The sequence below is a fragment of the Blautia sp. AM42-2 genome (genome assembly GCF_003480245.1).
Taxonomy (GTDB): Bacteria; Bacillota; Clostridia; order Lachnospirales; family Lachnospiraceae; genus Fusicatenibacter; species Fusicatenibacter saccharivorans.
Genome location: NZ_QUIM01000012.1, coordinates 25,231 through 82,901, shown reverse-complemented (window position 1 = coordinate 82,901; position 57,671 = coordinate 25,231). Strand labels below are relative to the sequence as shown.

Genomic DNA, 57,671 nt, shown 5'->3' with positions numbered 1-57,671 from the left:
TTGATTGATAACATTCTTGAATTAGCACGAATCGAAAACAACCAGGCAACGCTGGATGAAACAATAACAGATGTTTCTAAAAACTTTGATTTATGTATTGATATGTTTAGAAAACCGATAGAAGAAAAACATCAAACACTGAAAGTCAATAAGAACATTCGATATCCATACCTGCATATGGATGATGCAAGATCATCTGAAATTACGATTAACATTTTGAGTAATGCTGTGAAATACACGGGTGAAGGCGGTAACATAAGCTGTACATTGAACCAATATCCCGGCGAAAAAGAAGGTTGGAGTGTATTAGAGCTTATCATAGCAGACAACGGAATCGGAATGTCAGAAGAATTCCAAAAACATATTTTTGAATCATTTTCACAGGAACGATCTTCGTCAGACAGCGGAATAGAAGGTAGCGGACTTGGCATGGGAATCGTGAAGAAACTGGTGGATTTAATGAATGGCAAGATCACAGTTCAGAGCAAACCGGGAGCAGGTTCTACTTTTACAATCACGCTTCCATTAAAAATAGCAAATGCGGAAGAAAGGAATCCGAAACATGCAGACGGTCAGTTGAATATCAAAAAACTGGAAGGAAAAAGGGTTCTTCTGGTAGAAGATAATGACTTGAATGCAGAAATTGCAACGGAACTTTTGACGGAAGAGGGAATCATGATAGAAAGAGCGGAGAACGGCGTTGCATGTATTGATATGTTTAACAAAGCAAAGCAAAATTACTACAGTCTGATTCTGATGGATATTCAGATGCCGATTATGAACGGATATGAAGCATCCAGGAGAATTCGAGAACTGAAAGACGGTAACAAATCGCAGATTCCAATTGTTGCAATGACAGCAAATGCGTTTGAAGAAGATAAGAAGATGGCTTTGGCAAGTGGCATGAATGATCATGTTGCAAAACCAATAGATATGAATGTATTATTGCCGACTATTATGAAATATATGTAAAGGAAGAAAGAAGGACACTGATTTTGTAGTCAGTGTTCTTCTTACATATCAGTCGACTAAAGAAAAACATTTTATCCAGTCCATTCTTTTTTGTCAGTTTTCTGCCGGCAAGTCAGAGAGCAGGACATTTCCGTTGACGGTACTTGCCTGAATGGTGAATGCAGAAATACCGGAGCGGGTGAATGTTTTTGTGTAGGATTCCGTTCTTCCATTGGAGACGAGGCGGATTTTTCCGGTTGTCGTGGATGCATGAATGGACGCATCGGCAAGGTCGTGCGAGAGATGGAGTTTCACGGAACCGTTGACGGATTTTGATGTCAGGTACTCGGAACAGGTTCCCTCGAAGAGGACTTTGCCGTTGACACTGTTTAAGGATGCGCGGGAGCAGTCGCCGGTGATTTCAAGTTTGCCGTTTGTGGCGGAAACATCGAGGCTGTCTGTGCGCAGACGGGTCAGGACGATCTTTCCGTTCGCAGCCTGTATGCGGCAGCTGGATGCGGAAAGGGAATCACCGGTGATTTTGCCGTTTGTGGCGGAAATTTCGAGTGTAGTAAGGGAGAGGGTATCAAGCCCGGTCGCGCCGTTCAAAGAGCGGAGCGTCAGCTTCTGTACGGTGGACGGCACCTGGAAGGAGAACACCTCTTTCTGGTGATTATTGCAGAAAAGATGTTTCCAGAATACGGGAGGGATGAGTTTTTTCTCTCGCAGACAGAACGTATTGCCCTCAATGCCTGCCTCGAAGCGGTCCGGATCGAAGTCGCCGGAAAAGTCGAACTCAACCGAAGCGGAAGTGCCCGGAGCAAAGTCGGCAGAAGCATTCCGCAGGGAGATTTCCATAGCGGTGATGGCGGTGGAAGGGGCGTACGGGTAGTTCGGATGTGTTTCTTCAGAATTGGAGTGGGTTTTCTCCTGTGGCAGCACGTTTGCAACAGGTTGCTTCGTTGTGGCATATTCCTGACGGAAAAATTCGAGGACATCGTCGACATTACCGAGTTCCGCACAGATTTCCTCATCGGAGAGACCCTGGCTGCGGGCGTCGGCGAAATGGGATTCGAAATCGTTTAAAATTTCCTCTGCGGCGGCAGAATCAAAGGATGCAAGGCCCTGTTTCAATGCATTCATATAAGTTTCATACGTTGTATTCATCATGATTTTCCTTTCTATCGTCAGATCGTTTCATCTGAAATCAGTCGGTTGATCTGCTGGGTGAAATCCAGCCATTCCTGTTTTTTCTCCTGCTGATAAGCTGTTCCTGCTTCAGTCAGATGGTAATATTTCCGGGCAGGGCCGGATGCGGATTCCTGCAGATACGTTTCCACGTAACCGGCTTCCTTGAGTCGTTTTAAAATCATATAGAGCGTTCCTGCGGCGATGGACATTTCGCGGGAAATGGCGTCTGTCAGCTCATAGCCGTATTTGTCCTCTTTTGTCAGCTGGGAGAGGACACAGAGCTCGAGGACGCCCTTTTTGAGTTGTGGATTCATATGAACACCTCCTTGTTGAGTAGATCATAACACAGACTATATCATAATGCAATATAGCAAACCAAATTTTTATCCTGCCATGTGTTCGATTTTGTACATGGAAATGACTTGAAAAGAACCGCGGATTTCCGTATAATCAAGCAGAACCCTGAAATTTGACCGGAAAATACAGAAAAATAGAAAGATAGTAAGTTGGAAAGAAGAGGAAAAAATATGAGTGAAATGAATCAGAATAACAATGGCCCGGTAAAGGGCGCGATCCATTCGATCGAGAGCTTCGGATCCGTCGACGGACCTGGCGTACGCTACGTGATATTCGTGAAGGGCTGCAACATGCGCTGCCAGTTCTGCCACAACCCGGACACCTGGACGACGAAAGATGCCGACTGGCAGACCGCGGATGAGGTGCTGAAAAAGGCGCTCCGCTACAAAAATTACTGGGGCGAAAAGGGCGGCATTACTGTAAGCGGCGGAGAACCGCTGCTGCAGATCGACTTCCTGATCGAGCTGTTCCGCAAGGCAAAAAAGAACGGCGTTCACACAACGCTGGATACCAGTGGAAATCCGTTCACAAGAGAGGAGCCGTATTTCAGCAAATTTAATGAGCTGATGAAATACACCGACCTGCTGCTGCTCGATATCAAGCTGATTGACGACAAGGCGCACAGAGAGCTGACCGGCTGCACCAACGAGAACATCCTCGATCTGGCGCGCTACCTTGACGAGATCGGCAAACCAGTCTGGATCCGCCACGTCCTCGTCCCGGAACGCAGCGACTACGATGAATACCTGATTCGCCTCGATGAGTTTTTACACAGCCTGCACAACGTACAGCGCGTAGAGGTTCTCCCATACCACACCCTCGGCGTATTCAAATGGGAAACCTTAGGAATCCCATACAAACTCGAAGGCATCAACCCGCCGACCAAGGAGCGCGTGGAAAACGCCAATAAACTGCTGCATACGGCGGAATATACGGGATATCTGAAATAAAAAGCAGAACAACAAGAAAAAAATGTGAAAAAGTAACAATTTTTATAAAAACTTTATAGTATTTCTGTTCAAAAACCAGAAGAAAAGGAGTATAATTTCTGTTATGGACGAGAGCATGGTTACAATGTGGCGGACATGACAGGGACGACAGCAAAAACACTACGAACCTTTTTGATTCGCCGCGGCAGTTGCTGCATCCACCAAAAATAAGAGCAAAAAGAAAGAAGGATTTACAATGTTTGGTTCAAAAGAGGCATCGGAAGACAAGCTGAAAAAAATGGTGGAAAAAGGAAAATGGGACAAATTAAGAAAACAGTATCTGGATTCGGACAAGACAACGCAGGTAGCGCTTGCAAAAGCCTGTGCAGCTTCGAGAAATGATGGTTCTGTTAATATTCTGACTTCTCTTCTGGAAGTAGACGATGTAGACGTAAAAATCGCGGCCGTTACGAGCCTTGGTGAGGTTGGAGACGATCACGTAACAGCACTGATCCGTCAGCTGGCCGTCAAGACACCGGCAGATCAGACGGAGCTGAAAGCAGCGATCACAAAAGCGCTGGAGAAGATTGTCGAAAGAGCATAAGAGCAGGATCAGTGAAAAAAAGGAAAGGCGAAGAAGTTTCTGTAAAAAGAAGCTCCTTCGTTTTTTTGTTGCAAGGCATATCAGAATCTGCTCCAGCGGATTGTTTTTGCCCGAACAGAAATCTTACAAAATCGTAATAATAATGCAGTTGTATTTATCCCGCAAAAAATGCTATAGTGAAAATAACACAGACACAAAAGCAGAACGCGGAGCGAAAAGCATCCGCAGAAAAAAGGGAGGAAACAAGATGGAATTTGTATTCGAACATGCAACCATGATTGCCGTGATCGCCGTTGTGGTGATCATTCTTGCCATTCTGGCGAGCGGTTATGTGAAGGCGCCGCCGGATACCGCATTTATTATTTCCGGTTTCAAAAAAGGCCAGCGGATCCTGATCGGTAAAGCCGGCATCAAGCTCCCATTCTTTGAGCGGCTGGACAAGCTGAGTCTGAAGCTGGTAGCGATCGATGTGAAGACGAGCGACGCCGTGCCGACCGCTGACTACATCAATATTCAGGTGGATGCAGCCGTCAACATCAAAGTCGGGGACGAACCGCAGAAGCTCCAGAAAGCATCCCAGAACTTCCTGAACCGCGACAGCGAATATATTGCCAAGGTTGCAAGAGAAGTCCTTGAAGGAAACATGCGTGAGATCGTTGGAAAGATGCGTCTGGAAGAGATGGTTTCCGACCGCCAGAAGTTTGCGGAGCTGGTCAAAGAAAATGCAGAACCGGACCTGGCTGCGATGGGACTTGACATCATCAGCTTCAACGTACAGAATTTCGTCGATTCCAATCAGGTCATTGAAAACCTCGGTATCGACAATATCGTAAAAATCAAGAAATCCGCGGCGATCGCCCGTGCCAATTCCGAGAAAGAAATCAAAATTGCCCAGGCGCGTGCAAATAAAGAGGCGAACGATGAGCGCGTTCTTGCCGAGACTGAGATCGCAAAGAAAAACAACGATCTGGCAATCAAGTCGGCAGAGCTGAAAAAAGAGTCCGATATCAAAAAGGCAGAGGCAGATGCAGCGTACAAGATTCAGGAAGAGCAGCAGAGAAAAGAGCTGGAAATCACTTCCGCGAATGCGAACATCGCCCGTCAGGAGCGTGAGGTTGAGCTCCGTGCCAGAGAAGTAGAAGTAACCGAGAAATCCCTCGAGGCAGAAGTCAAGAAGAAAGCCGAGGCCGAGCGTTACGCAAAACAGCAGCAGGCAGAGGCAGATTTGTACCGCCGTCAGAAAGACGCAGAGGCAGACCAGTTCGAAAAAATCCGCGAGGCGGAGGCAAAGAAAGCCCAGGCAGAAGCCCAGCGCTATGCGATGGAGCAGGAAGCACTCGGTATCAAGGCAAAAGGTGAGGCGGAAGCCGCATCTATCCGCGCCCAGGCACTTGCAGAGGCCGAAGGTATGGAGAAGAAAGCCGAGGCTTACCAGCGCTACAACAAAGCCGCAATGGCAGAGATGATGATCAAGGTTCTGCCGGAGATCGCCGGAAAGATCGCAGAGCCGCTCAGCCAGATCGACAAGATTACGATCATCGGCGGCGGAAGCGAGGACAACGGCATCGGCTCCGTAGCGGGCAATGTGCCGGTGGTGATGGCAAAGCTGTTTGAGTCGATGAAAGAGGCGACCGGTGTCGATCTCTCCGAAATCATGAGAGCCGATACGTACGATGCAAAAGTAAACCGCAACATTCAGATCTCCAGCCCGGAAGAGCTCAAAGAGTATCTGAAAGCAGAAGCCGGAAAGGCAGCAGCGGATGCAGAAAGCCCGGAAAAAGCGGAAGCATCCGAACCGGTGCAGAAAGACGGCAGCGAGCAGTAAATCCAGAACGGATCATAAAAACAGAAAAAGAGGCAGGGATCCAGAGAAATTTCTTGAGGATCCTGCCTCTTTTGACGTATAGATCGGAAAAAGTTATTCGGCGCCTTTTTCCAGCATGCTCATGAACTCTTTTGCCGCCTGCGGGATCGGCAGATGGGAGCTGTGGGCAACGACAAGCTGGCGCGGCGGAAGCTCCTCCACGAGGTCGAGCTGGAAGGCCGCCGTCTCTTTTACAAGGCAGTAGTCCGGCACAAACGCGATGCCAAGGCCGATACTCGCCAGGTCGATCAGAAGATCGTTGCTGCCAAGCTCAATTTCCGGCACGAGGTCGAGCTGGAACCGCTGAAACTGGCTGTGCAGGAACTCACTCGTCGTACTCTTGCGGTCGAGCATCAGAATCGGGTACTGCAGCAGCTCTTTTAAGTGAACCGGCCTGTTTTCCAGTTCCGGGTAATATTCGCCGTTCGCGATGAAGATATCGTGGAACGAATGAATCGGAATCGTGTGAAGACGGCTGGAAAGATGCGAGTTTGGATAATTGGTCACGATGAAATCCACCTGGCCGGATTCCAGCAGATCGACACACTGGGTCGAAGTCTGGTTTGTCACCTTGATGTGGACATTCGGAAAGGAGCGGTGGAAACGGTTCAGGTACGGAACAAGGAAATAGCGGCAGATTGTGTCGCTCGCGCCGATGCGGAGCTGGCCGCCGCCAAGCGTTCCCGCTTCCATAATCTGTGCTTCACCGCGCGCAATCAGGTTGATCGCAGGCTCTACGTGGCGCAGCAGCGTTTCTCCCTCCGGCGTTAACTGCACGCGCTTTGTACTGCGGATAAAGAGCGTGATTCCAAGCTTTTTCTCCAGTACCTTGATCGACTGGCTGACCGCCGACTGCGAGATAAAAAGCAGCTTGGAGGCCTCGGAAAAACTGAGTGTGGTGGCAACGTAATAGAAAACCTTATATAACTCGTAATTAATATCCAAAATAAGCACCTCTTATAAAATATGATATCTTCACTCTAGCACACTTCCCCGAAAGAATGCAAGAAAAAATCTGCCGGAACCGTGAACTTTTTCTCCTCTTTTTCGAGTAAGAGAAAATTCACGGTTCCGGCAGATAAGAAAGAGGAATCAGCCAAGCACTTTGGCAATGGCGCTGTCCAGCGTGCGGATCTGGCGCGTTGCAGAGTATCCGTCGAGTTTCGGCATCTGAATATCCATCAGCACCAGATCGAACTGATCCGGCGCTGCGGTGCGGAGCGTCTCAACGGCAACATCGCCGTCGTCTGCAAGGCTGACGGAAAATCCGGCGTTCGAAAGGAGCTCCATCGCGATTTCCTGTACCATATGGCTGACGTTGATCGCCATGCCAAGTCCCGTACCCTGAATGCCGCTGACCGTAGAAGTCTCCTCGCGTGTAAGCGATTCAAAGAGGTGCTCCTGGAATTCCCGGCTCATGCCGATGCCGTTGTCGCGGACGTGGAATTCGTAGAGCGCATACCCTTTTTTATAGTACGGTTTCTGAATAATACGGACAATGATGGTGCCGCCGTTCTGTGTGAATTTCGTGGCATTGCTCAGCAGATTCAGCAGAATCTGGTTCAGGCAGATCTTGTTGCAGAGGATAATAGAAATCCCCCTGTGTTATGAAATATGTAAAGAAATTGCTTACAAAACAAAAATATAAGACAACATATATCTCATTATACTTGATACAGACAAAATTTACCAGCGTTTGTGTAAAAGAAAAGTAAAAAATAGAATGAACGATGCATCCGAAAAACAGATTTTGTTCCGGAATGGAAATGGGAAACAAAGAAAAATAAAAGTTACTTTACATATAAAAGAGCAGAACAGGAAGAAACTTTGAAAAAAGTTGAAGAAAATTACAAATTATTGTGGAATATGTGGAAAAAATATGGTAGGATGGGAGAGAAAAGAAAAGTAGTTTTCAAAATGTTACTTAACGTTCAACGAAAACTCTAAGGTTACAAATAAAACAAAAGAACAAGAGGAGAAGGAAAATGGAATTTTTACCAAAGCCGAAAGAGGTAAAACTCCTGACGGGGGAACATGCACTTTGCTATGACGGCAGAATCGTACTTGAGGGCAGACTGCTGGGAAATGGGGATACGTATGCGAAAGTGCTGCAGCAGGGAATCCAAAAGGAAACCGGAATGCAGTATGAGATGGGATACGGTGTTCCGGGAAGAAAAGAGACCGGTGCCATTGTACTGGGACTGGATGAGACGCTGAAAAGCCAGCAGTACATACTGCAGGTGACAGAAGAGAATATTACGATTCAGGGCGGTGACGGAGCCGGCGTGCTCTACGGCGTGCAGACGCTGTGCCAGATGATACACGAATACGGTGCACTGCTTCCGGCTGTGCGGATCGAGGATGAGCCGGATCTGCCGGTGCGCGGCTATTATCTCGATGAGACGAGAGGCCGTGTGCTGACACTTTCCTATTTAAAACAGGTGGCAGACCGCATGGCGTACTACAAGCTGAACCAGCTGCAGCTCTATGTGGAGCACACGTATCTGTTCTCCGGACTTTCCGAGATGTGGCGCGATGAGACGCCGCTTACGGCAGAGGAAATCCGCGAGCTGGATGCGTACTGCGCAAAGCTTCATATCGAATTGGTGCCGTCGATCGCAACGTTCGGCCATCTGTACATGCTGCTCTCCACAAAGAGCTATGGCGACCTCTGTGAATTCCCAGACAGCTGGAAAGAGCCGTTTTCCTTCTGGGACCGGATGCAGCATCACACGGTGGATGTCTCCGGCGGCAGAGCGATCGAGCTGATCAAGGCCATGATCGAGGAGTACATGGCGCTTTTTGCCACGGATAAATTCAACATCTGCGCGGACGAAACGTTCGACCTTGGAAAAGGAAAATCGAAACCGCTGGCAGACGAGAAAGGCGTTCACCGCCTGTATATCGACTATGTAAAAGAGCTCTGCGAGTTTCTCGTGGCAAAAGGCAAAAAGCCGATGTTCTGGGGCGATATCATCTGCGCACAGCCGGAGCTGATCAAAGAGCTGCCAGAGGAAACCGTCTGCCTGACCTGGGGCTATGCAGCCGAGCAGAGAGAGCATGAGGCAAAAGTGATGGCGGAAGCTGGTGCAAGACAGTATCTCTGTCCTGGGGTCGGCGGCTGGAACCAGTGGATGAACCTGGTGGAGAACAGCTACAAAAATATCGCACGGATGTGCGGCTATGCGAGAAAATACCATGCGGAAGGTGTTCTGAACACAGACTGGGGTGACTGCGGCCACATCAATCAGCCGGACTTTTCCCTTCCTGGCATGATCTATGGAGCCGTCTTCTCCTGGGGAGACGATACCGACAGCTTTGAGGAGCTGAATGAACAGATTTCCCGTCTGGCCTACGGCGACCGGAGCGGAAAATTCGTTTCCTATATGGCAAAAACGGCAGAATGCTCCATCTTTGACTGGTGGGATGCCAACGTCGTTTACGAGGAAAAAGTGCTCGGTCATCCGAACAACCGGAATGCGCTGTTTGACGCGAGAATCCAGGATGAGGCGAAGCGTGCAGCTGCAAAGGAAACAATTGCGGCTCTGAAAAAAGAACTGAAAAAGACAGCCGGTGCTCTGGAAGAATCCTGCCGTCCAATGGTTCCGGTGCTGGAACTTACGATGGACGCCATCGATCTCTGGAACGAGACGGGTGCGAGACTGTGTGATATCGAGCTTGGAAAAGAAAAAGATGAGGCAGCCTGCGCGGCACTTGCGGGACGGCTGGAAACCTGGTTTATGAAGTATAAAGCGTCCTGGAGAAGCATCAGCAAAGAAGGCGATCTGCACCACATTGCGGAAATTGTATTCTGGTATGCCGATATTCTGCGGGGAAGAAAACCGTACGAAAAATAAAAAAATCTGTTTGTAAACAAAATGAACAGAAAAAGAGAATAAATGAACGATAAAAAGTAACAAAGAAAACGAAAATTTACATAAAAGTGAACAAAAACACTTGACTTTTGCGCAGAAATGGACGAAGATAGAAGTATCGGATCGAAAGATCAAAAATGTCCGTATGGCGTGACAAGAGAGAAAGAAAAAAATAATTTTCACAGAGGGAAACAATCATGAGTAAAATCATCGGAAACAATCTGCCGGATATGCCTTGGCAGGAAAAACCAGCAGGAGAGCACATGCCGGTATGGCGCTATGATCAGAACCCGATCATCGGCCGTTACGAGCAGAAACGTTCCAACAGTATCTTCAACAGCGCAGTCGTACCGTTCGAGGACGGATACGTAGGTGTATTCCGCTGCGACAGCCGTTCCATCAGCATGGACATCTTCGTTGGAAGAAGTAAAGACGGTATCCACTGGGAGATCGAGGATGAACCGATCAAATTTGAGGGCGCTGACGAGGAGATTCTGACAAGAGAGTACCGTTATGACCCGCGTGTCTGCAAAATCGACGACAAATACTATGTAACCTGGTGCAACGGCTATCACGGCCCGACCATCGGTGTTGCTTACACCTATGACTTCAAGAAATTCGTTCAGCTTGAGAACGCATTCCTTCCATTCAACCGTAACGGCGTGCTGTTCCCGAGAAAGATCAACGGCTACTACATGATGATGAGCCGTCCAAGCGACAACGGCCATACACCGTTCGGCGATATCTTTGTCAGCCAGAGTAAAGATATGGAATTCTGGGGAAGACACCGTCACATGATGAGCCCGGTCCGCGGCGATGAGTCTGCATGGCAGTGCACCAAGATCGGTGCCGGCCCGGTTCCGATCGAAACAGATGAGGGATGGCTGCTGATCTACCACGGCGTTATCACAACCTGCAACGGATACGTATATCGTATGGGATGCGCACTGCTTGATATCGACGAGCCGTGGAAAGTAAAATACAGAACGAAAGACTATATTATGGCTCCGATCACCCAGTACGAGTGCATGGGTGATGTTCCGAACGTAGTATTCCCGTGCGCAACCTTAAGCGATGCAGCAACCGGAAGAATCACTATCTACTACGGATGCGCAGATACTGTAACCGGTATGGCATTCACAACCGTAGATGAGCTGCTGAACTATGTGAAAGAGAATAGCCTTTGATTTATAAGATAACTTAAAAAGCGACAAGTCCGCCGGGCTTACGGGTGAAAGAAGCCTGCAGGTCCGGCGGACTTTCTTTTAAAAAATGACCCCATGGACAGCATAAGGAGGCACTATGAAATTTGTAAAAGAGCGTGTGAACGTAATCTGCCAGGAACTGGCAAGACTTTCGATTTCACAGAAAATTAAAATCACCGATATGCAGGTGAAAAATGGATGCTATATCACACCGGCAGAGGCCGATGCATCAAAAGAGCCGTGGACATCGTTTGATACGGTCAATGACCGCTGGTACGGACCGGACAAACATTACTGGTTCCGCACCACCATCACCATTCCGGAGAGTTTCGATGGAAAAAATCTCTGGATGAGAGTCCATGCAGGACTGGACGAATGGGATGACGGAAGAAACCCGCAGTTCCTGCTGTTTGCAAACGGCGAAGTGATCCAGGGTATGGATATCAACCACCGCGAAGTACTTGTAAGAGAAAATGCAAAGGCCGGTGAAAAAATCCAGTTTGACCTGCAGTCCTACACCGGAACGCTGCACAGCGAGTTCCGTCTGCTGGCAGACCTTGAGGAGCATGATGCGAAAATCGAGGAGATCTATTACGACCTCATCGTTCCGATGCAGGGCCTGAACCGTATGGACGAGGATAATAAAACGCGTCTGGATCTCGAAACCGCACTGACCAACACGATCAATCTGCTGGACCTGCGCAAGCCATACAGTAAAGAGTTCTACGCTTCCATCGAAGAGGCAGAAAAATGCATCCAGGAAGAGATCTATGAAAAAATGGGCGGCTGGGACGAAGTTGTGGCAACGTGCATCGGCCACACCCACATTGATGTGGCATGGCTGTGGACGATCGACCAGGTTCGTCAGAAATCCTGCCGAAGCTTTGCAACGGTATTAAAACTGATGGAGGAGTATCCGAACTATCACTTCATGTCGAGCCAGCCGAAGCTCTACAGCTTTGTCAAAGAAAGACACCCGGAAGTGTACGAGAAAATCCGCCAGAGAGTCAAAGAAGGACGCTGGGAGCCGGAAGGCGGCATGTGGGTTGAGGCAGACTGCAACCTGACTTCAGGAGAGTCCCTCGTGCGCCAGTTCCTGTTCGGAAAACGCTTTTTCAAAGAAGAGTTTGGCGTGGACAACAAGATCCTGTGGCTGCCGGATGTCTTCGGATACAGCGCAGCGATGCCGCAGATTCTGAAAAAATGCGGAATTGACTACTTCATGACGACCAAACTGGCATGGAACGAGTTCAACAAAGTGCCGTACGATACGATGAACTGGGAAGGCATCGACGGAAGTGAAGTATTCACTCATATGATCACAACGCTCGGCGTCGGACAGCCGGAGACGAGCTTCTTTACCACATACAACGGAATGCTGCACCCGGATGCCATCATGGGCGGATGGGACCGCTACCAGAACAAGGACATCAACAACGATATCCTGATCAGCTACGGCTACGGAGACGGCGGCGGCGGCCCGACCAGAAGAATGCTGGAGACATCCAAACGTATGGAAAAAGGCATCAAAGGTGTGCCGAAAGTACGCCAGGCATTTGCGAGAACGTATTTCGACGAGCTGCATGAGAAGGTAAAAGACAGCAAACGCCTCCCAACCTGGATCGGCGAACTGTATTTTGAGTTCCACCGCGGAACATACACCTCGATGGCACGCAACAAACGCGGCAACCGTAAGAGCGAGTACGCGATGATGGAATTAGAGCTTCTGTCCGTTCTGGCCGAAAACGCCGGAAAAGCATACCCGACCGAAGAACTGAACCGCATGTGGGAGATGATCCTGACCAACCAGTTCCACGATATTCTGCCGGGCTCCTCGATCCATGAGGTATATGAGCAGACGAAGAAAGAATATGCAGAGATTGCGGAGACATCAGCAAAACTGATCGGCGAGCGCATGGAAGCACTCTGCGGAACAAAAGACGAGAGCGTGACCGTATGGAACACTCTCGGCCACAGAAGAAACGACGTTGTTGTACTCGGTGAGACCGCGGCAGAAGCCATGACCGACGGAACCACCGTATATCCGGTACAGCAGACGAAAGACGGAGCCATTGTCTATGCAGAAAACCTGCCGTCCAAAGGATATCAGGTTCTGCGCCCGACGAGCGGAGCCGCTGCGGAAACGCCATTTGCTGTAACAGAAGCTGGAGAGGGCTATACCCTTGAGACTCCGTTCTACACGATCCAGATCGATGCAAACGGTGAATTCACTTCCTTGTTTGATAAAGAGAATGACCGCGAAGTGCTTCAGAGCGGAACAACCGGCAACGAGCTGCGTATCTATGAGGACAAACCTCTGCAGTACAGCGCATGGAACCTGGATATCTTCCATACCGAGAAATCCTGGAAGGTGGAGGGTGTACGCCGCATGGAGTGGACAGAAAACGGTCCGGTCCGCGCAACACTGGAAATTGAGCGCGAAGTGATGGACACCGTCATCCGCCAGCAGATCCATTTCTATGCAAAAGACCGCAGAATCGACTTCGAAACCTACGTTGACTGGAAGTTCGCCGAGCATGTACTGAAAGTTCACTTCCCGGTAGACGTTCACAGCGACGAGGCAACTTTCGATATCCAGTTCGGTAATGTGACAAGAAAACTGCACACCAACACAAGCTGGGATCAGGCAAGATTCGAAGTATGCGGCCACAAATGGGCTGATATCTCAGAGGGAAGCTACGGCGTCAGCCTGATGAACGACTGCAAGTACGGCTATTCCATGAAGAACCGTGTGATGACGCAGACTCTGATCAAATCCGGAACTGAGCCGAACCTGACCGCAGACCAGGAAGAGCATTTCTTTACTTACTCTCTGTATCCGCACGCAGGAACATGGCGTGAGGCAGGCACCGAGCAGGAAGCTCTGAACCTGAACGTACCGGCAAAAGCAGTTGCAGGTGCAGCAGAGAAAGACCGCATGGAATTCCTGTCTGTAGACAAACGCGACGTAGTGCTTGAGACTGTGAAGAAGGCAGAGGACGGCGACGGCGTAATCGTTCGTCTGTACGAGGTGGAGAATGCAAGAACGAAAGTGACCCTGCACTGCGCAGAGGCAATTGCATCCGCTGAGGAGACCGACCTTCTCGAGAACCCGATCGAGGGCGCGCTTGGTGTGAAGGAGAACGAGATTGAGCTTACGATCAAGCCGTATGAGATCCGTACGATCCGCATCCGCACCGCGAAGTAAGAAAACAGAAATAAAATATAGAAATCACAATTGGTCCACTGGACCAATTGTTGATATGCCGAGCAACAGAAAAAGACACCGTGTCCCGGAAGGGAAGACGGTGTCTTTTTTGAAAACAGATGAAAAATAAAATCAGTCACCGGTGGAATCGCGGTACAGCACGTTGGTGCCGAGATACGTAATTTCATGCGGCGTGTTCGGATATTTGATCCGGTACAGAATCTGGAGTGCCAGACGTGCGCCGAGTTCTTCGTTGAAGACCTGAACGGTCGTCAGATGTTCTGCCAGAAGATCCTCTGTATTGTTGTCGAAGCCGGATACTGCAACGTCCTCCGGTACGCGTAAGCCCCGTTTTTCGAGAAGCTGCATCAGAATGCAGGCAACGTAGTCGCTGGCGCAGACGAAAGCGTCCGGCATGCGGGACAGGGAAGAAAGGAAGGTATCGATTTCTTCACGGTACGTATCGATGCCGAGCGGTGTCGTCAGGCAGAGAGAAGAATCCACCTTTTTACCGGCATCCGCCAGAGCCTGGCAGAAACCTTCATATCGTTCGCGGTTGGACTGTGCGTAGCTGATATCACCGATGAAGCCCGGAAGGGTGCGTCCCTGCTCGAGCAGATGGCAGGTGATGCGGCGGACACTGGTGCGGCTCTCCATGAGAAGCAGGTCGCCGTTCAGCTCATCCGGGGCAACAAGAGAGGAAGTGTCCAGGAACACTTTCGGAATCTGTGTCTCTGCGAGCAGGCGCAGAAGACGCTCGTTGTACACATTCAGAACGATGATGCCGTGAACATTTCCGTTTGTAAGAGTCGGCGGGAGAAAATACGTTTTATCCGCCGAAGTCGGAAGATACGTGTAAACGAGATTGACATTGTGTGTCGAAAATACTTTTGCAATTTGGTGGATGATGGTCATCCAGAAAAGTGAGGTTTCCGGTCTGCAGACGGCAACTGCAATGTTGACCGGCGTGGTCTCCTCTGCGCTCTGCGGATACTGAAAATCCTCCGGGATGGCATAGCCGAGTTCCTGGGCTTTGGCGATGACCTTGGTGCGCAGGGAATCGGAGACGCCTTCGTGTCCGCTGAACACCTTCCAGACCGTAGTCCGGGAGATGCCCAGGGAGTTCGCGATTTCCTGTAACGTTACTTTTTTCATAGTTTAAACCGATCCTGTTACAAATTTTGAGTGCTAACACATATTATACACTTAACGTGTAACTTTTTCAACCTTTCCATTGGAAGACAGAAGGAGTAAATGTGCTCCGTCGGCACTCGGGCAGGTGATCAGGTAAGAGTGGCTTGTGGTCTCAATGGTGTAGTCAAGAGCTTTGACGGTTTTGTTGAAGTCATTTGGAGCGTAAGCGGCAAGGGTCTCCTGTAAGACGGTAAGACTGTCGCTGTAGGAACCGGTTGTCTCAAACAGAATGTTTTCTGCGTAATACAGCTTGCGGAGTTCCCATTTGCGGTATTCGTCCTCCGGAATCGTGATGTCACACGGTGCGTCGTCGCGGTCGTCAGAGAAGAAAACGAAAGACCAGAGTTCCGGGTAATGAATGTTGATGACACCGGTCGGAGCCCATACCCAGTTGTCCTCCGGGAGAACGTTTCCGGCTTCATTGGTACGTTTTACATAAGTGTTGTCCTTGATGTCCACTTTCCACTGAACACGGGAGAAGTTCATACGGTAGAATTCTCCGTTTTTCGGTGCGCGGCGTTCTTTCTGATACTCATAGAGAGCAGCGAACGGAATGACAACCTCAACGCTCCAGCACTTGTTTTCTGCGGATGGATCGTTGATGGAGCCATCTACATGAACAGCGGTGCGCAGACCGTGCATGTCGTAGCCATTGAGGCCGCTTCCGCCGTCACGGTATGGCTCGGAAAGAAACAGATCCCATACCGTGTTCAGAACGTTCATTTCGAACTCATAGTAATGGTACGTATCAGAATCCGGGTCAACGAAGATTTCAAAATCGTTGTCGAGGAAAATGACGGAGTCGCGCTCGGTCTGGTGTCCCCAGATTTCATCGCCGTCAAGCACGGCTGCTACGTAAAGGTTCTCGTCATCCCAGAGCATTTTTGCACGGGTGACAAAGCGCGGAAGCGGCATGTGGCTTCCTTCGATATCGAGAAATTCGTCGGTATACGGGGCATCTTCCCAGAATGGTTTGTTGATGTTTCCGTCTAACTCGAACGGCTTTTTTGCGCGGTGGCAGGTGTAAACCGGCGGTGCGAACGGGACTGCCGGAACCGGAATTGTGATGTTTGTACTCATAGTAAAAATCTCCCTTTCAAATATTTACTGTTAAGCTTTTTTAGAAAACACGCGGAAAACGTGTCGACAAAAGGTATCATAACACCAGAAGTAATAAAATTCAACATTAAAATGAACAAAAATGAACGAAAGATAACTTACTGTGGACAAAATGAAAAGAATGCGGTACAATAAAGCCACTTGAAATAAGGAGAAGGACAAGGAGGAAACAAAAACAATGGAAGCATATCAGAATGCGGCCCTTTCCCCGGAAGAGCGCGCAAAAGACCTGCTCGGAAAAATGACGCTGCAGGAAAAAGTAGGACAGTTAAATCAGCGTCTGTACGGATTCCGGATTTACGAGAGACAGGGTGAGGAGTTTACACTGACAGAGGAATTTAAAGAGGAAGTAGAGCGCATGGGAGGGCTTGGCGTCCTGTACGGCCTGTACCGTGCCGATCCGTGGGCAGATAAAGATGAGAAGACCGGCATTGTGCTGGAACTTTCCGCAAAAGCCTATAATATAGTACAGAAATATGTGATCGATCATTCCCGCCTCGGCATCCCGATGATGATGAGCACCGAGTGCCCGCACGGCCATCAGGCGCTCGGCGGCGGTCTGCTTCCGGTCAACCTGGCAGCAGGCGCAACATTCGACCCGGAACTTCTTTCCGAAGGCTACAAGGCATGCGGAAAACAGTTAAAGAGCGGTCATGTGGATCTGGCGCTGATGTCGGCGCTCGATATGGCGCGCGACCCGAGATGGGGAAGAAGTGAGGAGTGCTACTCTGAAGACCCGTGCCTTGCCGCATCCATGGCAAAAGCGGCAGTCACCGGTATGCAGTCCACCGGTGTCGGCAGTGTGGCAAAACACTTCTGCGCACAGGGCGAGACAACCGGAGGTGTGAACGCGAGTGCTGCAAGAATCGGCGAGCGGGAGCTGCGGGAAATCCATTTTCCATCGGCAAAAGCGTGCTGTGAAGCAGGCGTGGAAGGCATCATGGCGGCATACAACGAGATCGACGGCGTGTACTGCCACAGAAACGCATGGCTGCTCCGCGATGTTCTGCGCGGTGAAATGGGCTTTGACGGCATTGTGATGGCAGATGGTTTGGCTGTAGATTTCCTTAAGAATACCGAGGGTGATACTCTGCATGCAGGCGTTGCAGCGAGAAAAGCCGGTGTGGATGTGAGCCTCTGGGATGAAGCGTTCAGCCGTCTCGGCGAGGCCGTAGAGCAGGGACTTCTCGATGAGAGCGAGATCGACGAGTCTGTTCTCAAAGTTCTGAAGCTGAAATTTGAAAAGGGTCTGTTTGAACATCCTTATATGGAAGAAAACATGCTCACCCCGGAAGAAGCCGGGATCCCGGAAGTATCTCTTTCCCTGGCACGGGAGTCCGCTGTTCTTCTGAAAAACGAGGAGAGTGTGCTGCCGCTTGCTAAGAAGTACAAAAAAGTAGCTGTGATCGGCTATCACGCAGCAGACCGTTATTGCATGCTCGGCGACTACACCCCGCCGGTTCCGGAAAGCGAGTGCGTCACCGTCCTTCAGGGCATGAAACAGGAAGCACCGGAGGGCGTGGAAGTTTCCTATGCAATGGGAAGTGAATTTTCAGAGGCTGACGAGGACGAGAAAGCAAAAGCACTGGCACTTGCAGCAAAGAGCGATGTGATCGTAGCTGTTGTCGGCGGTTCTTCTTCCCGTTTCGGCGGAGCTGTGTTCGATGCAAACGGTGCAGCATCCAAGGGAACCGGCAGCCGTTCGATGGACTGCGGCGAGGGAATGGACACCGCAAAGGTTCACATCCCGGCAGCACAGGAAGAACTGGTTGCAGAGCTTGCCCGCCTTGGCAAGCCGATGGTAACCGTTGTGATCGCAGGAAGAGCATACTGCATCGAGGATATCGAAAATGCTTCGAATGCCCTTCTGTATGCGTTTTATCCGGGTCCGATGGGCGGCAAGGCCGTTGCAGAGATGCTCTACGGAACCACGAATCCGTCCGGCCGTCTCCCGGTATCCATGCCGCGCCACGCCGGTCAGATTCCGGTGTGCTACAATTACCGTACCTCCGTCGTTCCGGCATACTGCGATATGACGAGCCAGCCGCTGCATACGTTCGGTGAGGGAAAATCCTACACGACGTTTGCGTGCAGCGATGTTTCCGTGAACAAAGAAGAAAACGGTGCTGCCGTTTCGTTTACCGTAGAGAACACCGGTGCCATGGCAGGAACCTCCGTTCCGTGTCTGTATGTGCGGAAACGTTCCGGCGGTGTGGTAGCGAGAATCAAAGAGCTGAAAGCTTTTACCAGAATTTCTCTTGCACCGGGTGAGAAAAAAGAAGTTTCGTTCCAGCTTTCCAAAGAGGAGATGAACTTTGTCCAGATTCCGGGAAAACCGGAAGTGATCTGCCATGACTATGAGCTGATGCTCGAGGATGGAGCAGAGAAATGGTGGAGCGGAAATGTAACTGAAATGTAAGGCTTGACGGAAGATAATATAAAAAGTAATAAAACTGAACAAAGGGAGAAAATATGTTGCGAAACAAAACGACGTATTTTCTCCCTTTTTGTTTCTTTGAAATGGACGAAAATACGAAAAAAGATAACATGGATCACGGCCGCAAGGGACAGAAAAACCGAAAAACGCGTCGAAATATAGGAAAAGTGCCTAAAAAACGCCTGCTTAAATTGCGTAAAAGTAACAAACTGGTATATATGTTCAATTAATGGTTGACAAATAAGGTAACAAAAGGTAAAATAAATTCAACAAAACAGTGTTGGATAAATCTTAAATAACAGATTTGATTGTGGCAGTTGTACAAAAAAGAAGCAGCATGCGAGGATGATGCGAAAGCAAAATGTTCAAAATGTTCACGACAAGGGATGCTCCAATCAAGGAAAACACGAAACCTTTAAAAGGGAGGACAAGAGAGAAATGAAAGAGAAACCAACAAAAGCAAAGAAAAAAGGCCGCACCATCCGCGCCTTTAAGAGAGACATCTCGCTTTGGCTTTTCTGTGTTCCGGGCGTAATCCTGACATTCATCTTCAGCTACATTCCGATGTATGGTGTACAGATCGCGTTCCGCCGCTTTAATGCGACAGCCGGAATCACAAAGAGCCCGTGGGTAGGCATGTACTACTTTGAGAGATTCTTCAACTCTCCATACTTTGCTTCCACCATCAAGAACACATTGATCCTGAGTCTGTACGGACTGGTTGTATCATTCCCGATTCCGATCATCCTGGCACTGATGCTGAACTCCTTCCGCCATAAGAGATACCGGAAAGTGATCCAGACCGTCACCTACGCGCCGAACTTCATTTCCACCGTAGTTATGTGTGGTATGATCATTCTGTTCCTGTCTCCGTCCGTCGGTGTTATCAACCACGTACTGGAAGCAATCGGAATTCCGGCGGTCAACTTCATGGCGAAAAAAGCCTACTGGAGACACATTTATGTGTGGACCGGCGTATGGCAGAGTACAGGATGGAGCTCTGTTATTTACTTCGCAGCACTCGCCGGCATCAGCCCGGAGCTGCATGAGGCGGCAAAGGTAGACGGCGCAACGAAATTACAGCTGATCCGTCACATCGACCTTCCGCTGATCATGCCGACCGCGACCATTCTTCTGATTATGAACTGCGGAAGCATTCTTTCCGTCGGCTTCGAAAAAGCCTTCCTTCTGCAGAACAACCTGAATGCCAGTGTATCCGAGATCATTTCCACCTACGTCTATAAGGTCGGTCTGATCAACAACGATATGTCGTATTCTTCAGCAATCGGTCTGTTCAACACCATCGTAAACATGGTTATGCTGATCATTGTCAATACGATATCTGATAAACTTTCGGGCAACAGCCTGTGGTAGGAGGAAACAAAAACATGAGTAAAGAAAATACCGCAGTGACAAAAAAGAAAATAAAACGCTGCAAAGAGGACGTCGTTTTTGACGCAGCCTGCTTCATTATCCTGACGCTGGTTCTGTTTGTTGTGGCATATCCGCTGTACTGGGTTATCATTTCATCCATCAGTGCGCCAAGCGCCGTATCGAGTGGTAAAGTACTGCTTCACCCGATCGGATTTACCCTGAAGGGCTACGCAGAAGTATTTAAAAACGACCAGGTTATGAGAGGCTTTTTAAACTCCCTGATCATCACCTTCTGCGGTGTCATGGTCAACCTGATCGTAACGCTTCCGACATCATATGCACTTTCCAGAAGCAATTTCTCCGGAAAGAAACCGATCACCATTTTTTACCTGATCACCATGTTCTTCGGCGGCGGTCTGATCCCTACCTATCTGGTTATTCAGAGACTGCAGATGCTGAACACGATCTGGGCACTGATTCTTCCGGGATGCTTAAGCGTATACAACATGATCGTGGCAAGAACCTTCTTCAAGTCGAACATTTCGGAAGAGCTGTATGAGGCAGCTGAAATTGACGGCTGCACCCAGGCGAGATTCTTTTTCCAGATTGCACTTCCGCTTTCCAAAGCGATCATCGCAATTCTGGTTCTGTACTATGGTGTCGGTCACTGGAACTCATACTTCTCAGCACTCGTTTATATTTCGGACAAAGCAAAGTATCCGTTGCAGCTGGTTCTGCGTAACATCCTGATCACGAACCAGACCGCGCTGTCCCAGACAGCAACAACTGCGGCAGCAAGAGCAGCACTGCAGGAAAAACAGCAGCTGATCGACGTTATGAAATACTCGCTGATCATCATCAGCAGTATCCCGGTTCTGGTTATGTACCCACTGGTGCAGAAGCACTTTGTAAAGGGTGTTATGATCGGATCCATGAAGGGTTGATTTACAAGAAGAAGTTTTTTTAACGATTTATCTGCCGCACGGGAAACGGCGGTATGTAAATAAAGAGTCCGGACAACGGACAGGCAAAAGCGCTTCCGGCGGGAAAATGCCGCCGGAACAACACAGGAGGGAAAAATCATGAAAAGAAAAGCAGTCGCAGCAGTTTTAACTGCAGTAATGGTGGCATCTATGTTTACCGGATGTGGAAGTGATAATGGAAGCAGCTCGGCAAAGAGTGCTTCTGCAGCATCCGCAGCATCCGCAGCAAACGACACCGTGGATGAGGACGGAAAAGTAAACGGCATTATGTATCAGGAAGGTCTTCCGCTGGTAGACGAGGGAGATTACACCTTCTCCATCTTCTGCGATGATTCCAGCGAATCCGGCGAGTTTATCATGCTCGATGAGTTCAAAAAACAGACCAATGTAGACGTTGACCTGAAAATTTATCCATACGAAACAGCAACGGAGAGACTGAATCTGGATCTGAACTCCGGAGATTACGCGGATGTGATCGGCGGATGGACCTTAAGCGATAATGCAATCCTCACCTATGGTGTAAACCAGGGCGTATTCATTCCGCTGGAAGATTATTTTGAGAAATATTGCCCGAACATTTCTGCGATCCTGGATCTGCCGGGTGTAAGAGAAAAAATGACAGCACCGGACGGACACATCTACACAATTCCGTACGTATGTACCGATACAACCGTTGGATACAGCCCATACATCAATACGAAATGGCTGGAGAATGTTGGCATGAGCATGCCGACCACTACAGACGAGTTTGAGGCAGTCTTGAAAGCCTTCAAAGAGCAGGATGCAAACGGCAACGGTGACGCTTCCGATGAAATCCCGTTCTCTACCGACCCGAACAACAAACATATCGAGGCTATGGCCGGTTACTTCGGACTTCCGATGAACAAACTTGGTATTGCAATCCAGAATGAAAAGGTTGTTTACGGCGGTGTCAGCGATACATACCGTGAGTTCCTTTCCTGGTTCCACAAACTGTATGCAGAAGGACTCGTAGACGTAGAGCTTTACACACAGGACAGCTCCACATGGGAAGGTAAAGGAAATCAGGACCTGTACGGCGTTTCCATCGCATACGGAAGCAACGAGTTTACCGGAATCCCGGCTGCAGAGGAAAGAGGCGATTTCGACTCCATGCCTGTTCTGAACACAGACAAAGACGGAATCTGGCTGCGCGATACGGAAGGCTTCAGCGTATACAGAACCCAGGCTGTCATCACAAACAAGGCAGAGCATCCGGAAATCATCTGCCGCTGGTTTGACAATGCATTCGCACTGGAGAACGGCATCGGCTGCAACAGAGGACCGGTTGGTGTGATTGTAAACAAAGAGGATGACGGATACCATGCGATTGACACCACCACACTGTCTGAGGAAGATCAGGAAAAATATTCCTGGGGCAATCTGTGGCCGCAGTCTCTGCCGAAATATCTGCCGGTAGACTTCGAGTTTGTAGAAGAGCATCCGATGTATGATGAGAAAAAAGCAACAGAGGAAGCTTATGAGGCAAATCTGACCAAAGAAATTATTCCGTCCTACTGGATTGACTTGGATAAAATTGATACCTTCTCTGATACGAACACAGCAATCAAAGATTTCTTTGAGCAGCAGCAGGCGCAGTTCGTATGCGGCGAGCTTGACATTGACAACGATGCTGACTGGCAGGCTTATGTAGATGGTATGTACTCTCTGGGACTTGAGGACTGGGTAGCAACTCAGGGTATCGAGGAAATCGCGAAATAAACAGGAAAAGGTAACGATATTTCCTGTGGCGTGAAAAAAGGCATATTACAGTGTAAAACGGTAATATGCCTTTCTTTTTGGGCAAGAACTGATATAATGGGAAGAAACAATAAAGGGGTAATTAGATCGGATAAAAAAGCTATGCCCGGAGTCTTTTAATCCGGGAGTACAAAAAAAGGAGGAGCTGGAAGAGATGATGCAGGACTGGTTTCGGAACGCGAAGCTGGGCATTTTTATCCATTATGGGATTTATGCGGTGGGTGATGTGTCAGAGTCATGGTCGTTCCACAACGGAAATATTTCTTATGAAGATTACATGAAACAGTGTGAAGGCTTTACAGCATCGAAGTTTGATGCGAAAAAATGGGCGGAGCTGTTTCAAAAAGCAGGTGCGCAGTACGTGGTTATGACAGCGAAGCACCATGACGGCGTGGCACTGTTTGATACCGGATACAGTGATTTAAGTGTTGTGAAGAAAACACCGGCAGCGCGCGACCTTGTAAAAGAGTATACAGCTGCCATGCGTGAGGCAGGTCTGAAGGTCGGCCTTTATTATTCGCTGATCGACTGGTCGGATCCGCGGTACCGCACGGTTTACCCGGAAGGAATGAAAAAAGAAGACTGTCTGAACGATATCTATGGTTCCCCGGCCGGAAAAGAGGAGGAGCCGGAGAAATGGCAGGAGTTTCTGGAATTCAACAATCATCAGTTAAAAGAACTGATGTCAAATTACGGAACGGTGGATCTTTTATGGTTTGATGGTGACTGGGAACGGAGCGCGGCACAGTGGAAGATGCCGGAATTCAGGGAATATCTGCATACCCTGAATCCGAACGTTGTATTGAATTCGAGAATGCAGGGCTATGGAGATTATGAGACACCGGAGCAGGGAATTCCGCTGTACGGACCGAAAGGCGAGTGGGAATTCTGTACGACAATCAACGATTCCTGGGGATATCGTCCATCGGACAATGATTACAAGAGCAGCGGTCAGATTGTGCGCATGTTCTGCGACTGTATCACCCTTGGAGGAAGAATGCTGCTGGATATCGGACCGAAGGAGGACGGAACGCTGGATGAACGCCAGGAGAAAGTTCTTCTGGATCTGGGCGGATGGATTCATGACCATAAGGAAGCGGTATTTGGAACAGAAAAAGGACTGGATTACAATCATTTCCTCGGCGGAAGCACGATTTCGGCGGATAAGAAGACGATGTATCTTTTCGTCTATGATAAGCCGCAGGAGACACTGTGTGTGAAAGGCATTAAAACACCGGTAAAAAGGGTGACGGTTCTGCATACGGGAGAGGAGCTCCGGTTCTCCTACACAGGTTCACTTCCATGGAGCGGCATTCCGGGAACGCTCTGGATCTGGGCCGGAGAGATGAGCATTCATCCGTTTGCAACGGTTGTGAAGGTGGAGCTTGAGGATGAGATCACCTACAATCTGGGACACGGGGAAGTCGTAACATTTAATGAGTAAAACGATTCGGACAGAGGAGCTTATGAGATGAAGAGAATAATTGGCTATGTAAATACGGCGGATTTAAATCATATGCGAGAAGAGGATGTGCGGGCACTTACCGTGATCAATATTGCATTTGGTCTGATCCGGGACGGAGAAGTTGTATGGGATGCAAAGGATGCACGGGATGGAATAGTATCCATTCGGAAAAGCAACCCGGAGCTGAAGATTGTATTGTCCGTAGGCGGCTGGGGAGCAGACGGCTTTTCCCAGGCTGCAAGAACAAAAGAGGGAAGAGAGCGGTTTGCTGCGAGTGCACTTGCAATTGTGAAGGAGTATGGTCTGGACGGCATTGACATTGACTGGGAGTATCCGGGCACATCGCTGGCAGGAATTGCGTCGGACAGATCGGATAAAGAGAATTATACGCTGCTTCTGGCGGAGCTTCGGAAGACACTGGACGCGTACAGAGAAGGCATGCTTGTAACGACAGCAGTCGGCGGAGATGTTTACTTTGCACTGCAGACAGATATGAAGGAGGCCTCCCGGTATCTGGATTATGTGCAGCTGATGACGTATGATCTGCAGGGCGGTTTCCAGAAGGTGACGGGACATCATGCGGCGCTGTATCACAGTGAGGGAAATTTGTTTGATGCATGTGTGCAGAAGGCAGTGAACGGTTTTGTAAATGCAGGCGTTCCAATGGAGAAGCTGATTCTTGGCGTACCGTTTTATTCCAGAAAATGGGATGGAGTAAAAGGCGCCGGATGCCGCAACGGGCTTGGAATGGAAGCAGAGACGGTCGGAGGATATGGCGGTGACTATGGCGAGCTCAAAGAGAGCTGGATCGGAAAGAGGGGATTTATCCGGTATTGGGATGAGCAGGCAAAGGTTCCGTATCTGTTTGACGGGGAAACATTTATCAGCTATGAGGACTGCGAGTCACTTGGGGTGAAAATTGCGTACCTGAAAGAAAAGGGCATGGGGGGCATTATGTTCTGGGAGTATAAATGCGATCCCAGCGGAGAATTACTTTCATTTATAAAGAAAAATATGTAGCGTAGTGACCCACAGCCGGTATGTGAAAAGGCTCCTCGCTCCGGTGTTCCTGAAAAATCGCAAGGAATCCTTTTTCACATGGCGTCTGCCGCCGGTGGGCGGATGTACGTTGTGGAGACGGATAGGAAAAAAGAGAAAGGGATAGATAGAATCATGATCTCAGAAAATTTGAAAAAATATGCAACGGAAAAATTTGAGGGACGGAGAGAGCTTCTGGCTCCGGTGATGCCTGTTATCGAAGAAAAATTGAAACAGTGCAGTGAAGAAGAGGTTGTGCTGATGAAGTTTCTGTATGGTACGATGCCGGTAAGGGATGCGGGAGAATATGGATTTAACCTTTTTCTTTCGTACGTGAAGCATGCGCTGATGCTGCGGGAGAAGGTGGCATGGTGTAAGGAACTGCCGGAGGATGTGTTTGTAAATTATGTGCTGTATGACCGGATCAATTCCGAGGATATTACGGACTGCAGACCGTTTTTTTACGAGCAGATTATGGGGCGTGTAGCCGGAATGAGTCTTTGGGAGGCAATTCTGGAGATTAATTACTGGTGTGCGGAGCATGCAACGTATGAGGCGACGGACAGCAGAACGGCATCTCCGATGACGATGTATCGGAGCGGAAAGGGACGCTGCGGCGAGGAGTCAACGTTTGCAGTTACGGCGTATCGGAGTGTCGGTATTGCGGCGCGGCAGGTCTATACACCAAGATGGGCGCACTGTGATGACAATCATGCATGGGTTGAGGTGTTTGTGGACGGCGAGTGGCATTTTCTCGGTGCCTGTGAGCCGGAAGAAGTGCTGGATACCGGCTGGTTCTCGGGTCCGGCGAATCGGGCAATTCTGATTCATACGCGGAACTTTTCGGATTATGTGAAGGAAAGTAACGAGGAGTATCTTGGAAAAGAAGGAGCGCTGTACTACTTTAACCATACAGATTTTTATGGCAGAACGAAGCTGGTGAAGATTCTTGTGAAGGATGAGAATGGAAAACCGGCTGCAGGAGCGCATATTGCGGTTGAAATCCTGAATATGGCAGAGTTTTTCCCGGCTGCAGTGATGATTGCGGATGCGGACGGAGAAGTTCAGATGACACTTGGCCTTGGCGATATCCGGGTACGGGCATTTGACGGAATACGCCGGGCGGAAGCCATGATGAGGATAGAGGAGGAAGATTCGCTGGAACTGGTGCTGCAGGAAGAGGCGGTTCCGTCAGCGGATGATACGTGGCAGACGCTGGAAATCCGGGCACCGAAGGAGGTGCCGGTACGGAATGTCGTTGCCACAAAGGAGCAGAAGGAGCGCAATGCGGCACGGATGGCAGAGGCGGAACGGCTTCGGAAGGCACGGTTTGCAGCATGCTTTGATGAGAAAAAAGCTGCTGCGTATCCGGAAGCGGAAGAGATTTTCCACCGGGCAGGAGAGAATTTTGAGGAGGTTTATACATTCCTTTCCAAAGATGAAAATCCGAACCGGAAGAAGCTGCTGTTTTCGCTGGAATTAAAGGATGCGAAGGACTTGAAGGCATCCGTTTTAGAGGATCATCTCGACTGTGAGCAGGGGGATCTTCCAGAGGAGATTTTCAGGAAGGATCTTCTTTGCCCGCGTATTTTCCTCGAGGAGCTGACGCCATATCGGAGCATGATCCGCGGATTTTTTGAGGAAGAGACAAAACGCAGCTTTGCGGAGCAGCCGGAACGGATCCTGGATTATCTTAAGAAGAATATTACCTTCCATCCAGAAGAAGAGTATGATACAATCATGGCAACGCCGGTCGGCGTCCTTACGATGAAACAGGGAAGTCCGCTGGCGCAGAAGATTCTGTTTGTGGCAATCTGCCGGAGTCTCAATGTAGCGGCAAGACTGAATCCGGTGACCCTGGAGCCGGAGTATTACCGTGATGGGGAATTCCACAGTGTGGAAACAGAAGCAGCTGTTTTGAAGGAGGAAACGGAAAGTGCGGTTCTGACACTGCGTGCGGAGGATGGAAGCGCATGGAAATACTATCAGACGTGGACCATCGGAAAGTGGAACGGAACGGTGTTTGAGACGCTGAATTACGAAGACATCGCATTCGATGGCAAAACACTGGATCTGACCCTGGAGCCGGGCTGCTATCGTCTGATTACAAGTATGCGTATGCCGAACGGTGACCAACATGCCGCATACCGCGTGTTTGAACTGAAGGCGGGAGAAGCAAAAGAGATTTATCTGGAAACCGTGAAAAAAGAGCTGGATGAGCTGTTAGAGCACATCGAACTGCCCAAAATTCGGCTGGAGGATCTGGACGGAACGGATTGTACGTTGAATGATCTCACAAAAGACGGTCCGATTCTGCTGGCATTTCTCGGAACCGGCGAGGAGCCGACAGAACATGTTCTGAACGAACTGATCGAGATCGCAGAAAGGTGGAATGCAAAAGACGCTGCTATGGCTGCCGTGCTTCGCACAAAGGCTGATTTGGAAAATGCAACATTCCGGAAAGCCCGCGCGGCGATCCGCAACATGTCCCTCTACCTTGACCCGGCGGACGATGCACCGGTCATCGCCGAAAAAATGGGAATTGATGCAGAAAAGCTTCCTCTTCTGATCCTTGTTCTGCCGGGAAATATCGGCGGACGCGCATATGCCGGATACAATGTCGGCAGTGTTGGGCTGATGCTGCGGCTGATGGAAGAGGCGGCGAAGGCGTAAGAAAAATAAAATATGTGATAGATACACCAAAAGCCCCGGAGATCGCAACTCTAGGGCTTTTTTAACCGAATCAAGCAAGTAGCGAAGCAGATTGCAAATATCCGCTTTGACTAAATGCCAAGTTTTTTCAATTGCTCCACGCCATCTTTATAGCCGGTAAAATGAATTCCATGAATTCCTGCCCGTTTGGCGGCTTCGATGTTTTCTTTCGTATCGTCAAGAAATACGCAGTGATCCGGTATGAGGGAGAATTTTCGGATCAGGTACTGATAGATCTCGGGTTCCGGTTTGACCAGGTGGCAGGTGTAGGAGAAGAGGGTTCCGTCCATGTAGGGGAGGAAGGGCATTTTCTCTTTGGTGCGCTCGAAGAGGTCTCCGGAGTAGTTGGAGAGGATGTAGAGGCGGTAGCCTTTTTCTTTTAAGGAGCGTACCCAGCTTTCTGCATACGGCAGCGGGGTGATGGTTTCCTCGCAGTGGGCGAAAACCTCTTTGATTTCTTCGGTGTATTCCGGGGCGAGGGAGCAGAATCCTTTTACAATCTCCTCCGGCGCGAGAATTCCGCGGTCGAACTGGCGCCAGTAAGGGCTTTCGAAGGTTGCGGCGGCGATTGCTTTCGTCTTTTCCGGACCGAAAGCAAAGCGTTTCAGATAGGACTCGTAGTCCCAGTTGACGAGTACGCGGCCTACATCAAAAATAATGGTATCAATCATGACTGTTTTTCTCCTTTGTCTGATTTGTCGTTCTCATCGCGGTGCGACAGAACCTTGGCAACCAGCATCATGGCATAGATGAGCACTGGTACGGTAATTGCACAGTAGAGGCAGACTGTCAGCGCCTTGTGTGCAAACGGCGTGTCGATAAACGCAAAAATCATGGCGCCAAGCCCGAATCCGATCAGGACCGCGATGGCGAGAAGGGCGCCGATCTGTTTGAGTCGTTTCATAAAAATCTCCGATCGTTTACTGAAAATAAAATATAAAGAAACATAACCAAGTGTAGCACAGTTGAAAAGAAACATCCACCGCAAGTTTTAAGAATTTTTTAGAAAAAATTAATGGCGCTTTCGATTGCTTTTTTCCCTCAAAAGGGATAGAGTATTGGCATATACTTTGAAAAAGGAGAAACGAGAACAAAATGGATAAACTGAAAGAAAAACTTTCCCGCCTGATGTACGGCCGCTACGGCATCGATCAGCTGGGCAATTTTATGATGTGGGCGGCAGTTGCCATGATGATTTTCGGAGCGGTTGTACGGAGCTCCCTTATCTACACCCTGGCATTCGTCCTGATCGTCTGGGCGGATGTGCGCATCATGTCCAAGAACCATTCCAAACGGTATGCGGAAAACCAGAAATTCCTGGAACTGAAAAACCGCGTCGTCGGATTCTTCCGAGGCGGAACCCGTGCATTCAAGGATAAAGAGCACTGCTACTTCCGCTGCCCGTCCTGCCATCAGCAGGTGCGTGTGCCGAAAGGAAAAGGCCACATCGAGATCCGCTGCCCGAAATGCGGAACAAAATTCATCAAAAACACCTGATAAAAAGGAGCAGTGCGATTCATGTTTGGTTATGTGACCATCCGAAAGGATGACCTGAAAGTCAAAGATTACAACAAATATCAGGCATACTACTGCGGTCTGTGTCAGGATATCAAAGAGGCGTATGGAAAAAAGGGTCAGGCGATGCTGACGTTTGATATGACATTTCTTTCCATCCTGCTGACCGGGCTTTATGAGTGTGAGACAAAAGAAGAGGAGCATTACTGCTTTCTTCATCCCGGCAAAAAACATAAATGCCTGCGGAACAAATACACAAAATACTGCGCAGACATGAACGTGCTGCTCGCCTATTACAATCTGCTGGATGACTGGGAGGACGAGAAAAACTACGCGGCGTTTACAGCGGCAAAGGCTTTGAAAAAATCTGTGACACGCATCGAGGCATCGTATCCGCGCCAGACGAAAGCAGTGCAGGATTACCTCGAAAAGCTGCATGCATGCGAGAAGGAAAACAATCCAGACCTCGATCTTGCGGCGGGCTATACCGGAGAGGTGATGGCGGAGATCTATATACCGGAGGAGGACATCTGGAGCGATGATCTGCGCCAGGTCGGCTTTTACATCGGAAAATTCATTTACCTGATGGATGCGCTTGATGACGTGGAAAAAGATAAAAAGAGCGGAAACTACAACCCGTTTCTGTCCATCGCCGATCAGCCGGACTTCGAGGAAACCGCAGAAAAAATCCTGCTGATGATGACGGCGGAAGCGTCGCGTGCATTTGAAAAACTTCCGATCCTGGAAAATGTAGACATTCTGCGAAATATATTGTATGCTGGTATCTGGGAAAAATACGAAATGCGAAAAAGCGCAAAAGAGCGCCAAAAAGAGGAGAAATAAAGACTGATGACAGATCCATATGAGGTGCTGGGCGTGTCCCGCGGGGCTTCGGACGATGAAATCAAAAAAGCATACCGAAAACTCAGCCGGACGTATCACCCGGATGCCAATATCAATAATCCGAATAAAGCAGAAGCAGAAGAAAAATTCAAACAGGTGCAGCAGGCGTACAAACAGATCATGGATGAACGCGAGCACGGCACCTCGTACCAGAGCGGAGGTTCGTCGTATGGCGGAGATGCTTACGGCGGCTATGGCCCGTTCGGCGGCTTCGACCCATTCGGCGGCGCGTACGGAAACGGCGGCTCCGCACGGAATGATTATGGAAATTCCGAGCAGGAAATGCGGCTGCAGGCGGCAGCCAACTACATCAACAGCGGCCACTTCCGCGAGGCGATGAACGTGCTGAACGACATTTCCGACCGCAGCGGAAAATGGTATTTCCTGCATGCGATCGCAAATTCGCGCCTCGGCAACAACATCAATGCCGTGCAGGATGCCGAGATGGCAGTCAAATTAGAACCGCAGAATCTGCAGTACCAGCAGCTTTTAAACCAGCTCCAGGGCAGCGGCCAGTGGTATTCCGACATGGGAAGCGGTTACGGCTATGAGAGAAGCGCAGGTGATCTCGGAAAATGGTGCTGTGAATGTATGGCAATCAATGCCATCTGCAATTGCTGTTGCTGCGGCGGAAGAGGATTTTTCTGCTGTTGATCAAAAAATAATTACAAGAAATGTATAAAAGTGAACATTCAGGGGAGAATAACAGTGTCATCGAAATTCCCCTGTTCGATGATACAAAAGAAAAATAAGGAAATACTTATCCTCCCCTTAAAAGCCCCGCTGCAACCGAAAAAACGGTTCGCTGTGGGGCTTTTTTCTAACAGCCGAAAGTCCTTGTTTTTCCCATCAAAACAGATTATAATGAAAGAGATCGCAATTATGACCGGAGCAAAAAAATACGAACGGATCATAGAAAGAAAACAGAAAGAGAGAAAAGCTATGGAACGAAAAACAGCATGGAATGAGTACAAGAAAAAAGATATGAAAAAGCTGGAAAAATTAAACGCCGGCTACCGCGCATTCCTGGATCACGGAAAAACGGAGCGCGAGTGTGTAAAGGAAAGTGTACGTCAGGCAGAAGAGGCCGGATACGTAAGCCTCGACACCTATGTAAAAGAAAATCGTGCGTTAAAACCGGGTGACAAGGTTTATGCTGTATGCATGAAGAAGGCCATTGCCCTGTTCCAGATCGGAACAAAGCCTCTGACAGAGGGTATGAATATTCTCGGTGCGCACATCGATTCTCCGCGTCTTGACGTAAAACAGAATCCACTGTATGAGGACAACGGATTTACATATCTTGATACCCATTATTACGGTGGCATCAAAAAATGGCAGTGGGTAACGCTTCCGCTTGCAATCCACGGTGTTGTAGCCAAGAAGGATGGCGAAGTAGTGGATGTAGTCATCGGCGAGGATGATAACGATCCGGTATTCTGTGTGACAGATCTCCTGATTCACCTTTCCAGAGAGCAGCAGACCAAACCGGCAAGTACGGTAGTAGAGGGCGAGAACCTCGATCTTCTGATCGGAAGCCAGCCGCTCGAAGGAACTGAGAAAGAGGCAGTCAAAGCCATGACCTTAAAACTCTTAAACGACAAATACGGCATCGAAGAAGAGGATTTCCTCTCAGCAGAGCTTGAGATCGTACCGGCCGGAAAAGCACGCGAGCTTGGTATGGATGCCAGCATGATCCTTGCATACGGCCAGGATGACCGTGTATGCGCATACACCTCTCTTGTTGCAATGCTCGAAGTAGAAGCACCGGAGAAGACCTCCTGCTGCCTGCTCGTAGACAAAGAGGAGATCGGAAGCGTCGGAGCAACCGGCATGCAGTCTCATTTCTTCGAAAACACCATGGCAGAGCTGCTTGCACTTGCAGGTGAGGGAACGGAGCTTGCACTTCGGAGATGTCTGGCTTCTTCCAGAATGCTTTCTTCCGATGTAAGTGCAGCGTTTGATCCGTTGTATGCAGCAGCATTTGAGAAGAAAAACGCTGCATTTTTCGGAAAAGGTATCGTAATTAACAAATTTACAGGAGCAGGCGGAAAGAGCGGCTCAAACGATGCCAATGCAGAGTACGTCGGAGCTCTTCGCGCTATCTTTGATGATGCAAAAGTAAATTGGCAGACAGCAGAGCTTGGTAAAGTTGATGTCGGAGGCGGCGGAACCATCGCCTACATCATGTCTCTGTACGGTATGGAAGTGATTGATTCCGGTGTACCGGTTCTCAGCATGCATGCTCCATGGGAAGTAACCAGCAAAGCAGATGTTTACGAGGCCAAGAAGGCCTATGTGGCATTTTTGAAAAACGCATAAATAATATTGAGGAGGTTTGAAACGTTTGGACAGTGACATAGTCGGCAGTATTCTTTTGCAGGTCGTATTGATAGCGGTCAATGCGGTATTTGCCTGCGCGGAGATCGCTGTGGTCTCCTGTAACGACGCTAAACTGGAAAAAATGGCACAGGAGGGAAACAAGAAAGCGGCAAAGCTGTTCCGTCTGACGGAGCAGCCGTCGCGTTTCCTCGCAACCATACAGGTTGTCATCACTCTCTCCGGATTTTTAGGAAGTGCTTTTGCGGCAGAAAACTTTTCGGGCAGATTCGTCTCGGTCCTGGTGGATGCGGGCGTGCAGATCCCGGAAAAGACGCTGGATGCCATTGCCGTCGTGCTGATTACGCTGCTTTTATCCTATATTACCCTGATTTTCGGTGAACTCGTGCCAAAGCGTCTTGCGATGCACAACTCTGAGAAAATCGCACTTGGCGTATCCGGTCTTGTGACCACCGCCTCGAAAATTTTTGCCCCGCTGGTCGGACTTTTAACGGTATCGACAAACGGTATCCTGCGCCTTTTCGGCATTGACCCGAACGAGGACGATGATCAGGTAACAGAGGAAGAAATCCGGATGATGGTAGATGCCGGCAGCGAAAAAGGTACCATCGACAACGAAGAAAAAGATATGATTCAGAACGTATTTGAGTTCGATGATCTGACGATCGACGAAATCTGCGTCCACAGGACCGATGTGGATCTTCTGTGGGTGGAGGATTCGATTGAGGAGTGGGAGCAGCTCATCCATGAGAGCCGCCACTCGTATTACCCGGTCTGCGGCGAAACTGTGGACGATATCATCGGCGTTCTGGATGCCAAGGATTATTTCCGGCTTCGCACCAAGGACCGCGATCATGTCATGAAAGAAGCAATCAAACAGCCTTATTTTGTTCCTGAAAACATCAAGGCTGCCACGCTGTTCCAGAACATGAAAAAGACCGGCAACTATTTTGCCGTGGTTCTGGATGAGTACGGCGGCATGGATGGAATTATCACCGTGCGTAACCTGATCGAGCAGCTTGTCGGGGACTTGAATGATGAGGCGGAGATCGGGCAGCCATCAGAAATTGAGCTGATTTCCACAGACACCTGGAAAATCATGGGAAGTGCCTCGTTGGATGATGTGGCGGAGGAACTGAAGATCAAACTGCCGGTCGATGAATATGAAACGTTCGGCGGCTACATTTTCGGCGAACTCGGTGCGGTTCCGGATGACGGCAGCCAGTTTGAACTCGAGACCGACGATCTCTGGATCAAGGTCATGCGGGTCAAAGAACACCGCGTGGAAAATACGGTGGTAAAGAAACTGCCTCCGAAAGAAAAAGGAGAGCAGGAGGAACGTAAGGAGAGGGAATGAAACGTGAATTGGATACAGCAGACCGGAAAATTGTGGAACTGCTGCAGGAAGATGCAAGGCTTCCGCTCAAAAGTATTGCAGACAAGGTAAGTCTCACTTCGCCGACGGTTTCGGCGAGAATCGACCGCCTGGAAAAGGACGGGGTGATCACCGGCTACCGCGCGAGTGTGAACCCGGAGGTTTTCGACTATCGGATCAAGGCATTCATCAATCTGGAGGTTGAGCCGGTGCGGAAAAAGGAATTCTATCCGTACATCACCGACTGCCCGAATGTGATCGAGTGCAACTGCGTGACCGGCGACTATTCGATGCTGATGGAGGTTGTGTTCCACACGACATCTGAGCTGGATCAGTTTATCGGCCAGCTTCAGCATTTTGGAAGAACGAAGACGCAGATCGTGTTCTCTACATCGGTGGAACACAGAGGAATTCCGCTTGGCGATACCAGAATCCCGATTCTGGAGCAGGAAGAAGAAAAAGGTTGATTTTCTGCGGACTTTCCGATATACTAAAGCGTGTTACAAAAACCGGAATCCCGCTAGGGGACGGCGCGAAAAAACGCGCTCAGAGAAACAGATAAAGGATGGATAATAACATGAGTTTATTACAGAATTGGCGTGATATCGCCTATAATCAGGAAGCAGACAAAAAACAGCTCCAGCAGTTCTGGACCAATTATTTCCTGATTGAGAAAAACATTTACGAGCAGCTTCTTTCCAACCCGGATGAAGTGGTAAAAGGAACCGTAAAAGAGCTGGCAGAGAAATACAAAGTGGACGTTATGACCATGGTTGGTTTCCTGGACGGCATCAACGACAGCCTTGTGATCCCGAACCCGATCGAGGAGATGGAAGAGGATACCGTTGTTACACTGGCTTACGATAAAGAGCTTCTGTACAAAAACATGGTAGACGCAAAAGCAGACTGGCTGTACAACCTGCCGATGTGGGATGAGATCTTCACAGAAGAGCAGAAGAAAACGCTTTACATGGAGCAGAAAAAATCCGGCACTGTAATCAAAGGCAAAAAAATCGGAAGAAACGATCCATGCCCGTGCGGAAGCGGAAAGAAATACAAATACTGCTGCGGTAAAAACGCATAAGAAAGAATTTTCGAGAAGAGACCGGGGAGCCGAAAGTTGAAAGGCTTCGCGGTCTCTTTTTCTATGAAGAGGGAGAAGCAGGATGCAGGAGACGGTAGTTTATCTGAAAAAAATTACACAGCCGGAGGACGAAAAAAAAGAGCTGGAACGGGAACTCTCGCAGTGCGGATGGGAGCTGTTCCGGATGGGAATGCAGGAACAGTATGGGCTGGATGGAGAAAAGATAACGATCGAACGGAATGCGCACGGAAAACCGTACCTGCCGGGGCATCCGCAGATCTGTTTTAATATTTCTCATTCGGGGGAATACGCTGCCTGCGCTTTTGCTTCCATTCCGATCGGCATGGATCTGCAGCAGCACCGCCGCGCTGCCTGGGAGCGCATGGCAGAACGGTATTTTTCCGTCGAAGACCAGAAACGCCTTGCCGCAGTGGAGAATGCTGAAACGCTGTTTTTCCGGATCTGGACCGAGGAGGAGAGCTACGGCAAGTGGAGGGGAACCGGTCTTTCGGGTTCTCTTGGAACGGAAAAGAAAGAGGGCTTCTGCACGCATTTCAGTCCGGAGAAAGGATATGAAGGCGCCGTCTGGGCAGCGGAGCCCGTGAAAATCTGCATGAAAAGAATAGAACCATAAAAACCGTGCATAACCTGTCCCGCCATCTCATATATATAACGATAAGAGGTGGTGAAGATGAAAAGGACAGGAAGACAAAAGGATATTGTTACGCCAGAGAAAAAACAGGAGCAAAGGGAACTTTTGCGCCTGTTTTCTGCGAATATACGGAAAATTCTGAAAAACACAGATCTGCTGGCCGATGACCTGCAGGAAATCCGTCTGCGGACCGGCGCGCCGCTTCTGGTGGTCGCAAAGGATCAGGAGTACTTTCTGACCCCGGACGGAGCAATGACCGGGGAGTGGGAGAAAGGTTATCCCGTCTCACCGACGGATATCCGCGATACGATGGATTACATAGGAAGTTTTTCCCTCTACGCCTACGAGGATGAACTGCGGCAGGGTTTTCTGACCGTGGAGGGCGGCCACCGGATCGGCATTGCCGGAAAGACGGTAATCGAAGGGGAAAAGGTGAAAGGCATCAGCCATATATCCTGCATCAACGTGCGGGTTGCTCATGAGAAAAAGGGCTGCGCGGACCGAGTGATGCCGTACCTTTGGGAAGACGGCCGTTTCCTGCACACCCTGATTGTCTCCGCACCCGGCTGCGGCAAAACGACGATGCTGCGCGATATCATCCGCCAGATTTCGGACGGGGAGTCGCCGTATCCGGGGCTGACCGTCGGTGTGGTCGATGAACGGAGCGAGATCGCAGGCTGCTATCTCGGCGTTGCGCAGAATGATGTCGGCATCCGCACCGATGTGCTCGACTGCTGTCCGAAGGCGGAGGGCATGATGATGCTGATCCGCGCCATGTCGCCCGATGTGGTGGCAGTCGATGAGATCGGAACGGGCGAGGACATCCGTGCGATCGAGTCCGTCGTTAACTGCGGGTGCAAGCTGCTCGCGACCGTGCATGGCAATTCCATGGAGGATATGAAGCAGAAGCCTCTCCTGAACCGCCTCGTGGAATCCCACGTTTTCGAGCGGTACATCGTGCTGGATGCGAAACCCCACGCCGGAAGCGTACAGGCTATTTTTGACGGAAGAGGAACGACACTGTACCGAAGGGAGGCGTTTCTGTGATGCGGCTTGCAGTTTTACTGGCGGCTTCTCTTGCCTGCGTCGGGATCGGCTTTGCAAAGAGTGCGGCGCTGTCGGCCCATGTGAAAGATCTGGAAACACTGCAGAAAATTATCCAGTATCTGCGTGGAGAGATTGTGACGGCGGCTTCCCCGCTGCCGGATGCGTTCTGGGAGACGGGAAGGCGGATGCGGGATCCGTACCGGGATTTTTTACAGGATATTTCCGAGGATATGCGCCGCCCGGACGGAAAGACACTGCCGGCGATTCTGGAAGAGAATACGGCAGTCCACCTGGCGGACACACGCCTTACAAAAGAAGAAAAAGAAGAGCTGCAGGAGGCCGGATGCAGCCTTGGAACCGGGGATCGCGCCATGCAGAAGGCGAATCTGGACCGGTATGAGGCACGCCTTGTGCAGCGGATCGCGGAACTGCAGAAAGGATTGCCGGAAAGGAAGAGGCTCTGTCAGAGTCTTGGAATCATGGGAGGCCTTTTTTTATTTTTGATTCTGGTTTAGGGCGTGTCTGAAAACGGAGGAGCAGGCGTGGAGGTCGGGATTCTATTTAAAATCGGGGCAGTCGGGATTCTGGTATCGGTCCTGTGCCAGGTATTAAAACACAGCGGCCGGGAAGAACAGGCATTTCTTGCAAGCCTTGCCGGTCTTGTGCTGGTGCTGTTCTGGATTCTTCCCTATATTTCCGCGCTGTTTGAGGACATCAAACAACTGTTTACAATTTAAGAGCAGGGAGAAAAAACGGAGGGGATCATATGGATATACTTCGGATCGCTGCGCTTGGCACGGCGGGCGTGCTGCTTGGAATCACAGTAAAGGGAGCAAAGCCGGAATTTGCCCTTCTTGTGACGGTCGGTGCCGGTCTCTGCATTCTTGCCGGGACCGTCGGAAAAATGCAGTATCTGCTCGGCATGCTCGCACAAATGAAATCGTATCTCCCGGTGGACTCATCGTATCTGAATACGCTGCTGAAAATGCTTGGGATCACGTATGTGGGGCAGTTTTCCGCCGGGATCTGTAAGGATGCGGGCTATTCTTCCATTGCAGGGCAGATTGAACTGTTCGCCCGCCTGGCGGTCCTTGCCGTCAGTATGCCAGTGCTGCTCGCTCTGCTGGAAACGGTTCATGATTTTCTGTAAAAAAGCCGGATGGGGCATGGCGCTGCTTTTTCTGTGTCTCATTTTCGGAACGGGAAGAACGCAGAAAATCGAAGCAGCGGTACAAAACGTGCCGGAGAGCCTGGAAGAAGAATCACGTTTGGACACCGTAGGAACAGATCAGGAGACGGAGCGTGCGGCGGTCAGAGAAAAGAAAGGACAGCAGGAGAAAGAAGCGGGGGATACCGAAACGGATCAGGCAGCAGCAGCGCAGGACGAACTTCTTGCAGAACTCGACTTCGATGCAATCCAGCAGGAAGTGGACAGCCTGCTGTCCAGCCAGCAGTTTTCTTTTGCCGGTACGGTGCGTTCTCTTTTGCAGGATGGCGATCCCTTCCGCATTTTCCGTGCCGGAAATGCCGTTCTCTCCTGTGCCAAAACAGCATTCCTTGCGCAGAAGGGGCTGATGAAGGAGCTGTTTCTCCTCGTTCTGGCAGGCGCGGTGCTCGGCAGTTTTTCCTCTCTCTTTGAAGGAAAACAGGTCAGGGACGCCAGTTTTTATATGGTCTATCTGCTTGCGCTTGCACTGATTCTGAAAAATTTCCAGTCGAGCGGGGAAAACCTGAAAGCTGTCATCACATCGCTGGTCGCTTTTATGCGGATCCTGACGCCATCCTACTATCTGGCGGCCGCGGCCGCCGGTGGTGCATCATCAGCCGTGATGTTTTATCAGATGCTCCTTCTAGTGATTCTGGCTGTCGAAAAGCTTCTGCTCGCCCTCGTCCTCCCGATGATCCATATCTATCTGCTCATCGCCCTTGTAAACGATCTTTCCGGCGAGGAGATTTTGTCCCATATGACAGAGCTGCTGGAAACCTGCGTGAACGGCCTTTTAAAATCGTCGCTCGGCGTACTTGTGGGAATGCAGATGATCCGGAATCTGATCGCACCGGCGCTCGATTCCCTGCGGCAGATGGCACTCTGGCGGACTGCCGGAATGATTCCCGGCATCGGAAATGCGGTGAATGCTGTAACCGAGTTGGTGGCAGGCTCCGCGGTGCTGATCCGCAACTGCTTTGGCGTGACGGCAATGCTGGTACTGCTCGCAGCAGGCATGGTCCCCGCCGTTCAGCTTCTCGTTTCGGGTCTTTCCTTCCGCCTTCTCGCCGCGGCGGCGCAGCCCGTCTCGGACAAGCGGATCGCGGGATGTCTTGCGGCGGCAGGAAAAGGATATGCGATGCTTCTGCGTCTCCTTCTGACCGTAGAAATCCTGTTTCTGCTGACGATTGCAATCCTGGCGGGAACTTTTTCCTAGAGCGTGTCTGAAAAAGGCTTTTCGCAAACTGGGGCTTGCAGATTGCGGAAATGATTTTTCAGACATGCTCTAGCATGTAGTTGGGCAGGCAGCGGCGGGAGGCGGCATGGTAGAAGAGATTCTGCAGTGGCTTAAGAATATTTCAATTTTTCTGATTTTTATGACAACTGTGCTGAACCTGATCCCGGAGAAGGAGGACAAGAAGCCGGTTCAGTTTTTTCTTGGAATTGTGATGGTACTGATTTTTTTTCAGCCCGTGCTAAAAGCGGGAGGTTTGGAGCAGAAAATGGCGCAGACGCTCGACCGTCTGACGCTGGAAGAGGAGGCAGCAGCAATGGAAAATGTACAGATTCGTGCAGAAAGCTTTGAAAAACAGTATTACGTGGGCGCCTGGGAAAAAGAGACGGAGCGCCAGATCCGGATGTATCTGTCAGAGAGCGGCATTCCGGGGGCAGCCGTTTCGGTAACGCTGGAGCCGGGAAACACCGGTGAGGCAAAAGAGATCCGCATTGAAGCGCCGATGCGGCAGACGAGCATTTACCGCGAAGAACAGAAAAAACAGCGGGAAATGCTCGATGAAAAGCTGACAGAGATCAAAAGTGTTTTAAGTGAGGTCTACGGAACCGATCCGGCGCATATTATGGTAGAGATTTCGGAATAGGCCTATGAGGGAAAAGGCAGCGGCGTTTTTCCGGAAACAGAAAAAGGAGCAGTGGATGCTGTACTTCCTGCTGGCGGCAATCGGCGTTGTCCTGCTGCTGCCGACGGGAACAAAAAAGACCAGTGAGGAGACAGAACAGCCGCAGGAGACGGCTGCGCGTCCGGCGGGGGATGCGGGACTTTCGGTGCAGGAGGAGATGGAACAGCGCCTTTGTGACGCACTTTCCCAGATGGACGGTGTGGGCGCAGTGCACGTCGTGGTGACGCTGGAATCCACAGGAAAAAAGATTGTGGAAAAAGATGTCCCAACGCGGAGCACAACGGAGGAAAACAAGAAGGGAGAGGAGACCGGAAGCGTTACATCCTCGTCGCAGGATGAGGCAACTGTCTATGAAAAGACACAGAACGGAGCCGAGACACCGTATGTGGTTTCCGAGGAGTACCCGGCGGTGCGCGGCGTGCTCGTTATCGCAGAAGGCGGGGGAAACCCGGTGACGATACAGGAGATTCAGGAGGCCGTGATGGCATTATTTCAGGTGGGCGCAAATAAGATTAAAGTAGTCAAAATGAAGTAAAGGAGTCAAATGCGTGGAAAAATTAGAACAGGAAATGAATGCACCTGAGAAAATGGCAGAGACACCATCGCCGAAAAAGACGGCCGGGAAAAAGAAAAAATTCCGGAAAAATCAGGTCATCATCACCGCCCTTGCGATCATGATTGCCGTCGCCGGATACATCAACTATGCTGACAGTACCCTGTCCACGAAGGAGAAGGCAGACGGAACCACGGCGGATGCCAGCACCGTTTTAAAAGACATCTCCAGCCTGGACACCGACATCACCGACGAGGTGGATGCCGGCACAGCAGGGGACTCGTCGCGGACCGTCACCGAAACGCCGGGAGAGGCAGTCCTTGCCGGGGCATCTACATACATGGCCCAGGCCAGAATCGACCGCGAACAGATCCGTTCCCAGAACAAAGACACTTTAAATGAAATCATCAACAACACCAACCTCTCCGAAACCGAGCGCCAGAGCGCCGTCCAGAGCATGGTGGAAATGACGGAACTCGTAGAAAAAGAGTCGGCAACCGAACTCCTCCTCGAAGCCAAAGGCTTCACCGACGTCGTCGTAAACCTGACCGGCGAAACCGCCGACATCGTCGTTCCGATGAAAGAAGTAACCGAGGAACAGCGTGCCCAGATCGAAGACATCGTAACCCGCAAAACCGGAATCGGCGTAGAAAACATCGTCATCACCCCCATGAGCTCCGCCGCCGACACAGCCGCAGAGGAGAGTGCTCAGTAAATTTTGATATCCACGTAAAAAATCCGGAAACGCAAAATCATGCGTTCCCGGATTTTTTCACGTAATTCTATTTAATTTGCACCATGTGCTGTTCTTGCAACCGTCTGCAGTGCTTTCTTCACCGGCGGCAGCGAGATCAGAATCACCGTCAGCACACCTTCAGCCAGCAGATAGCTGTAGTTGTAAATAATCGGATACAGCGCCTTTAAAGACTGCGGGAAATTCTCCGGCATATAATCCATCCAGTACAGATACCCGCCTAACGTATGGAAAAATCCCCTCGCCAGCACAGCTACAATATACCCGATCAGCAGCCCGTTTTTCTTCTTTCCAAAGAATCCGGCCACACCCAGCGCCGCAAACGCAAACACATAATCACAGCACACCTGGAACAGCGACAGCACATACGGCCCCTGGATAAACTGCAGCAGTCCATAAGCAAAACCAACGAGAATACCCGTCTTCGCCCCATACCAGTTCGCAATCAGCACAATAAACAGCATCGAAAACAACGTAACCGATCCCCCGTACGGCAGCTCAAACACCTTCACATACGAAGTCACAAACGCCAGCGCCATCCCCATCGCACAAAACGCCAGCTTCCTTGCATCCATTCCCGTCCCCTTACTCTTCTGAGCAGAAAGAACCGAAGCAATCACCACCAGCGCCACCATCAGCACCACGCATCCAACATAACCGGCAGTCGTCAGTCCGCCGTCAGCAGTAACAAAAAAACTCATAAAAAAACCTCCTTCGCATTCCGCTTGGAGGGGCTCACATAAAAACACAGTCCCGAATCACCTCCGAAACCACGTTCCAGCTTCCCTACGCAGGAATTATCCCGTTCAGGTAGTGAGGGTCCGTGAGCTTATCCCTGTCCCACGTTCTCAGCCAAAGGCTCCCCTAGCGTCTTATTATTTTAACGTATTAAAGTATACCAACCTCCCCCTTATTTGTCAACCTACCCGTTTTTTCATCCAAATACATGTTGACAAGAAGTACATACAAGTGCTATATTACAATTAGTTCAATCATTAAACTAATTGTACGAAAGGAGCACCAACACAATGCAGATTCTGAAAGTAACAGACGAAGCATTCCGCCAGTACGGCAAAGTCATCAAAGACCTCGACGTCAGCGACATCATCACCGCCATGTCCGAGACCCCATGTCCCGACGACGTAGTCTACGAGCCTTCCATTGAAAGCCTCGAAGCCTGCAAAAGCGCCCAGTCCGTATCCGACAGCCTCTACGGCGGCATGCCGATCCAGATCGGCTACTGCAACGGCCACAACCATTTACTGAACGCCGTAGAATACCACCGCGACAGCGAAATCAACATCGCCGTAACCGACCTGATCCTGATCCTCGGAAAAGAACAGGACATCACCGAAGACCACACCTACGACTCATCCAAAATGGAGGCCTTCTTAATCCCGGCCGGAACCACCATTGAAGTCTACGCAACCACCCTCCACTACGCACCATGCAACGTGGCAGCCAGCGGCTTCAAATGCGTCGTAGTCCTTCCAAAAGGAACCAATACCGACATCACCCTGGAAGAAAAACACACCCCGGAAGACGACCTGCTCTTCGCCAGAAACAAATGGCTCTTAAGCCACCCGGATGCAAACATCGCTGGAAGCGTAGCAGGCATCAAAGGAGAAAACCTCTCGGTAAAATAAAACCAGAGACAAAACCAGAAATCAGAAACACTGCCCCAAAAGAGCAGTTCTGAACATAAAAAGAAACCAAAAACCAAGAAAACCAAAAAAAGGAGGATCTTCAAAAATGATCAACAATACACCGGAAATCAAATTAGGTATCGTTGCAGTAAGCCGTGACTGCTTCCCGAACAGCCTTTCCGAGAACAGAAGAAAAGCAGTCGTAAAAGCATACGACGGAGAAATCTACGAATGTCCAATCATCGTCGAGAATGAAATCGACATGATGAACGCACTCGAAGACCTGAAAAAAGCAGAGTGTGATGCACTTGTTGTATACCTTGGAAACTTCGGACCGGAGACCGAGGAAACCCTGCTTGTAAAATACTTCGACGGACCTTGCATGGTAGTAGCAGCAGCAGAAGAGACCGGCGACGACCTTGTAGGCGGACGCGGCGATGCATACTGCGGCGTTCTGAACGCAAGCTACAACCTGAAACTGCGCAACCTGCACGCATACATTCCGGAGTACCCGGTTGGCGATGCAGAAGACGTAGCAGCCATGATCAAAGATTTCGTACCGGTTGCAACTGCAGTTGTAGCTGTTAAGAACCTGAAAATCATCAGCTTCGGACCGCGTCCGACCAACTTCCTGGCATGTAACGCACCGATCAAACAGCTGTACAACCTCGGCGTAGAAATCGAAGAGAACTCCGAGCTTGACCTGTTTGAAGCATTCAACAAACACGCAGGCGACGAGAGAATCCCGGCAGTCGTAGAAGATATGGCAAAAGAGCTCGGCGAAGGAAACCTGAAACCGGAAATCCTGCCGAAACTGGCTCAGTACGAGATCACCTTGTTAGACTGGATCGAAGCACACAAAGGCTCCAGAAAATACGTAACCCTGACCGGAAAATGCTGGCCGGCATTCCAGACACAGTTCGGATTCGTTCCTTGCTATGTCAACAGCCGTCTGACCAAGATGGGCATCCCGGTATCCTGTGAGGTAGATATCTACGGAACACTGTCCGAGTTCATCGGAACCGTTGTATCCAAAGACACCGTAACACTCCTCGACATCAACAACACCGTTCCGAAGGATATGTATGAGAGCGAAATCAAAGGCAAATTTGATTACACCTTAAAAGATACCTTCATGGGATTCCACTGCGGAAATACCGCTTCCACCAAACTGGCATTCTGCTCTATGAAATATCAGATGATCATGGCAAGAACCCTTCCGGAAGAAGTAACACAGGGTACCCTCGAGGGAGATATCGTTCCTGGAGACATCACCTTCTATCGTCTGCAGAGCACATCTGACGCAAAACTGCGCGGATACATCGCAGAGGGCGAGGTTCTTCCTGTAGCAACACGTTCCTTCGGAAGCATCGGTATCTTCGCTATTCCGGAGATGGGCAGATTCTACCGTCACGTACTGGTAGAGAAAAACTATCCGCATCACGGCGCAGTAGCATTCGGACACTTCGGAAAACCGTTATTCGAAGTATTCAAAATGCTCGGTGTTGAAGTAGATGAGATCGGCTACAACCAGCCGAAGGGTGTTCGTTACCCGACAGAGAATCCGTGGGGCTAATCCGTTCCGGAAGATTCACTGAAAAATAAGAAAGATATGCAGTAACGCATAAGCAAAAGGGCGGAGCAGAGATCTAGGTCTGCTGCCGCCCTTTTTGAAAAAGAGTAGAAAAAGGAGATTCGACATGTATTTTATTGGTGTTGACCTTGGTACTTCCGCTGTCAAACTGCTTCTGATGGACGAGGAAGGCAAAATTGTAAATATTGTATCGAGAGAGTATCCGCTGTATTTCCCGCATCCAGGCTGGTCTGAGCAGAAACCGGAAGACTGGTGGGAGCAGAGCAAAGAGGGAATCCGCGAGCTGGTAAAAGACGTAGACAAATCCCAGGTAGCCGGCATCAGCTTCGGCGGCCAGATGCATGGCCTTGTCATCCTGGATGAGAACGATAACGTCATCCGCCCGGCGATCCTCTGGAACGACGGCCGTACCGCAAAACAGACCGATTATCTGAACACCGTAATCGGAAAAGAAAAACTCTCCGAGTACACCGCAAACATTGCATTTGCAGGCTTTACCGCACCGAAGATTCTCTGGGTGAAAGAAAATGAGCCGGATAACTTCGCAAAAATCTGCAAAATCATGCTTCCAAAAGATTACCTGGCATACCGTCTCTCCGGCGCATTCGTAAGCGACTACTCCGATGCATCGGGCATGCTTCTGATGGATGTCAAGAACAAATGCTGGTCCAAAGAGATGGCAGAAATCTGCGGTATTTCCCTGGAGATGCTGCCGGAGCTCCATGAGAGCTTTGACGCTGTCGGAACCTTAAAACCGGAAGCAGCAGCAGAACTTGGACTGCCGGAGACCTGTAAAGTTGTAGCAGGAGCCGGAGACAACGCAGCAGCCGCAGTCGGAACCGGAACCGTAGGTGACGGCATGTGCAACGTTTCCCTTGGTACAAGCGGAACCGTATTCATTTCCAGCAACAAATTCGGCGTAGACAGCCACAATGCCCTGCACGCATTCGCACATGCAGACGGCCACTATCACCTGATGGGATGCATGCTGAGTGCAGCTTCCTGCAACAAATGGTGGATGGATGAAATCATCCGCACAAAAGAATATACAAAAGAGCAGGAGAACATCACAAAACTTGGCGAGAATAATGTCTTCTTCCTGCCGTATCTGATGGGCGAGCGTTCCCCGCACAACAACCCGGATGCAAGAGGAACCTTCATCGGCCTGACCATGGACACCACAAGAGAGGATATGACCCAGGCTGTTCTCGAGGGCGTTGCCTTTGCGATCCGCGATTCCTTTGAGGTAGCAAAATCCCTCGGCATCCAGATCGAGAGAACGAAAATCTGCGGAGGCGGTGCAAAGAGCCCGCTGTGGAGACGCATGATCGCAAACGTGCTGAACATCAAAGTGGACCGTATTGAGTCCGAGGAAGGCCCGGCACTTGGCGGAGCCATGCTGGCAGCCGTTGCCTGCGGTGTCTTTTCATCCGTAGAAGAGGCGGCAGAAAAAATTGTTCGTGTGACAGAGACCATCGAGCCGGAACCGGAACTGGTTGAGAAATATGAGCGCCAGTATCAGAAATTTGCAAAGATTTATCCGACCGTAAAAGATCTGTTTACAGAGCTGCTGTAATAAAAAGAGGTAAGAAATAAGATGAAGAAAGTGGAACATGGGAAAACATTTGACCGGAATGCAGCAAACCCGCCGGCGTTTGAAATCTTTCACAACACCGTGACAGAAGGCTATCCGGAGCACTGGCATACCGCAATTGAAATTATCATGCCGACCAGAGGCGAATATGAGGTTGTTGTCGGAAAAGACAGCTATAATCTGAAAGAGGGCGACATCATTATGATCAATTCCGGCGTTGTACACGGAATGAGATTCGTATCCCAGGGAGAACGGATTGTCATGCTGGTGGAACCGGGCTGTGTGGAGAATCAGGAAGAAATGGAAACGATTTTCCTGCGGCTTCCGGCCATCTACTTCAAAAAAGAGGATGAGGAAGATCCCTTCTATCTGTTTCTACGCAGCCAGATTCTGGAACTGGTGCGGGAATACGATAATGAGGGCGCAGTGATGACGCACAGAATCTGCACCGGCCTCAAAGAGCTTTTTTCAGAGTTTGGCCGCAAGGGCTTTTCGGATGCCAACGCGCAGAATACGTTCGGGGCAATGAAGCAGCAGGAATATATAGAGGCTGTTTTAAGCGCCTGCCGTTATATCAATGTCCATTACATGGAGAATCTTTCTCTCGAGGAAGTAGCTGCGGTCAGCGGATTTTCCAAGTTCCACTTTACCAGAATTTTCAAGCAGTACATGAACATGACATTCTATGAGTACCTCAATTCTAAACGCGTCAAACGCGCAGAGGAGCTTCTGTACGACAAAAAGATGAGTATCACGGATGTGGCGATGAATTCCGGATTCTCTTCTTTAAGTGCCTTCAACCGTACCTTCAAGACGGTAAAGGCCTGTTCGCCGAGCGATTACCGCAGACAGCGGGAGTCGATGGTACAGGCTTTGCTGATGCAGGGATAAAAGGACTTGTATTTCACACTTTACTGTGCTAAAATGGTAGTATTCCGAGTTATAAGAATGAGATGGGGACTTAATTTTCGTACAGGAGGGCTTGAAATGAACAAGAAACTTCATTCAGAAGCAGTAGACCAGCTTTTTGAGGCAATTTTGTGTCTGAAGAATAAGGAAGAATGCTATACTTTTTTTGAGGATGTATGCACCATCAATGAACTGCTTTCGCTGTCGCAGCGGTTTGAAGTGGCGAAAATGTTGCGGGAGAAGAGAACGTATCTGGAAATCTCCGAAAAGACGGGAGCATCCACGGCGACGATCAGCCGCGTGAACCGTTCCTTAAGCTATGGAAACGACGGATATGAGATGGTGTTTGAACGGATGGAAAAGAAAGAAAATGTGTAAAATCAAAAAAGACGGTGCGATTCCAACGCAGCCGTCTTTTTTTGATTACACATTTGTTCTTAATTTTTCTTTTTCGGATCAGAAGGCGCCGCGAGGGATGCCAGTTCATCCACCATGTGCTCGATCATCTGTTTTTTCAGATAGACATCGAAACTCAGCAGACAGATAAACGAAAAGAGCTGGAGAAATTCCCGGTCCTCCTCCGGTGAGCTGCCGAACATGGACTTGGATACATCCGCTTTTTTCAGAAGATCTTCTTTTACGGATGCAATTTCTTCTTTTTCCATCTGGAAAATTTCGTCGTAGATATCTTTGATGGAAAAGCCGCTCTCCGTGCCGAAATACCGATCGGTGATCGGGGCGAGCAGTGTCTGGATATCCGTGATCGAGAGGATGTTTTTAAAGTAGTAAATAAAAACCAGAAGCATCATGTGCTCCGGCGAATATTTCTTTTTGACCGGCGGCGGGAGCAGCTTGTTTTTTGCATAGTTGTTGATCATTGTTTTTGTCAGAACCTTATCGGACTCGAAGCGGCGCGAAGAAGCGAGCTGTGCGTCCATAAAGGTCGTGACCTGGTCCATATATAAAGCAATGTTCGGGATTTCCTCCGGGCGGATGCCTTCGAGAGAATCCAGTGAATTCAGTAAATCATGAAGAATTTTATCTGAGTCTATCGTCATTTGTTATCACCTCACTGTTCCCATTATATAGTTTTTAATACCAGATAGCAAGGACTTTGCGAAAAAAGTTTCCATGATAAAAATGCAACGTATGTTCGTTCTTACTTGTAACCGGGGCGGATTTGTTATATACTGAGATGCATGTGAAAAGATTCGAAGCAGATGAAGGAGAAAGAACATGAATCAGACAGAAACAGGATTAAACCCGATGCAGATGGAAGCTGTGGAGCACACCGAAGGGCCGCTTCTGATCCTTGCAGGTGCCGGTTCGGGAAAGACGAGGGTACTGACGCACCGCATCGCCTCCCTGATCAGGGACAAAGGCGTCAATCCGTGGAATATTATGGCGATCACTTTTACGAACAAGGCCGCCGGAGAAATGCGTGAGCGTGTCGATAAAATCGTGGGATACGGATCGGAGCGGATCTGGGTCAGCACCTTCCATTCCAGCTGCGTGCGGATTCTGCGCCGCCATGCTGAACGTCTGGGATACGCCAACAATTTTGCAATTTACGATACCGATGACCAGAAATCGCTGATCAAGGACATCATGAAACGGCTCCAGATGGATCCGAAACTGTACCGCGACCGTGCGATCATGGCGGCAATTTCGTCCGCAAAGGATGAGATGATCGAGCCGGACCAGTACCGGATTGACGCGGGAATCGACTGGAAGCTGCAGAAGTATGCGGCAGTTTATGCGGAGTATCAGGCAGAGTTAAAGAAAAACAATGCGATGGACTTCGATGATCTGCTGGTACAGACCGTAAAATTATTCCAGCAGTTCCCGGAAGTGCTCGACTATTATCAGGAGCAGTTCCGCTATATCATGGTCGATGAGTATCAGGATACCAACACGGTTCAGTTCCGCTTTGTGAGCCTTCTGGCGGCAAAATACCGCAATCTCTGCGTTGTCGGCGATGATGATCAGTCGATCTACAAATTCCGCGGGGCGAATATTGAAAATATTCTGAGTTTTGAGCATGTATTCCCGGATGCGAAGGTCATTAAACTGGAGCAGAATTACCGTTCTACGCAGAATATTCTGAATGCGGCAAATGAAGTGATTGCGAATAACCAGGGACGAAAAGCAAAACGCCTGTGGACAGAGAACCCGGAGGGTGACCTGATCGATCTGCGGCAGTTCCAGAGCGGTTTTGAGGAGGCGGAGTACGTGGCAGGAGAAATCACGCGCGGCGTCCGCACGGAGGGAAAGAAGTATCGTGATTATGCAATTCTCTACCGTACCAACGCACAGTCCCGTCTTTTTGAGGAGAAACTGCTGCTTGCAAATGTTCCATATAAAATCGTGGGCGGTGTCAACTTCTATGCGAGACGCGAGATCAAGGATCTGCTGGCGTATCTGCGTGTGATCGAGAACCCGGAGGATGACCTTGCGGTACTGCGTATCATCAACGTTCCGCGGCGCGGTATCGGAGCGGCGACGATCAACAAAGTGCAGGACTGGGAGGCAGAGCAGGGCATCCGTTTCTACGATGCGCTTCTCGAGGCCGAGTATGTGCCGGGGCTGATGCGGTCTTTAAATAAGATTAAATCCTTCACGTCCTTTTTACAGGTACTCCGCGCGAAAGCAGATTATCTGTCGGTCAAAGAGCTGCTGAATGAAATCATCGAGGAGACCGGCTATGTAGCAGATCTGCAGGCGGAGGGAACCGAAGAAGCGGCAGCCCGCATCGAGAACATCGACGAGCTGATTTCAAAGATTGCGGATTATGAGGAGAGCGCCGAACAGCCATCTCTCGGTGGTTTTCTGCAGGAGGTTGCGCTGGTGTCTGATATCGACTCGGTGGATGAGGAGAGCGATTACGTGCTGTTGATGACACTGCATTCCGCAAAAGGACTGGAGTTCCCGAACGTATTCCTTGCCGGCATGGAGGATGGCATTTTCCCAAGCTACATGACGATCACCGGGGATGATCCGTCGGAGCTGGAGGAGGAGCGCCGTCTCTGCTACGTGGGCATCACGCGTGCGATGCAGCATCTGACATTGACGTGTGCGCGCCAGAGAATGATCCGCGGCGAAGTGCAGTACAACAAGATGTCCCGTTTTGTCAAAGAGATTCCGCGGGAGCTGATTTCCCTGGAGCGGGAGCGCGGGGAGATCGAAGACCGGAAGCCGAAGATGGACATTCCGACGAGAGGCAGCGTCTATGCGGCGATGAAGCAGGCATTCCGCGAGAAGCCGCAGCAGGCGAAAACCTTCAGCGCGCAGAAGGCGACGAAACTCGATTACGAAATCGGGGATACGGTGCGCCATATCAAGTTCGGTGTCGGCATTGTCACGGATATCGTGGACGGCGGAAGAGATTATGAAGTTACCGTCAACTTCGACCAGGCTGGTACGAAGAAAATGTTTGCTTCGTTTGCAAAACTGAAAAAGTTATAAGGAGAACGAGAGCGTGTCGGAAAACAAAATTCCGGCACGCTCTTTTTTCGACTGATGCGGCAGACGCTCAGGTGGTAATCAGGGTGGAATAGCCGTCGCGGCGCAGGCGGCGTTCCATCAGAATGGCATTTCCGAGCTGGCGGTAAGCGCCGACCTGGACCTTGAAAAAGCCGTCCTCGGCGAGAAGAAAAGCGGGATAGCCCTGGTCGAGAAGGTCGTAAAGCATACGGTCGGCATTCTGGCGGATGCGGAAAAGGCCGGTCTGGACACGGTAGAAGGTTTCCGGTGTGTCGGAAGGATTTTCCTGTTCCGGCGGCGTGGGACGGGGCGAAGCGGAAGCAGTGACGGTATCCGCTGTTGAAACGGACGGACGGGCGGCTTCCGTTTCCGCAGCGCGCCGGTCAGCCTCCGTGACCGTCTCGAGATCCAGCGTTCCAAGCACTGCATCCGCGATGGCGCGGGCGATTTCTTCCTGCTTTTCATCGTAGAGCGTATTGTCCTGCTCATTGTTCAGAAAGCCGGTTTCAATCAGAAGAGCCGGCATTTTCGTCCGCCGCAGAACAACAAGCCCTGGCCGTGCCTTGACACCGAGATTCCGGAATCCCAGCTCCGAGAGCGCGCCGTTAATGTTTTCTGCCATTGTCTGTTTGATGCCGGAGTTGTCATAGACAAGCGTTTCCACGCCGGTATACTGGTTCGGTTCCTCCGAAGAATTCCGGTGAAAAGAAATAAAAAAGTCGGCATCCGCCTGATTGGCCATCTGCGCCTTTTCAAACGGCGTCTGATAAACATCGGTTGTGCGGGTATAAATGACAGAGACACCCTGCTGGGAAAGAAGCTCGCCGACCGCGATGGCGAGGGAAAGATTGTCATCCTTTTCCCTGCGTCCCTCATAGACAGCGCCCGGATCACTTCCCCCGTGTCCGGCATCAATTACGATAGTATAGGGCATAAGATCAAAGCTCCTGAAAATACGGTTCTACTTACGATATGAAGAAAGGACGAAAAAGGTTATACTTTTTTTAGTTTTATTTCATTGTATCGTATACGGGCGGTGTGTTAGAATAGGAGATAACATTAGGAAAGTGTGTCAAAAAATCTGCGGAGGATACAAAAGACACACAGATGAGAGTGAGGATTTCATGAGAATTACAATATTCAGTCTGGGGGGACTGCTTGGGCAGTATGTGACCAACACGGCGCTTCTTCACGGCGCACAGGTGACCGCCTACGTGCCGGATGCAAAAGCGATCTGGCCGAGAAAAAATATGACCGTGATTGAGGGAAGCCTTCAGAACCGGGAACGCGTGCTGGAGGCACTGCTGGAAGCGGATGCAGTCATCAGCGTGATGACTCCGATGCGTGTGAAACATGTAAAAGAAGAGGAGACACCGCTGGCTGACGGAAACGCAATGATTCTCTCGGCCATGAAGCAGCTTGGAAAAACGCGGTTTGTGACGGTAGGCCATGTCTGCATTCATGCGTTTGGAGACTGCGAGGACAAATACCAGAGAATGAGTACGAAATTCATGCAGATTTTCTGGCCAGGTGTCTATAAAGATATGCAGAAGATGGGACAGGTTCTGGCACGGAGCGATCTGAACTGGACACTGGTGCGGACGTGTCCGGGAAGAGACGGGAAAGTGAAAAAGGTAGGGCAGAACTGCAGTATTTCGCTGGACGGCAGCCAGTTCCGGCCTGGATACTCGAGAGAGGCCCTGGCGGAATTTCTGTACGAGGCGGCCGCCGATCAGCAGATGTACAGCAGAAAAATGCCCATTTTTTACAGAGAGGGGTAAGAATGGATTTTTCAATTTTATATGCACTGCAGCATCTTCACAATGCAGTGCTCGATCGGGTGATGGTGGGAATCACTTCACTTGGAAATGCGGGATGGATCTGGATTGCGCTGACCGCCGTTTTCTTAATCCTTCCGAAATACCGGAAATGCGGTGTAAGAATGGCGATCGCGCTGATTTTAGATTTGATTTTATGTAATCTGGTGTTAAAGCCGCTGGCAGCGCGCCCGCGTCCGTGCTGGATTGACGAGCAGGTAAAGCTGCTGGTTGCCGCTCCGAAGGACTATTCCTTCCCATCGGGCCATTCGGCAGCCTCGTTTGCGGCGGCAGTCTCTATTTTTGTGATGCACAAAAAAGAAGGAGCTGCCGCACTGATTCTGGCCTGCCTGATTGCATTTTCCAGACTGTATCTGTTTGTGCATTTCCCGACCGATGTCCTAGCGGGAATTGCGGTTGGTTTTATCTGTGCTTTTCTGGCTGCGAAGATCCAGAACGGTTTTCTTCTTCATTCTCGAGGTCGATAAAACGGAACGAAAGCATCAGATACAGAATTTCATCCGGGCTGGAAAGATCAGATTCTAAAATTTCCTTGATCTTTTCCAGGCGGTAGAGCAGGGTACTGCGGTGGATAAAAAGCTCACGCGCCGTCTGGACGACATTGCAGTGGTTGTCCAGATAGCAGCGGAGCGTCCGCATATAGTCACTGCCGGAGCTGTCGTCGTGCTCCTGCAGAAAGAGAAGTCTCTCATGGCACAGCATGTAGCCTGGGAGCTTTTTTGTTGCCTGATCGAGGATGTAGTCAAACGAGATATCGTTGAACGGATGCATCCGTTTGTCGGGATATTTTCGCGTACCGAACTGCAGGGCGATTTTTGCCTGGATATACTGGCGGCGCAGATTCATGTGGCCGTTCATGCAGCGCGAAAAGCCGGCATTTAAGGAACTGTCCTCCACAAAGTGCACCATGCGTTCCATCAGATCGGTCATGGAAAAATCGGACAGCGTGAGGTTAAAGAACGCAACGATACCGCCGCCGTGCGGAAACGCGGAGCAGCCGGTCAGAATGTTTTCCAGATAGGCGCAGACCGAGTTTGCCGTCAGGTTTTTCTGATCCATATCGGAGAGCTGCAGATAGAGGCAGCAGTAGGTGTGGCGGGAATGCCAGCCGAGCGCATCGAGAGCCTGGCTGACCGCAATATAGTCGGCCATCCGGTCGTCGAGGGCACGGAGCAGCACGGTGTGAAGCGACTGCGCCGGCGAGGTTTTCTGCATCACATTGTGCAGGAAGGCGTGATGGATCATTTCTGCAAGAAATTCAAGAAGAAAGCCTTCGGAATCAGAAAGATCCTTTTTCGTGTCGAGGAGCAGCAGGCGGTAGGCGCTCTGACCATGCTGCGTGATGTTGACGCAGAGGGAACCAAGTCCCGTTACGTGATCCGGAAAGCGGAACCATCCATCGAGATCGCGGACGGACGCGTATTCGCTGCTTTCTGTCAAGGAGAGCAGAAGCGGGCGCGTTGCATCGAGGGAGCCAAACACCTTTTCGGGAAAAAAGGAAGGTTCTTCGGACGCTGCGGCGATGATGGAAAAATCCATGCCGACCACCATCAGCGGGTGGGCAAAAACAGGCAGGGAGAGATTTAAAAGATGCTGGATCGATTTTCCGTCGAGCCGTGCCTGCATCAGCTCCTTCTGCCAGGAATCGTACGTCCAGAAAAGCTCCTGCAGGAACGAAAAAACAGCGGATACGCTGCTTTTAACGGCGATCGAAACCGGAGCCGGAAGTTCCTCCGGCAGTTCTTCGGTACAGAGAAGAAAAAGGGAGCTGCTTTCTTCAGGGAGGGAGGAAAGAGAGCCGATCTGTTCTTCTGTGCAGAGAAAGACCCGGTGCGCAGTGGCTGCGGAGCTTGTCTGATAAAGAACAGGCAGTTCCAGTGTGCCGGAGAGCGGCAGGTTTTCCGGTGCAAGAACCGAAAAAGCGCTGCTTAGTTTATAAGCGAGAAATGCGGGGGAGAGCTTCATCGTATCATCCTCCCTGCGCGTGTCATATCGTAAAAATTCATAAAAACCTCCTCAGAAATGAGTGACGTTCTGCGGACGAAACCGCGGTACTTTTTATTTTAGCAGAACAAAAAGGTCTGTCAAGAAAGAAAAGACAGGGGTGCGGGAATTTTTACGGCGGCAACAAGTTAAGATTTTGTGAAGATAGTTGTGGTTTGCGGGGAAAACTGCTACAATATGGCTGATTTGGTTACTGTTCACTCAGCAGTGAAACACTTGCTGTTTCGCTGCGTAAGAATATGATTCAGGTGATTTGAAGTGGTTTTTTACAGAAGAAAAAGGAAGGTATGACTTTAATGTATCATATTATAGTAAATAAAAAATCGCGGTCGGGGCGCGGCGAGAAGCTGTGGCCGGTGATTGAGGGCGAGCTTGAGCGGCGCAGGACGGAATTTCGTGTATATCCGACAAAGTATCACGGAAGCGCACGGGAGACGGCAGCACGGCTGACCGCGAAAGGGGTATGGAATCCCGATGATGTCCTTCTGGCGATCGGCGGAGACGGTACGGCGAATGAGGCGGTCGATGGAATCACCAGCCTGTCGGATGTAAAGTTCGGTTATATTCCAACGGGAAGCGGCAACGATTTTGCGCGCGGTGCCGGAATTCCCTCCGATCCGCTGCAGGCGCTGGAAGCTGTGCTGAAAGGGGAGGAAAAGGAGATCAACATTGGAACGGCGCTTCTTGGCAGCCAAAAGCGGAGATTTCTCGTCAGCACCGGCATCGGTTTTGATGCAGGCATCTGCCACGAGGCGCTGGCATCAAAAATCAAGAATACGCTGAACCGGCTGCATCTGGGAAAACTTACGTATGTGATGATTGCACTGCGGCAGCTCTTTTATCTCGAACCGTTCACACTGGATGCAGCGCTGGAAAACGGAGAACACCGTTCGTTTGAAAATGTTCTTTTTGCAGTGACAATGAATTTTCCGTACGAGGGCGGCGGCTTTTGCTTCTGCCCGGAGGCGGACGGGACAGATGATCTGCTCGACGTGATGGTGGTTTCCAATCTTGCCAAATGGAAAGTCAGCTATCTTCTGCCGATGGCGCTGTTTGGACGCCACACGGGATTTCCTGAGGTACATATGGAGCGGTGCAGCAGCCTTTCCTTTCAGACAGACCGCGCGGAACCGGTCCACCTGGACGGAGAATCGGGCGGACACCGCACGGAGGAAAGGATCGGACTGGAAACGGAGCGTCTCCGCCTTTTGGGCGACTGGGTGAAAGAAGGGATGGAAAGATGATGTTCTGGATCATATTTTTTGCAGTGCTTGCCGTCCTGGCAGCAGGTTATTTCTTTTCCATTCTGCCGGCTACATCGAGACGGCAGGAATGTCTGAAATTTGCGGAATGGAATTATGCGCACCGCGGTCTGTGGAACGCGGCGGAGGGAGTTCCGGAGAATTCTCTTCCGGCTTTTGCCCGCGCGGCGGAGCAGGGATATGCCATCGAGCTGGATATTCAGATAACAAAGGATGGACGGATTGTGGTGTTCCACGATGACACGATGAAGCGGATGTGTGGAAACGAGGGAAAAATCAGCGATTATACGTATGAGGAACTCCAGCAGTTCCATCTGGGCGACAGCACGGAAAAGATTCCGCTGCTTCGTGAGGTACTGCAGACGGTAGACGGCCGCGTGCCGCTTTTAATCGAAATCAAGATGCCGGGACTTTCCACGGCGGTCTGTGCGGGATTTCAGAAGGAGATGGAGGGGTACACCGGTATGTTCTGCATGGAATCCTTCAACAGCCTGGCCCTCCGCTGGTGCCGCCGCCACATGCCGCAGACGCTGCGCGGCCAGCTTTCCGGCCGTTTTTCAAAGGATGATAAGGTGCATCTGATCCTGCGGATAATGGCGCGTCATCTGATGCTGAATTTTATCGGGAAACCGGATTTTATCGCCTACGACCACCGCTACGCCGACTGCCCGGGCTTCCTGATCGACCGTATGCTGTTTCGGACACCGGCATTTGCATGGACGGTAAAAGATGAGCATGTATATAACCGGACACGGAAAAAATTCGACGCGGCGATCTTTGAACATTTCCATCCCAAGGACGGCTTTCAGAAACCGAAACGGCATCACCGCAGCGGAAAAATGCAGGCGCAGAAGGTTATTGTAAAAAAAGAAAAGAACAGGTTAGAAACCGATGAATTGTTTCTTAAAAAATAATAAAGCTTATTGACTTCGGTTTTCGGTGTGCTATAATTTCAGCAGGTTGAAGAGAAAAACCTCGTCAGAAAAGTGGAGGGAAACTATGAAGACAATAAAAAAATATAAGCATTTTCTTCCGGTAGTGGTTTATGGTATTTTCTATCTGAAATGTTTTCAATATCTGGAAACGCACATTACGAAAGGTTATCATCTGATTCATACTCCGTTTGATGATATGATTCCGTTCTGTGAGTTTTTTGTGATTCCTTATTTTATGTGGTTTGGATATATTGCATGGTCTGTCCTTTATTTCGGCTTCTGCAACAAGAACCGCAGAGAATATTATCAGCTGATTATCAACCTGGGAATCGGAATGACGGCGTTCCTCGTGATCTCCTATCTGTACCCGAACGGCCAGAACCTGCGCCCGACGGTATTCCCACGGGAGAACATTTTCACGGATCTGGTCAGAGGCCTTTACCTGACAGACACACCGACCAACGTATTCCCAAGTATTCACGTATATAATTCCGTAGCCGTAGCTGTTGCCGTAGAACACAGCGAGCAGCTCAAAAACCGCCCGGTATTCCGAAACGTCTGCCTGGGCCTGACGGTGCTGATTGTGTTTTCGACCATGTTTTTAAAACAGCACTCCGTATCGGATGTGTGCTGTGCGCTTGTTATGAATGCGGGAACCTGTATGCTGCTGTACCGGCCGGCAAAGGCGGGGAATGCACTGCGGACACGGGAGAAAAAAGCGAAATATAGAATGTAAAAACGGAAACGGACGGCCCGCGCACCAGAAGGTGCGCGG

General features: G+C 50.0%; 53 protein-coding genes, 1 pseudogene and 1 riboswitch (1 of these 55 running past the window's edge). Of the genes and pseudogenes, 42 read left to right on the top strand and 12 right to left on the bottom strand.

Going from position 1 to position 57,671, the window contains the following annotated elements; all coding sequences use genetic code 11:
* Window positions 1-972, top strand: the 3' portion of a protein-coding gene (locus DW915_RS12755) for a hybrid sensor histidine kinase/response regulator (RefSeq protein WP_055221365.1). 951 nt of this gene lie to the left of the window's left edge; the window shows 972 of its 1,923 coding nt (coding positions 952-1,923); the start codon falls outside the window, past its left edge; its stop codon occupies window positions 970-972.
* Window positions 973-1,065: 93 nt separating this feature from the next.
* Here the strand turns inward: DW915_RS12755 and DW915_RS12750 are convergent, their stop codons facing one another.
* Window positions 1,066-2,121 (bottom strand): DUF4097 family beta strand repeat-containing protein, encoded by a 1,056-nt coding sequence (locus DW915_RS12750; RefSeq protein WP_022463159.1) that lies wholly within the window; start codon window positions 2,119-2,121, stop codon window positions 1,066-1,068.
* A gap of 17 nt (window positions 2,122-2,138) precedes the next feature.
* Window positions 2,139-2,456, bottom strand: coding sequence for a PadR family transcriptional regulator (locus tag DW915_RS12745; protein ID WP_022463160.1), 318 nt, complete (start codon window positions 2,454-2,456; stop codon window positions 2,139-2,141).
* Between the two features lie 213 nt (window positions 2,457-2,669).
* Here DW915_RS12745 and pflA point away from each other — a divergent pair, with 213 nt between their 5' ends.
* From pflA to DW915_RS12730, 3 genes are all read left to right on the top strand, one after another.
* Complete coding sequence (gene pflA / locus DW915_RS12740) at window positions 2,670-3,449, top strand: pyruvate formate-lyase-activating protein (RefSeq protein WP_022463161.1); 780 nt, start codon at window positions 2,670-2,672, stop codon at window positions 3,447-3,449.
* 235 nt (window positions 3,450-3,684) lie between these two features.
* Window positions 3,685-4,032, top strand: coding sequence for a HEAT repeat domain-containing protein (locus DW915_RS12735; RefSeq protein WP_022463162.1), 348 nt, complete (start codon window positions 3,685-3,687; stop codon window positions 4,030-4,032).
* Window positions 4,033-4,279: 247 nt separating this feature from the next.
* Window positions 4,280-5,857, top strand: coding sequence for a flotillin family protein (locus DW915_RS12730; protein ID WP_022463163.1), 1,578 nt, complete (start codon window positions 4,280-4,282; stop codon window positions 5,855-5,857).
* Window positions 5,858-5,950: 93 nt separating this feature from the next.
* Here DW915_RS12730 and DW915_RS12725 read toward each other — a convergent pair whose 3' ends face one another.
* The gene (locus DW915_RS12725) at window positions 5,951-6,841 is read right to left on the bottom strand and encodes a LysR family transcriptional regulator (protein ID WP_022463164.1); all 891 of its coding nucleotides are present in this window, start codon (window positions 6,839-6,841) and stop codon (window positions 5,951-5,953) included.
* A gap of 147 nt (window positions 6,842-6,988) precedes the next feature.
* On the bottom strand, window positions 6,989-7,453 hold the full coding sequence (locus DW915_RS12720; protein ID WP_330422688.1) for an ATP-binding response regulator: 465 nt from the start codon (window positions 7,451-7,453) through the stop codon (window positions 6,989-6,991).
* 428 nt (window positions 7,454-7,881) lie between these two features.
* Here DW915_RS12720 and DW915_RS12715 point away from each other — a divergent pair, with 428 nt between their 5' ends.
* The 3 genes from DW915_RS12715 to DW915_RS12705 all read left to right on the top strand — a co-directional run bounded on the left by DW915_RS12715 (window position 7,882) and on the right by DW915_RS12705 (window position 14,184).
* Window positions 7,882-9,753: a beta-N-acetylhexosaminidase gene (locus tag DW915_RS12715; RefSeq protein ID WP_118742234.1), complete on the top strand. Its 1,872-nt coding sequence runs from the start codon at window positions 7,882-7,884 to the stop codon at window positions 9,751-9,753.
* 215 nt (window positions 9,754-9,968) lie between these two features.
* Entirely contained in the window at window positions 9,969-10,958 is a 990-nt protein-coding gene (locus tag DW915_RS12710; protein WP_055221374.1) for a glycoside hydrolase family 130 protein, read from the top strand.
* A 115-nt stretch (window positions 10,959-11,073) separates the two neighbouring features.
* A complete protein-coding gene (locus DW915_RS12705; protein WP_118742233.1) occupies window positions 11,074-14,184 on the top strand; it encodes an alpha-mannosidase in 3,111 nt (1,036 codons plus the stop codon).
* A gap of 132 nt (window positions 14,185-14,316) precedes the next feature.
* On the opposite strand, the gene DW915_RS12700 is transcribed toward DW915_RS12705, so the two are convergent.
* Together DW915_RS12700 and DW915_RS12695 are read right to left on the bottom strand one after the other, a co-directional pair.
* Complete coding sequence (locus DW915_RS12700; protein WP_022463170.1) at window positions 14,317-15,339, bottom strand: LacI family DNA-binding transcriptional regulator; 1,023 nt, start codon at window positions 15,337-15,339, stop codon at window positions 14,317-14,319.
* 51 nt (window positions 15,340-15,390) lie between these two features.
* On the bottom strand, window positions 15,391-16,458 hold the full coding sequence (locus tag DW915_RS12695) for a carbohydrate-binding family 9-like protein (protein ID WP_022463171.1): 1,068 nt from the start codon (window positions 16,456-16,458) through the stop codon (window positions 15,391-15,393).
* Between the two features lie 217 nt (window positions 16,459-16,675).
* On the opposite strand from DW915_RS12695, the gene DW915_RS12690 reads away from it, so the two are divergent.
* The 7 genes from DW915_RS12690 (at window position 16,676) to DW915_RS12655 (ending at window position 28,246) form a co-directional block, all read left to right on the top strand.
* On the top strand, window positions 16,676-18,916 hold the full coding sequence (locus tag DW915_RS12690) for a glycoside hydrolase family 3 N-terminal domain-containing protein (RefSeq protein WP_022463172.1): 2,241 nt from the start codon (window positions 16,676-16,678) through the stop codon (window positions 18,914-18,916).
* A 456-nt stretch (window positions 18,917-19,372) separates the two neighbouring features.
* Complete coding sequence (locus DW915_RS12680; protein ID WP_022463174.1) at window positions 19,373-20,308, top strand: ABC transporter permease; 936 nt, start codon at window positions 19,373-19,375, stop codon at window positions 20,306-20,308.
* 14 nt (window positions 20,309-20,322) lie between these two features.
* On the top strand, window positions 20,323-21,252 hold the full coding sequence (locus tag DW915_RS12675; protein WP_022463175.1) for a carbohydrate ABC transporter permease: 930 nt from the start codon (window positions 20,323-20,325) through the stop codon (window positions 21,250-21,252).
* 138 nt (window positions 21,253-21,390) lie between these two features.
* On the top strand, window positions 21,391-23,031 hold the full coding sequence (locus DW915_RS12670; RefSeq protein ID WP_055264780.1) for an extracellular solute-binding protein: 1,641 nt from the start codon (window positions 21,391-21,393) through the stop codon (window positions 23,029-23,031).
* A gap of 130 nt (window positions 23,032-23,161) precedes the next feature.
* On the top strand, window positions 23,162-24,514 hold the full coding sequence (locus tag DW915_RS12665; RefSeq protein WP_330376962.1) for an alpha-L-fucosidase: 1,353 nt from the start codon (window positions 23,162-23,164) through the stop codon (window positions 24,512-24,514).
* 27 nt (window positions 24,515-24,541) lie between these two features.
* Window positions 24,542-25,555, top strand: a complete 1,014-nt coding sequence (locus DW915_RS12660; RefSeq protein ID WP_117510263.1) for a glycoside hydrolase family 18 protein — start codon at window positions 24,542-24,544, stop codon at window positions 25,553-25,555.
* A 153-nt stretch (window positions 25,556-25,708) separates the two neighbouring features.
* Window positions 25,709-28,246, top strand: coding sequence for a transglutaminase domain-containing protein (locus DW915_RS12655; protein ID WP_117762197.1), 2,538 nt, complete (start codon window positions 25,709-25,711; stop codon window positions 28,244-28,246).
* A gap of 110 nt (window positions 28,247-28,356) precedes the next feature.
* Here the strand turns inward: DW915_RS12655 and DW915_RS12650 are convergent, their stop codons facing one another.
* Entirely contained in the window at window positions 28,357-28,956 is a 600-nt protein-coding gene (locus DW915_RS12650; protein WP_117762194.1) for an HAD family hydrolase, read from the bottom strand.
* Window positions 28,953-29,189, bottom strand: a complete 237-nt coding sequence (locus DW915_RS12645; RefSeq protein WP_022463181.1) for a hypothetical protein — start codon at window positions 29,187-29,189, stop codon at window positions 28,953-28,955. Before DW915_RS12645 ends, DW915_RS12650 begins: the two co-directional genes overlap by 4 nt.
* A gap of 191 nt (window positions 29,190-29,380) precedes the next feature.
* Between DW915_RS12645 and DW915_RS12640 the strand changes: the two genes are divergently transcribed.
* The 17 genes and pseudogenes from DW915_RS12640 to DW915_RS12565 all read left to right on the top strand — a co-directional run bounded on the left by DW915_RS12640 (window position 29,381) and on the right by DW915_RS12565 (window position 41,592).
* The gene (locus DW915_RS12640; protein ID WP_117762193.1) at window positions 29,381-29,782 is read left to right on the top strand and encodes a hypothetical protein; all 402 of its coding nucleotides are present in this window, start codon (window positions 29,381-29,383) and stop codon (window positions 29,780-29,782) included.
* A 21-nt stretch (window positions 29,783-29,803) separates the two neighbouring features.
* Window positions 29,804-30,643: a DUF5685 family protein gene (locus DW915_RS12635; RefSeq protein WP_055228501.1), complete on the top strand. Its 840-nt coding sequence runs from the start codon at window positions 29,804-29,806 to the stop codon at window positions 30,641-30,643.
* Between the two features lie 6 nt (window positions 30,644-30,649).
* Window positions 30,650-31,357, top strand: a complete 708-nt coding sequence (locus DW915_RS12630) for a DnaJ domain-containing protein (RefSeq protein WP_055221390.1) — start codon at window positions 30,650-30,652, stop codon at window positions 31,355-31,357.
* A gap of 288 nt (window positions 31,358-31,645) precedes the next feature.
* Window positions 31,646-33,025 carry an aminopeptidase gene (locus DW915_RS12625; RefSeq protein WP_118742239.1) on the top strand — a complete coding sequence of 460 codons (1,380 nt, stop codon included), beginning with the start codon at window positions 31,646-31,648 and terminating at the stop codon, window positions 33,023-33,025.
* Between the two features lie 25 nt (window positions 33,026-33,050).
* Window positions 33,051-34,400, top strand: coding sequence for a hemolysin family protein (locus DW915_RS12620; protein WP_179973095.1), 1,350 nt, complete (start codon window positions 33,051-33,053; stop codon window positions 34,398-34,400).
* Window positions 34,401-34,408: 8 nt separating this feature from the next.
* On the top strand, window positions 34,409-34,885 hold the full coding sequence (locus DW915_RS12615; RefSeq protein ID WP_055221452.1) for an Lrp/AsnC family transcriptional regulator: 477 nt from the start codon (window positions 34,409-34,411) through the stop codon (window positions 34,883-34,885).
* Window positions 34,886-34,995: 110 nt separating this feature from the next.
* Complete coding sequence (locus DW915_RS12610; RefSeq protein ID WP_055221393.1) at window positions 34,996-35,502, top strand: SEC-C metal-binding domain-containing protein; 507 nt, start codon at window positions 34,996-34,998, stop codon at window positions 35,500-35,502.
* Window positions 35,503-35,584: 82 nt separating this feature from the next.
* Window positions 35,585-36,136: a 4'-phosphopantetheinyl transferase family protein gene (locus DW915_RS12605; RefSeq protein ID WP_118742232.1), complete on the top strand. Its 552-nt coding sequence runs from the start codon at window positions 35,585-35,587 to the stop codon at window positions 36,134-36,136.
* Between the two features lie 57 nt (window positions 36,137-36,193).
* Window positions 36,194-37,201: a stage III sporulation protein AA gene (gene spoIIIAA, locus DW915_RS12600; protein ID WP_055221397.1), complete on the top strand. Its 1,008-nt coding sequence runs from the start codon at window positions 36,194-36,196 to the stop codon at window positions 37,199-37,201.
* Window positions 37,201-37,716, top strand: coding sequence for a stage III sporulation protein AB (locus DW915_RS12595; protein ID WP_055221399.1), 516 nt, complete (start codon window positions 37,201-37,203; stop codon window positions 37,714-37,716). Before spoIIIAA ends, DW915_RS12595 begins: the two co-directional genes overlap by 1 nt.
* Before the next feature lie 27 nt (window positions 37,717-37,743).
* Complete coding sequence (spoIIIAC, locus tag DW915_RS12590) at window positions 37,744-37,938, top strand: stage III sporulation protein AC (protein ID WP_022463192.1); 195 nt, start codon at window positions 37,744-37,746, stop codon at window positions 37,936-37,938.
* 29 nt (window positions 37,939-37,967) lie between these two features.
* Window positions 37,968-38,351 (top strand): SpoIIIAC/SpoIIIAD family protein, encoded by a 384-nt coding sequence (locus DW915_RS12585; RefSeq protein WP_055221401.1) that lies wholly within the window; start codon window positions 37,968-37,970, stop codon window positions 38,349-38,351.
* On the top strand, window positions 38,338-39,624 hold the full coding sequence (locus DW915_RS12580) for a stage III sporulation protein AE (protein ID WP_158581061.1): 1,287 nt from the start codon (window positions 38,338-38,340) through the stop codon (window positions 39,622-39,624). Before DW915_RS12585 ends, DW915_RS12580 begins: the two co-directional genes overlap by 14 nt.
* 23 nt (window positions 39,625-39,647) lie before the next feature.
* A pseudogene (locus tag DW915_RS16585) lies at window positions 39,648-39,704 on the top strand (DUF6783 domain-containing protein); the annotation flags it as partial.
* Between the two features lie 26 nt (window positions 39,705-39,730).
* Entirely contained in the window at window positions 39,731-40,285 is a 555-nt protein-coding gene (locus DW915_RS12575) for a stage III sporulation protein AF (RefSeq protein ID WP_022463195.1), read from the top strand.
* A gap of 4 nt (window positions 40,286-40,289) precedes the next feature.
* The gene (locus tag DW915_RS12570; RefSeq protein ID WP_055228505.1) at window positions 40,290-40,859 is read left to right on the top strand and encodes a hypothetical protein; all 570 of its coding nucleotides are present in this window, start codon (window positions 40,290-40,292) and stop codon (window positions 40,857-40,859) included.
* 13 nt (window positions 40,860-40,872) lie between these two features.
* Window positions 40,873-41,592: a SpoIIIAH-like family protein gene (locus tag DW915_RS12565; RefSeq protein WP_238033485.1), complete on the top strand. Its 720-nt coding sequence runs from the start codon at window positions 40,873-40,875 to the stop codon at window positions 41,590-41,592.
* A 71-nt stretch (window positions 41,593-41,663) separates the two neighbouring features.
* Here DW915_RS12565 and DW915_RS12560 read toward each other — a convergent pair whose 3' ends face one another.
* Window positions 41,664-42,332 carry an energy-coupled thiamine transporter ThiT gene (locus DW915_RS12560; RefSeq protein ID WP_055221407.1) on the bottom strand — a complete coding sequence of 223 codons (669 nt, stop codon included), beginning with the start codon at window positions 42,330-42,332 and terminating at the stop codon, window positions 41,664-41,666.
* Window positions 42,333-42,397: 65 nt separating this feature from the next.
* A riboswitch (TPP riboswitch) is annotated at window positions 42,398-42,507 on the bottom strand.
* A 152-nt stretch (window positions 42,508-42,659) separates the two neighbouring features.
* Here DW915_RS12560 and DW915_RS12555 point away from each other — a divergent pair.
* The 5 genes from DW915_RS12555 to DW915_RS12535 all read left to right on the top strand — a co-directional run bounded on the left by DW915_RS12555 (window position 42,660) and on the right by DW915_RS12535 (window position 47,752).
* Window positions 42,660-43,277 carry a DUF4867 family protein gene (locus tag DW915_RS12555; RefSeq protein ID WP_055221409.1) on the top strand — a complete coding sequence of 206 codons (618 nt, stop codon included), beginning with the start codon at window positions 42,660-42,662 and terminating at the stop codon, window positions 43,275-43,277.
* 109 nt (window positions 43,278-43,386) lie between these two features.
* A complete protein-coding gene (locus tag DW915_RS12550) occupies window positions 43,387-44,853 on the top strand; it encodes an L-fucose/L-arabinose isomerase family protein (protein ID WP_055221457.1) in 1,467 nt (488 codons plus the stop codon).
* A 124-nt stretch (window positions 44,854-44,977) separates the two neighbouring features.
* Window positions 44,978-46,447, top strand: a complete 1,470-nt coding sequence (gene xylB / locus DW915_RS12545) for a xylulokinase (protein ID WP_118720187.1) — start codon at window positions 44,978-44,980, stop codon at window positions 46,445-46,447.
* A gap of 21 nt (window positions 46,448-46,468) precedes the next feature.
* The gene (locus tag DW915_RS12540) at window positions 46,469-47,356 is read left to right on the top strand and encodes an AraC family transcriptional regulator (RefSeq protein ID WP_118601334.1); all 888 of its coding nucleotides are present in this window, start codon (window positions 46,469-46,471) and stop codon (window positions 47,354-47,356) included.
* 96 nt (window positions 47,357-47,452) lie between these two features.
* Window positions 47,453-47,752 (top strand): YerC/YecD family TrpR-related protein, encoded by a 300-nt coding sequence (locus DW915_RS12535; RefSeq protein WP_022463203.1) that lies wholly within the window; start codon window positions 47,453-47,455, stop codon window positions 47,750-47,752.
* A gap of 59 nt (window positions 47,753-47,811) precedes the next feature.
* Here DW915_RS12535 and DW915_RS12530 read toward each other — a convergent pair whose 3' ends face one another.
* Window positions 47,812-48,432 (bottom strand): DUF1836 domain-containing protein, encoded by a 621-nt coding sequence (locus DW915_RS12530; RefSeq protein ID WP_117762188.1) that lies wholly within the window; start codon window positions 48,430-48,432, stop codon window positions 47,812-47,814.
* 178 nt (window positions 48,433-48,610) lie between these two features.
* Between DW915_RS12530 and pcrA the strand changes: the two genes are divergently transcribed.
* On the top strand, window positions 48,611-50,839 hold the full coding sequence (gene pcrA / locus DW915_RS12525) for a DNA helicase PcrA (RefSeq protein WP_055228510.1): 2,229 nt from the start codon (window positions 48,611-48,613) through the stop codon (window positions 50,837-50,839).
* Between the two features lie 67 nt (window positions 50,840-50,906).
* On the opposite strand, the gene DW915_RS12520 is transcribed toward pcrA, so the two are convergent.
* Window positions 50,907-51,791, bottom strand: a complete 885-nt coding sequence (locus DW915_RS12520; protein WP_118742230.1) for an N-acetylmuramoyl-L-alanine amidase — start codon at window positions 51,789-51,791, stop codon at window positions 50,907-50,909.
* A gap of 190 nt (window positions 51,792-51,981) precedes the next feature.
* Between DW915_RS12520 and DW915_RS12515 the strand changes: the two genes are divergently transcribed.
* Both DW915_RS12515 and DW915_RS12510 read left to right on the top strand, forming a co-directional pair.
* Window positions 51,982-52,638 (top strand): NAD(P)-dependent oxidoreductase, encoded by a 657-nt coding sequence (locus DW915_RS12515; protein ID WP_147398441.1) that lies wholly within the window; start codon window positions 51,982-51,984, stop codon window positions 52,636-52,638.
* Window positions 52,639-52,640: 2 nt separating this feature from the next.
* Window positions 52,641-53,162 (top strand): phosphatase PAP2 family protein, encoded by a 522-nt coding sequence (locus tag DW915_RS12510; RefSeq protein WP_055221420.1) that lies wholly within the window; start codon window positions 52,641-52,643, stop codon window positions 53,160-53,162.
* Here DW915_RS12510 and DW915_RS12505 read toward each other — a convergent pair.
* The gene (locus DW915_RS12505) at window positions 53,098-54,660 is read right to left on the bottom strand and encodes a PucR family transcriptional regulator (protein ID WP_055221422.1); all 1,563 of its coding nucleotides are present in this window, start codon (window positions 54,658-54,660) and stop codon (window positions 53,098-53,100) included. The genes DW915_RS12510 and DW915_RS12505 overlap by 65 nt on opposite strands.
* A 335-nt stretch (window positions 54,661-54,995) precedes the next feature.
* Between DW915_RS12505 and DW915_RS12500 the strand changes: the two genes are divergently transcribed.
* The 3 genes from DW915_RS12500 (at window position 54,996) to DW915_RS12490 (ending at window position 57,632) form a co-directional block, all read left to right on the top strand.
* Window positions 54,996-55,943 (top strand): diacylglycerol/lipid kinase family protein, encoded by a 948-nt coding sequence (locus tag DW915_RS12500; protein ID WP_158568590.1) that lies wholly within the window; start codon window positions 54,996-54,998, stop codon window positions 55,941-55,943.
* A complete protein-coding gene (locus tag DW915_RS12495) occupies window positions 55,940-56,875 on the top strand; it encodes a glycerophosphodiester phosphodiesterase family protein (RefSeq protein ID WP_118720524.1) in 936 nt (311 codons plus the stop codon). Before DW915_RS12500 ends, DW915_RS12495 begins: the two co-directional genes overlap by 4 nt.
* An 85-nt stretch (window positions 56,876-56,960) precedes the next feature.
* The gene (locus tag DW915_RS12490; protein WP_055268197.1) at window positions 56,961-57,632 is read left to right on the top strand and encodes a phosphatase PAP2 family protein; all 672 of its coding nucleotides are present in this window, start codon (window positions 56,961-56,963) and stop codon (window positions 57,630-57,632) included.
* The last annotated feature ends 39 nt before the right edge of the window (window positions 57,633-57,671 follow it).

What these genes read in the sequence shown, in the direction of transcription:
- DW915_RS12675 (WP_022463175.1), top strand. Translation starts at nt 20,323, where the DNA reads ATGAGTAAAGAAAATACCGCAGTGACAAAAAAGAAAATAAAACGCTGC.
- DW915_RS12710 (WP_055221374.1), top strand. Translation starts at nt 9,969, where the DNA reads ATGAGTAAAATCATCGGAAACAATCTGCCGGATATGCCTTGGCAGGAA.
- DW915_RS12540 (WP_118601334.1), top strand. Translation starts at nt 46,469, where the DNA reads ATGAAGAAAGTGGAACATGGGAAAACATTTGACCGGAATGCAGCAAAC.
- DW915_RS12515 (WP_147398441.1), top strand. Translation starts at nt 51,982, where the DNA reads ATGAGAATTACAATATTCAGTCTGGGGGGACTGCTTGGGCAGTATGTG.
- DW915_RS12660 (WP_117510263.1), top strand. Translation starts at nt 24,542, where the DNA reads ATGAAGAGAATAATTGGCTATGTAAATACGGCGGATTTAAATCATATG.
- DW915_RS12690 (WP_022463172.1), top strand. Translation starts at nt 16,676, where the DNA reads ATGGAAGCATATCAGAATGCGGCCCTTTCCCCGGAAGAGCGCGCAAAA.
- pflA (WP_022463161.1), top strand. Translation starts at nt 2,670, where the DNA reads ATGAGTGAAATGAATCAGAATAACAATGGCCCGGTAAAGGGCGCGATC.
- DW915_RS12560 (WP_055221407.1), bottom strand. Translation starts at nt 42,332, where the DNA reads ATGAGTTTTTTTGTTACTGCTGACGGCGGACTGACGACTGCCGGTTAT.
- DW915_RS12570 (WP_055228505.1), top strand. Translation starts at nt 40,290, where the DNA reads ATGAGGGAAAAGGCAGCGGCGTTTTTCCGGAAACAGAAAAAGGAGCAG.
- DW915_RS12580 (WP_158581061.1), top strand. Translation starts at nt 38,338, where the DNA reads ATGATTTTCTGTAAAAAAGCCGGATGGGGCATGGCGCTGCTTTTTCTG.
- DW915_RS12635 (WP_055228501.1), top strand. Translation starts at nt 29,804, where the DNA reads ATGTTTGGTTATGTGACCATCCGAAAGGATGACCTGAAAGTCAAAGAT.
- DW915_RS12505 (WP_055221422.1), bottom strand. Translation starts at nt 54,660, where the DNA reads ATGAAGCTCTCCCCCGCATTTCTCGCTTATAAACTAAGCAGCGCTTTT.
- DW915_RS12530 (WP_117762188.1), bottom strand. Translation starts at nt 48,432, where the DNA reads ATGACGATAGACTCAGATAAAATTCTTCATGATTTACTGAATTCACTG.
- spoIIIAA (WP_055221397.1), top strand. Translation starts at nt 36,194, where the DNA reads ATGAAAAGGACAGGAAGACAAAAGGATATTGTTACGCCAGAGAAAAAA.
- DW915_RS12700 (WP_022463170.1), bottom strand. Translation starts at nt 15,339, where the DNA reads ATGAAAAAAGTAACGTTACAGGAAATCGCGAACTCCCTGGGCATCTCC.
- DW915_RS12655 (WP_117762197.1), top strand. Translation starts at nt 25,709, where the DNA reads ATGATCTCAGAAAATTTGAAAAAATATGCAACGGAAAAATTTGAGGGA.
- DW915_RS12730 (WP_022463163.1), top strand. Translation starts at nt 4,280, where the DNA reads ATGGAATTTGTATTCGAACATGCAACCATGATTGCCGTGATCGCCGTT.
- DW915_RS12715 (WP_118742234.1), top strand. Translation starts at nt 7,882, where the DNA reads ATGGAATTTTTACCAAAGCCGAAAGAGGTAAAACTCCTGACGGGGGAA.
- DW915_RS12555 (WP_055221409.1), top strand. Translation starts at nt 42,660, where the DNA reads ATGCAGATTCTGAAAGTAACAGACGAAGCATTCCGCCAGTACGGCAAA.
- DW915_RS12750 (WP_022463159.1), bottom strand. Translation starts at nt 2,121, where the DNA reads ATGATGAATACAACGTATGAAACTTATATGAATGCATTGAAACAGGGC.
- DW915_RS12670 (WP_055264780.1), top strand. Translation starts at nt 21,391, where the DNA reads ATGAAAAGAAAAGCAGTCGCAGCAGTTTTAACTGCAGTAATGGTGGCA.
- DW915_RS12605 (WP_118742232.1), top strand. Translation starts at nt 35,585, where the DNA reads ATGCAGGAGACGGTAGTTTATCTGAAAAAAATTACACAGCCGGAGGAC.
- DW915_RS12510 (WP_055221420.1), top strand. Translation starts at nt 52,641, where the DNA reads ATGGATTTTTCAATTTTATATGCACTGCAGCATCTTCACAATGCAGTG.
- DW915_RS12595 (WP_055221399.1), top strand. Translation starts at nt 37,201, where the DNA reads ATGCGGCTTGCAGTTTTACTGGCGGCTTCTCTTGCCTGCGTCGGGATC.
- DW915_RS12650 (WP_117762194.1), bottom strand. Translation starts at nt 28,956, where the DNA reads ATGATTGATACCATTATTTTTGATGTAGGCCGCGTACTCGTCAACTGG.
- DW915_RS12745 (WP_022463160.1), bottom strand. Translation starts at nt 2,456, where the DNA reads ATGAATCCACAACTCAAAAAGGGCGTCCTCGAGCTCTGTGTCCTCTCC.
- xylB (WP_118720187.1), top strand. Translation starts at nt 44,978, where the DNA reads ATGTATTTTATTGGTGTTGACCTTGGTACTTCCGCTGTCAAACTGCTT.
- DW915_RS12535 (WP_022463203.1), top strand. Translation starts at nt 47,453, where the DNA reads ATGAACAAGAAACTTCATTCAGAAGCAGTAGACCAGCTTTTTGAGGCA.
- DW915_RS12640 (WP_117762193.1), top strand. Translation starts at nt 29,381, where the DNA reads ATGGATAAACTGAAAGAAAAACTTTCCCGCCTGATGTACGGCCGCTAC.
- DW915_RS12695 (WP_022463171.1), bottom strand. Translation starts at nt 16,458, where the DNA reads ATGAGTACAAACATCACAATTCCGGTTCCGGCAGTCCCGTTCGCACCG.
- DW915_RS12575 (WP_022463195.1), top strand. Translation starts at nt 39,731, where the DNA reads ATGGTAGAAGAGATTCTGCAGTGGCTTAAGAATATTTCAATTTTTCTG.
- DW915_RS12610 (WP_055221393.1), top strand. Translation starts at nt 34,996, where the DNA reads ATGAGTTTATTACAGAATTGGCGTGATATCGCCTATAATCAGGAAGCA.
- DW915_RS12680 (WP_022463174.1), top strand. Translation starts at nt 19,373, where the DNA reads ATGAAAGAGAAACCAACAAAAGCAAAGAAAAAAGGCCGCACCATCCGC.
- DW915_RS12585 (WP_055221401.1), top strand. Translation starts at nt 37,968, where the DNA reads ATGGATATACTTCGGATCGCTGCGCTTGGCACGGCGGGCGTGCTGCTT.
- DW915_RS12630 (WP_055221390.1), top strand. Translation starts at nt 30,650, where the DNA reads ATGACAGATCCATATGAGGTGCTGGGCGTGTCCCGCGGGGCTTCGGAC.
- DW915_RS12495 (WP_118720524.1), top strand. Translation starts at nt 55,940, where the DNA reads ATGATGTTCTGGATCATATTTTTTGCAGTGCTTGCCGTCCTGGCAGCA.
- DW915_RS12645 (WP_022463181.1), bottom strand. Translation starts at nt 29,189, where the DNA reads ATGAAACGACTCAAACAGATCGGCGCCCTTCTCGCCATCGCGGTCCTG.
- DW915_RS12735 (WP_022463162.1), top strand. Translation starts at nt 3,685, where the DNA reads ATGTTTGGTTCAAAAGAGGCATCGGAAGACAAGCTGAAAAAAATGGTG.
- DW915_RS12500 (WP_158568590.1), top strand. Translation starts at nt 54,996, where the DNA reads ATGTATCATATTATAGTAAATAAAAAATCGCGGTCGGGGCGCGGCGAG.
- pcrA (WP_055228510.1), top strand. Translation starts at nt 48,611, where the DNA reads ATGAATCAGACAGAAACAGGATTAAACCCGATGCAGATGGAAGCTGTG.
- DW915_RS12625 (WP_118742239.1), top strand. Translation starts at nt 31,646, where the DNA reads ATGGAACGAAAAACAGCATGGAATGAGTACAAGAAAAAAGATATGAAA.
- DW915_RS12705 (WP_118742233.1), top strand. Translation starts at nt 11,074, where the DNA reads ATGAAATTTGTAAAAGAGCGTGTGAACGTAATCTGCCAGGAACTGGCA.
- DW915_RS12490 (WP_055268197.1), top strand. Translation starts at nt 56,961, where the DNA reads ATGAAGACAATAAAAAAATATAAGCATTTTCTTCCGGTAGTGGTTTAT.
- DW915_RS12520 (WP_118742230.1), bottom strand. Translation starts at nt 51,791, where the DNA reads ATGCCCTATACTATCGTAATTGATGCCGGACACGGGGGAAGTGATCCG.